51 protein-coding genes, 1 pseudogene and 1 riboswitch (1 of these 53 running past the window's edge) are annotated in these 56060 nt (G+C 74.3%); of the genes and pseudogenes, 18 read left to right on the forward strand and 34 right to left on the reverse strand.

Annotation, left to right across the window (positions count from 1 at the left end; translation table 11 throughout):
* Window positions 1-23: 23 nt before the first annotated feature.
* Together metG and ABD347_RS00610 are read right to left on the reverse strand one after the other, a co-directional pair.
* Window positions 24-1631: a methionine--tRNA ligase gene (metG, locus tag ABD347_RS00605; RefSeq protein ID WP_344355148.1), complete on the reverse strand. Its 1608-nt coding sequence runs from the start codon at window positions 1629-1631 to the stop codon at window positions 24-26.
* 287 nt (window positions 1632-1918) lie between these two features.
* Window positions 1919-3502: a VWA domain-containing protein gene (locus tag ABD347_RS00610; protein WP_344355150.1), complete on the reverse strand. Its 1584-nt coding sequence runs from the start codon at window positions 3500-3502 to the stop codon at window positions 1919-1921.
* 259 nt (window positions 3503-3761) lie between these two features.
* On the opposite strand from ABD347_RS00610, the gene ABD347_RS00615 reads away from it, so the two are divergent.
* Window positions 3762-5810: a PhoX family protein gene (locus ABD347_RS00615; protein WP_344355252.1), complete on the forward strand. Its 2049-nt coding sequence runs from the start codon at window positions 3762-3764 to the stop codon at window positions 5808-5810.
* Window positions 5811-5820: 10 nt separating this feature from the next.
* Here ABD347_RS00615 and ABD347_RS00620 read toward each other — a convergent pair whose 3' ends face one another.
* The 3 genes from ABD347_RS00620 to ABD347_RS00630 form a co-directional block, all read right to left on the reverse strand.
* Window positions 5821-6804 (reverse strand): hypothetical protein, encoded by a 984-nt coding sequence (locus tag ABD347_RS00620; protein ID WP_344355153.1) that lies wholly within the window; start codon window positions 6802-6804, stop codon window positions 5821-5823.
* 47 nt (window positions 6805-6851) lie between these two features.
* On the reverse strand, window positions 6852-8357 hold the full coding sequence (locus ABD347_RS00625) for an APC family permease (protein ID WP_344355155.1): 1506 nt from the start codon (window positions 8355-8357) through the stop codon (window positions 6852-6854).
* A 180-nt stretch (window positions 8358-8537) separates the two neighbouring features.
* Entirely contained in the window at window positions 8538-9503 is a 966-nt protein-coding gene (locus ABD347_RS00630; protein WP_344355158.1) for an endonuclease/exonuclease/phosphatase family protein, read from the reverse strand.
* A 110-nt stretch (window positions 9504-9613) separates the two neighbouring features.
* Between ABD347_RS00630 and ABD347_RS00635 the strand changes: the two genes are divergently transcribed.
* The 3 genes from ABD347_RS00635 (at window position 9614) to ABD347_RS00645 (ending at window position 12038) form a co-directional block, all read left to right on the forward strand.
* On the forward strand, window positions 9614-10021 hold the full coding sequence (locus ABD347_RS00635; RefSeq protein WP_344355161.1) for a hypothetical protein: 408 nt from the start codon (window positions 9614-9616) through the stop codon (window positions 10019-10021).
* Window positions 10022-10212: 191 nt separating this feature from the next.
* The gene (locus tag ABD347_RS00640; protein ID WP_344355162.1) at window positions 10213-11199 is read left to right on the forward strand and encodes an ATP-binding cassette domain-containing protein; all 987 of its coding nucleotides are present in this window, start codon (window positions 10213-10215) and stop codon (window positions 11197-11199) included.
* Complete coding sequence (locus tag ABD347_RS00645) at window positions 11196-12038, forward strand: ABC transporter permease (protein ID WP_344355165.1); 843 nt, start codon at window positions 11196-11198, stop codon at window positions 12036-12038. The genes ABD347_RS00640 and ABD347_RS00645 overlap by 4 nt, the downstream gene beginning before the upstream one ends.
* A gap of 126 nt (window positions 12039-12164) precedes the next feature.
* Here the strand turns inward: ABD347_RS00645 and ABD347_RS00650 are convergent.
* Both ABD347_RS00650 and ABD347_RS00655 read right to left on the reverse strand, forming a co-directional pair.
* A pseudogene (locus tag ABD347_RS00650) lies at window positions 12165-12637 on the reverse strand (universal stress protein).
* 337 nt (window positions 12638-12974) lie between these two features.
* Window positions 12975-14066, reverse strand: coding sequence for an LLM class flavin-dependent oxidoreductase (locus tag ABD347_RS00655; RefSeq protein ID WP_344355167.1), 1092 nt, complete (start codon window positions 14064-14066; stop codon window positions 12975-12977).
* A 379-nt stretch (window positions 14067-14445) separates the two neighbouring features.
* Between ABD347_RS00655 and cbiE the strand changes: the two genes are divergently transcribed.
* Together cbiE and cobM are read left to right on the forward strand one after the other, a co-directional pair.
* Window positions 14446-15699 (forward strand): precorrin-6y C5,15-methyltransferase (decarboxylating) subunit CbiE, encoded by a 1254-nt coding sequence (gene cbiE, locus ABD347_RS00660; protein ID WP_344355170.1) that lies wholly within the window; start codon window positions 14446-14448, stop codon window positions 15697-15699.
* Window positions 15700-15701: 2 nt separating this feature from the next.
* Window positions 15702-16451, forward strand: a complete 750-nt coding sequence (gene cobM / locus ABD347_RS00665) for a precorrin-4 C(11)-methyltransferase (RefSeq protein WP_344355171.1) — start codon at window positions 15702-15704, stop codon at window positions 16449-16451.
* Window positions 16452-16738: 287 nt separating this feature from the next.
* Here the strand turns inward: cobM and ABD347_RS00670 are convergent, their stop codons facing one another.
* Window positions 16739-17899: a cobalt-precorrin-5B (C(1))-methyltransferase gene (locus ABD347_RS00670; RefSeq protein WP_344355174.1), complete on the reverse strand. Its 1161-nt coding sequence runs from the start codon at window positions 17897-17899 to the stop codon at window positions 16739-16741.
* 12 nt (window positions 17900-17911) lie between these two features.
* Here ABD347_RS00670 and ABD347_RS00675 point away from each other — a divergent pair, with 12 nt between their 5' ends.
* A complete protein-coding gene (locus tag ABD347_RS00675; protein ID WP_344355175.1) occupies window positions 17912-18673 on the forward strand; it encodes a cobalt-precorrin-6A reductase in 762 nt (253 codons plus the stop codon).
* Here ABD347_RS00675 and ABD347_RS00680 read toward each other — a convergent pair.
* The 4 genes from ABD347_RS00680 to ABD347_RS00695 all read right to left on the reverse strand — a co-directional run bounded on the left by ABD347_RS00680 (window position 18655) and on the right by ABD347_RS00695 (window position 23746).
* A complete protein-coding gene (locus ABD347_RS00680; RefSeq protein WP_344355177.1) occupies window positions 18655-20037 on the reverse strand; it encodes a D-glucuronyl C5-epimerase family protein in 1383 nt (460 codons plus the stop codon). The two genes, ABD347_RS00675 and ABD347_RS00680, sit on opposite strands and share 19 nt — an antisense overlap.
* Before the next feature lie 390 nt (window positions 20038-20427).
* Entirely contained in the window at window positions 20428-21915 is a 1488-nt protein-coding gene (locus tag ABD347_RS00685) for a precorrin-2 C(20)-methyltransferase (RefSeq protein WP_344355180.1), read from the reverse strand.
* Window positions 21912-22559, reverse strand: coding sequence for a precorrin-8X methylmutase (locus ABD347_RS00690; protein WP_344355183.1), 648 nt, complete (start codon window positions 22557-22559; stop codon window positions 21912-21914). The genes ABD347_RS00685 and ABD347_RS00690 overlap by 4 nt, the downstream gene beginning before the upstream one ends.
* Window positions 22556-23746, reverse strand: coding sequence for a cobalamin biosynthesis protein CobG (locus ABD347_RS00695; protein WP_344355186.1), 1191 nt, complete (start codon window positions 23744-23746; stop codon window positions 22556-22558). The genes ABD347_RS00690 and ABD347_RS00695 overlap by 4 nt, the downstream gene beginning before the upstream one ends.
* Window positions 23747-23757: 11 nt before the next feature.
* Window positions 23758-23887: riboswitch (cobalamin riboswitch) on the forward strand.
* 36 nt (window positions 23888-23923) lie between these two features.
* On the opposite strand from ABD347_RS00695, the gene cobN reads away from it, so the two are divergent.
* From cobN to ABD347_RS00710, 3 genes are read left to right on the forward strand one after another with little or no spacing between them, the layout of a single operon-like run.
* Complete coding sequence (cobN, locus tag ABD347_RS00700; RefSeq protein WP_344355188.1) at window positions 23924-27568, forward strand: cobaltochelatase subunit CobN; 3645 nt, start codon at window positions 23924-23926, stop codon at window positions 27566-27568.
* Window positions 27565-28257, forward strand: a complete 693-nt coding sequence (locus ABD347_RS00705) for a GNAT family N-acetyltransferase (RefSeq protein WP_344355190.1) — start codon at window positions 27565-27567, stop codon at window positions 28255-28257. Before cobN ends, ABD347_RS00705 begins: the two co-directional genes overlap by 4 nt.
* Before the next feature lie 24 nt (window positions 28258-28281).
* Window positions 28282-29151, forward strand: a complete 870-nt coding sequence (locus ABD347_RS00710) for an SDR family oxidoreductase (protein ID WP_344355193.1) — start codon at window positions 28282-28284, stop codon at window positions 29149-29151.
* Between the two features lie 177 nt (window positions 29152-29328).
* Here the strand turns inward: ABD347_RS00710 and ABD347_RS00715 are convergent, their stop codons facing one another.
* The 3 genes from ABD347_RS00715 to ABD347_RS00725 form a co-directional block, all read right to left on the reverse strand.
* Entirely contained in the window at window positions 29329-30534 is a 1206-nt protein-coding gene (locus tag ABD347_RS00715; protein ID WP_344355195.1) for a threonine synthase, read from the reverse strand.
* Between the two features lie 20 nt (window positions 30535-30554).
* Window positions 30555-30740, reverse strand: a complete 186-nt coding sequence (locus ABD347_RS00720; RefSeq protein WP_344355197.1) for a hypothetical protein — start codon at window positions 30738-30740, stop codon at window positions 30555-30557.
* A 221-nt stretch (window positions 30741-30961) separates the two neighbouring features.
* Window positions 30962-31348 (reverse strand): hypothetical protein, encoded by a 387-nt coding sequence (locus tag ABD347_RS00725; RefSeq protein WP_344355199.1) that lies wholly within the window; start codon window positions 31346-31348, stop codon window positions 30962-30964.
* Between ABD347_RS00725 and ABD347_RS00730 the strand changes: the two genes are divergently transcribed.
* Window positions 31347-31520, forward strand: coding sequence for a DUF418 domain-containing protein (locus ABD347_RS00730; RefSeq protein ID WP_344355202.1), 174 nt, complete (start codon window positions 31347-31349; stop codon window positions 31518-31520). The two genes, ABD347_RS00725 and ABD347_RS00730, sit on opposite strands and share 2 nt — an antisense overlap.
* On the opposite strand, the gene ABD347_RS00735 is transcribed toward ABD347_RS00730, so the two are convergent.
* The gene (locus tag ABD347_RS00735) at window positions 31521-32459 is read right to left on the reverse strand and encodes a nucleoside hydrolase (protein ID WP_344355205.1); all 939 of its coding nucleotides are present in this window, start codon (window positions 32457-32459) and stop codon (window positions 31521-31523) included.
* A gap of 84 nt (window positions 32460-32543) precedes the next feature.
* Window positions 32544-33761: a D-alanyl-D-alanine carboxypeptidase family protein gene (locus tag ABD347_RS00740; protein WP_344355207.1), complete on the reverse strand. Its 1218-nt coding sequence runs from the start codon at window positions 33759-33761 to the stop codon at window positions 32544-32546.
* Between the two features lie 146 nt (window positions 33762-33907).
* Here ABD347_RS00740 and ABD347_RS00745 point away from each other — a divergent pair, with 146 nt between their 5' ends.
* A complete protein-coding gene (locus ABD347_RS00745) occupies window positions 33908-34309 on the forward strand; it encodes an SsgA family sporulation/cell division regulator (protein WP_344355210.1) in 402 nt (133 codons plus the stop codon).
* A 46-nt stretch (window positions 34310-34355) separates the two neighbouring features.
* Here the strand turns inward: ABD347_RS00745 and ABD347_RS00750 are convergent, their stop codons facing one another.
* From ABD347_RS00750 to ABD347_RS00770, 5 genes are all read right to left on the reverse strand, one after another.
* The gene (locus tag ABD347_RS00750) at window positions 34356-34937 is read right to left on the reverse strand and encodes a hypothetical protein (protein ID WP_344355212.1); all 582 of its coding nucleotides are present in this window, start codon (window positions 34935-34937) and stop codon (window positions 34356-34358) included.
* A complete protein-coding gene (locus ABD347_RS00755) occupies window positions 34934-36160 on the reverse strand; it encodes an MAB_1171c family putative transporter (protein WP_344355213.1) in 1227 nt (408 codons plus the stop codon). Before ABD347_RS00755 ends, ABD347_RS00750 begins: the two co-directional genes overlap by 4 nt.
* A gap of 15 nt (window positions 36161-36175) precedes the next feature.
* Window positions 36176-36724, reverse strand: coding sequence for a toxin (locus ABD347_RS00760; RefSeq protein ID WP_344355215.1), 549 nt, complete (start codon window positions 36722-36724; stop codon window positions 36176-36178).
* Between the two features lie 33 nt (window positions 36725-36757).
* Entirely contained in the window at window positions 36758-37207 is a 450-nt protein-coding gene (locus ABD347_RS00765) for a hypothetical protein (protein ID WP_344355217.1), read from the reverse strand.
* Between the two features lie 478 nt (window positions 37208-37685).
* Entirely contained in the window at window positions 37686-38969 is a 1284-nt protein-coding gene (locus ABD347_RS00770) for a serine/threonine-protein kinase (protein ID WP_344355220.1), read from the reverse strand.
* 197 nt (window positions 38970-39166) lie between these two features.
* Here ABD347_RS00770 and ABD347_RS00775 point away from each other — a divergent pair, with 197 nt between their 5' ends.
* Window positions 39167-39700, forward strand: a complete 534-nt coding sequence (locus ABD347_RS00775) for a flavoprotein (protein ID WP_344355221.1) — start codon at window positions 39167-39169, stop codon at window positions 39698-39700.
* A gap of 123 nt (window positions 39701-39823) precedes the next feature.
* On the opposite strand, the gene ABD347_RS00780 is transcribed toward ABD347_RS00775, so the two are convergent.
* The 3 genes from ABD347_RS00780 to ABD347_RS00790 form a co-directional block, all read right to left on the reverse strand.
* Complete coding sequence (locus ABD347_RS00780) at window positions 39824-40588, reverse strand: DUF72 domain-containing protein (RefSeq protein ID WP_344355223.1); 765 nt, start codon at window positions 40586-40588, stop codon at window positions 39824-39826.
* 21 nt (window positions 40589-40609) lie between these two features.
* Window positions 40610-42565: a protein-arginine deiminase domain-containing protein gene (locus ABD347_RS00785; RefSeq protein WP_344355224.1), complete on the reverse strand. Its 1956-nt coding sequence runs from the start codon at window positions 42563-42565 to the stop codon at window positions 40610-40612.
* Window positions 42566-42893: 328 nt separating this feature from the next.
* Complete coding sequence (locus tag ABD347_RS00790; RefSeq protein WP_344355225.1) at window positions 42894-43226, reverse strand: hypothetical protein; 333 nt, start codon at window positions 43224-43226, stop codon at window positions 42894-42896.
* 309 nt (window positions 43227-43535) lie between these two features.
* Here ABD347_RS00790 and ABD347_RS00795 point away from each other — a divergent pair, with 309 nt between their 5' ends.
* Together ABD347_RS00795 and ABD347_RS00800 are read left to right on the forward strand one after the other, a co-directional pair.
* Window positions 43536-44732 (forward strand): cytochrome P450, encoded by a 1197-nt coding sequence (locus ABD347_RS00795; protein ID WP_344355226.1) that lies wholly within the window; start codon window positions 43536-43538, stop codon window positions 44730-44732.
* A 47-nt stretch (window positions 44733-44779) separates the two neighbouring features.
* On the forward strand, window positions 44780-45004 hold the full coding sequence (locus ABD347_RS00800) for a ferredoxin (protein ID WP_344355253.1): 225 nt from the start codon (window positions 44780-44782) through the stop codon (window positions 45002-45004).
* Here the strand turns inward: ABD347_RS00800 and ABD347_RS00805 are convergent.
* From ABD347_RS00805 to ABD347_RS00845, 9 genes are all read right to left on the reverse strand, one after another.
* Window positions 44919-46223, reverse strand: coding sequence for an MFS transporter (locus tag ABD347_RS00805; protein ID WP_344355227.1), 1305 nt, complete (start codon window positions 46221-46223; stop codon window positions 44919-44921). The genes ABD347_RS00800 and ABD347_RS00805 overlap by 86 nt on opposite strands.
* The gene (locus tag ABD347_RS00810; protein WP_344355229.1) at window positions 46220-46909 is read right to left on the reverse strand and encodes an ATP-binding cassette domain-containing protein; all 690 of its coding nucleotides are present in this window, start codon (window positions 46907-46909) and stop codon (window positions 46220-46222) included. The genes ABD347_RS00805 and ABD347_RS00810 overlap by 4 nt, the downstream gene beginning before the upstream one ends.
* Entirely contained in the window at window positions 46906-47898 is a 993-nt protein-coding gene (locus tag ABD347_RS00815) for an ABC transporter ATP-binding protein (RefSeq protein ID WP_344355231.1), read from the reverse strand. Before ABD347_RS00815 ends, ABD347_RS00810 begins: the two co-directional genes overlap by 4 nt.
* The gene (locus tag ABD347_RS00820) at window positions 47888-49576 is read right to left on the reverse strand and encodes an ABC transporter permease subunit (protein ID WP_344355254.1); all 1689 of its coding nucleotides are present in this window, start codon (window positions 49574-49576) and stop codon (window positions 47888-47890) included. Before ABD347_RS00820 ends, ABD347_RS00815 begins: the two co-directional genes overlap by 11 nt.
* A 542-nt stretch (window positions 49577-50118) precedes the next feature.
* Window positions 50119-51618 carry an ABC transporter substrate-binding protein gene (locus ABD347_RS00825; RefSeq protein ID WP_344355232.1) on the reverse strand — a complete coding sequence of 500 codons (1500 nt, stop codon included), beginning with the start codon at window positions 51616-51618 and terminating at the stop codon, window positions 50119-50121.
* Window positions 51619-51982: 364 nt separating this feature from the next.
* On the reverse strand, window positions 51983-52150 hold the full coding sequence (locus ABD347_RS00830; RefSeq protein ID WP_344355233.1) for a hypothetical protein: 168 nt from the start codon (window positions 52148-52150) through the stop codon (window positions 51983-51985).
* Between the two features lie 100 nt (window positions 52151-52250).
* A complete protein-coding gene (locus tag ABD347_RS00835) occupies window positions 52251-52607 on the reverse strand; it encodes a PRC-barrel domain-containing protein (RefSeq protein ID WP_344355235.1) in 357 nt (118 codons plus the stop codon).
* A gap of 114 nt (window positions 52608-52721) precedes the next feature.
* Complete coding sequence (locus ABD347_RS00840; protein ID WP_344355236.1) at window positions 52722-52985, reverse strand: hypothetical protein; 264 nt, start codon at window positions 52983-52985, stop codon at window positions 52722-52724.
* A gap of 122 nt (window positions 52986-53107) precedes the next feature.
* Window positions 53108-53674 (reverse strand): DUF5994 family protein, encoded by a 567-nt coding sequence (locus ABD347_RS00845; protein WP_344355255.1) that lies wholly within the window; start codon window positions 53672-53674, stop codon window positions 53108-53110.
* 201 nt (window positions 53675-53875) lie between these two features.
* Here ABD347_RS00845 and ABD347_RS00850 point away from each other — a divergent pair, with 201 nt between their 5' ends.
* The 3 genes from ABD347_RS00850 to eccD form a co-directional block, all read left to right on the forward strand.
* A complete protein-coding gene (locus ABD347_RS00850; protein WP_344355237.1) occupies window positions 53876-54379 on the forward strand; it encodes a DUF5994 family protein in 504 nt (167 codons plus the stop codon).
* Between the two features lie 101 nt (window positions 54380-54480).
* A complete protein-coding gene (locus ABD347_RS00855) occupies window positions 54481-54774 on the forward strand; it encodes a hypothetical protein (protein ID WP_344355238.1) in 294 nt (97 codons plus the stop codon).
* A gap of 99 nt (window positions 54775-54873) precedes the next feature.
* Window positions 54874-56060, forward strand: partial view of a type VII secretion integral membrane protein EccD gene (gene eccD / locus ABD347_RS00860; protein WP_344355239.1) — the 5' portion only. It continues 169 nt past the right edge of the window; the window shows 1187 of its 1356 coding nt (coding positions 1-1187); it begins with the start codon at window positions 54874-54876; its stop codon lies beyond the right edge, outside the window.

The following is a 56060-nucleotide window of genomic DNA, read 5'->3' on the forward strand; positions in this document are numbered from 1 at the left end:
TGCGGTCGTGCGGGGGAAGGAGGTCAGTCCTTCTTCGGCTCCTCCAGGCGCGGGAAGAGGACCGCGCCCTTGGTGACCGTGGCGCCGGTGGGGAGAAGGCCCCAGGTGGCGGCGGAGTCGACGGTCTGGTCGGCGAGGGGGCCGAGGACGGGCTCCGCGCCGAGGGAGTCCCAGAGCTTCTGGGAGGTCTCCGGCATGATCGGGTTGAGCAGGACGGCGACAGCGCGGAGCGACTCGGCGGCGGTGTAGAGGATCGTCGCCAGGCGGGCGCGGCCCTCGTCCGAGGTGTCCTTGGCGACCTTCCAGGGCTCCTGCTCCGTGATGTAGCCGTTGACCTGCTTCACGAAGTCGAAGATCGCCAGGATGCCGCCCTGGAAGTCCAGCTCCTCGCCGATCTTCCGGTCGGCCTCGGCGACCGCCTTGGTCAGGCCGTCCCGGACCGCCTGCTCGGCGTCACCGGCGGCCGTGGCCTCCGGGAGGGCGCCCTCGAAGTACTTGCCGACCATGGCCGCCACGCGCGAGGCGAGGTTGCCGTAGTCGTTGGCCAGCTCGGAGGTGTAGCGGGCGGTGAAGTCCTCCCACGAGAACGAGCCGTCGCTGCCGAAGGCGATCGCCCGCAGGAAGTACCAGCGGTAGGCGTCCACGCCGAAGTGCGAGGTCAGGTCCTGCGGCTTGATGCCCGTCAGGTTCGACTTCGACATCTTCTCGCCGCCGACCATCAGCCAGCCGTTGGCCGCCACCTTGCCCGGCACCGGCAGGCCCTGCGCCATCAGCATGGCCGGCCAGATCACCGCGTGGAAGCGCAGGATGTCCTTGCCGACGAGGTGGACGTCCGCCGGGAACGTCTCGTCGAACTTCGCCTGGTTCGATCCGTAGCCGACCGCCGTCGCGTAGTTCAGGAGCGCGTCGACCCACACGTAGATGACGTGCTTGTCGTCCCACGGGATCGGGATGCCCCAGTCGAAGGTGGAGCGGGAGATGGAGAGGTCCTGAAGGCCCTGCTTGACGAAGTTCAGGACCTCGTTGCGGGCGGACTCCGGCTGGATGAAGCCGGGGTTCTTCTCGTAGAACTCCAGCAGCTTCGGGCCGTACTCGCTGAGCTTGAAGAAGTAGTTCTCCTCCTTGAGGATCTCCACCGGCTTCTTGTGGACCGGGCAGAGCTTGGTGCCCTGCTCGTCCTCGATCAGGTCGCCGGGGAGCTTGTACTCCTCGCAGCCCACGCAGTACGGGCCTTCGTACCCGCCCTTGTAGATCTCACCCTTGTCGTACAGGTCCTGCACGAACTCCTGCACCCGGTCCGTGTGGCGCTTCTCCGTCGTACGGATGAAGTCGTCGTTCGCGATGTCCAGGTGCTCCCAGAGGGGCTTCCAGGCCTCCTCGACGAGCTTGTCGCACCACTCCTGCGGGGTGACCCCGTTCGCGTCGGCCGTGCGCATGATCTTCTGACCGTGCTCGTCCGTGCCGGTGAGGTACCACACCTTCTCGCCACGCTGACGGTGCCAGCGGGTGAGCACGTCGCCTGCGACGGTCGTGTAGGCGTGGCCCAGGTGAGGAGCGTCGTTGACGTAGTAAATGGGGGTCGTGACGTAGTACGCCTTCGCCCCCTGCTTCTCGGATCCAGTGGCCGCCATGGTCGAAATCCTATCCGTCCCCGGAAGCTCCCCTCACCTTCGTTTCGAGGGGGGAGACGGATGGGGGGAGAGGTTCGCGAAACGCGGGGGCGTGGAGAGCGGGGCCATGGAGAGCGGGGCTGTGGAGAGTGGGGGGCGTGCGCGCCGGTGACGCGCACGGTGGCGCGGCGACGGTGAGCGGCCGGGATGGTGACCGGCCGGGACGGCGGGGCCCGGTCGCGACCGTCCGTACGCCTGCCGGTACCGGCGGAGGCGGTGGACGGTCACGACCGGGCCCAGGACGCCGGCTAGACGGACCAGTCCGCCAGGACCTCGCGGTAGAACGTGGCGTGCGGGACGTCGCGGGGCGTGGGGCCCGCGTGGAAGAAACCGGCATTGGGCGCGTCCAGCTTGCGCAGGTAGTCGAACGCCTTGGCGTCCTCCTCGCCGAACGCCACGAACTGCCAGAACACGTTCCCGCCGCTCTTCGCCGCGTCCGCCAGCGCTTCCGTGGCGGCCGTCTTCGACTCGGGCGCGCCGTCGGTCTGGAACAGCACCAGCGCGGGGCGGCCGGACGCGTCCGACTTCCCGTGGTGGTCCAGCACCTCGCGGATGGCACGGTCGTAGTTCGTCCGCCCCATGCGGCCGAGCGAACTGTGCAGGGCCTCGATCCTGCCCTCGACGTCGTCGAGGGTGATCTCGCCGGTGCCGTCGATCTCGGTCGAGAAGAAGACGACCGGGACGGTGGCCCTGTCGTCGAGGTGCGCGGCGAGCGCGAGTGCCTGCTCGGCGAGGTGCTGCGCGCTGCCGTCCTTGTAGTACGGCCGCATCGACCCGGACCTGTCGAGGACCAGGTACACGGTCGCCCGTGCGCCGGTGAGCCCGCGCTTGCGGAGCACGGCGCCGGCCGCCTTGTACGCGTCGGCCAGCTGGGGCGCCCGGCTCTTGACGCGCGCTGCCGAGTACGCGGGCTTGCCTGCGGTCTCGGTCGCGGTCGCCTCCGGCTCCTCGGGGGCGGTGGATTCGGTGGATTCGGTGGGCGCGGTGGCGGTGGCGGTGGCCGTGGCGTCGGGTGCGGGCTCGGTTTCGGTGGCGGCTTCGGCCTCCGGCCCGGTGGTGGGCTCGGCCTCGGGCCTGCTCGCGGGCTCGGCCTCGGGCTCGGCGGGCTCCGGCTCCGGGGTCTTCCGGGTGGCCTCGGGCTCCGGTTCGGCGGCGGGCTCGGTCTCCGGCGCGGTGGCGGGCTCCCCCGACGGCTCGGTGACGGTTCCGGTAGCGGCCTCGGCCTCGGCCTCGGGCTCGCTCTCGGGCGCGGCCTCCGGCTCCGGCTTGGCGGCGGCCTCCGGCTTAGGCGTGGCGGCCTCCGGCTTGGCGGCGGGCTCGGGCTGGGGCGCGGCCTCGGGCTCGGGTGCGGCCTCCGGCTCCGGCTTGGCGGCGGGCTCGGGCTCGGGTGCGGCCTCCGGCTCCGGCTTGGCGGCGGCCTCGGGCTCGCTCTCGGGCGCGGCCTCCGGTTCGGGCGCGGCCTCCGGCTTGGGCGCGGCGGCCTCCGGCTCCGGGGCGGCGTCCGGCTGGGGCGGGACGCCGGGCTTCGTGTCGGGGGCCTCGGTCTCCGCCTCGCGGGCGGCCGGGACCGAGGCGCGGCGCGCCTTGTCGAACGACGCCGCCACCAGTTCCGCCGCCACCTGCTCCGGCGACGGCGACGGCGACGGCGACGTCGACTGCGCCTGCGCCGGCGACGTCTGCGGCGGGACCGTCGCCGTGGGCTCCCCGGTCGCCGTGGACTCCTCCTGGGGCACCGCGCGTTCCGCCTGGGGCGGAACGGAGGCGGCTGCCGTCTCGTCGCGCTCCGCACCGTCGCGTCCAAACACCTTGCGCAGCAAGCTCCGAATGCCCATGGGCTAGGCCTTTCGCATATGGGGTGCCGTGTATGTCCGTACTGAGAGGAATCATCCCTGGCCAGGGCGGACACGTAAGGTTAGCCGCCCCGAGCGGCGCGGAAAGGCAAGGGGCATTCGCGTCAACCCCACCCCTGACGCGCCCCATTCATTCACCGTTCACCCCGCCGCCTCCGACCTGCACATCTACGCGCCTAACGTCGCCGCCGGACCGATTCCCGACACCATGTCGGCGCAGGCTGCGCCGGAGGAGGACGAAGTGCGCAAGCTGCTGCCGCTGCTGAGCACCAACCCGCACGGAGGCGGCCGTTCCGCCCTCACCTGCCGTTACCGGTGCGGCGACGCCTGCTTCCACGAGGTGCCCAACACCAGTGACAACGAGTACGCCGGCGACGTGATAGCCGGTGCCCTGTCGCGCCGTTCGATGATGCGCGCCGCCGCCGTCGTCACCGTCGCCGCCACGGCCGGCGGTACCGTCGTCGCCCAGGCGGCGGCAGGGCCGGAAGCGGCCGCCGCCACGCCCCGTACGGCGGGCAGGAGCGCCGGCGCGAGGGGCCTGCGCTTCACGCCCGTCGCGCCCAACACGGACGACAAGGTCACCGTGCCGGACGGTTACGCCCAGAGCGTCGTGATCCGCTGGGGCGAGCCGATCCTCCGCGGCGCGCCCGCCTTCGACCCGGACAGGCAGACCGCGAAGGCCCAGGCCGGCCAGTTCGGCTACAACAACGACTTCCTGTCGCTGCTGCCGCTCAGGGGCGAGCGCGGCCGCCAGGTCCTCGTGGCGAACCACGAGTACACGGACGAGGTCCTGATGTTCAAGGGGTACGACCCCGAGAACCCGACCCGCGAGCAGGCCGAGATCGCCTGGGCCGCCCACGGCCTGTCCGTGGTCGTCGTCCAGGAACAGCACCGTGACGGCCGGCTGACCCCGGTCACGCGCCACCCGCTCAACCGCCGCCTCACCGCGACCAGCGAGTTCGAGCTCACCGGCCCGGCAGCGGGCGGCGCCCTCCTCAGGACCAGCGCCGACCCCACCGGCCGCACGGTCCTCGGCACGCTCAACAACTGCGCCGGCGGCACCACCCCGTGGGGTACCACGCTCCACGGCGAGGAGAACTTCAACCAGTACTTCGCCAACGGCTCGTCCGCGACCGACAAGCGCTACGGCATCGGCTCCGGCACCACCGAGCGCAAGTGGGAGCGGTTCGACAAGCGTTTCGACGTCAAGCAGGAGCCCAACGAGCCGCACCGCTTCGGCTGGGTCGTCGAGCTGGACCCGTACGACCCCGACTCCACGCCCCGCAAGCGCACCGCCCTCGGCCGCTTCAAGCACGAGGCCGCCCAGCCGCGCCTGACCGCCGACGGCCGCCCGGTCGTCTACATGGGCGACGACGAGCGCTTCGACTACTTCTACAAGTTCGTCTCGTCGAAGCGGATGATGAAGGGCGGCTCGCGCCGGGCCCGCGAGCACAACCTCACCCTCCTCGACGAGGGCACGCTGTACGTCGCCAAGCTCACCGGCGACAGCCCGCAGGACGTCGACGGCACCGGCAGGCTCCCCAACGACGGCGAGTTCGACGGCAGCGGCCACTGGATCCCGCTCGCCACCGGCGACGTCTCCCACGTCCCCGGCATGACCGCCGAGGAGGTGTACGTCTTCACCCGCCTCGCCGGCGACAAGGTGGGCGCCACCAAGATGGACCGCCCCGAGGACGTCGAGCCGTCCCCGCGCACCGGCCGGGTCTACGTGGCCCTCACCAACAACTCCAACCGGGGCAAGCCCGGCCAGCCGGGCGCCGACGAGGCCAACCCGCGCGACCTCAACAAGCACGGCCAGATCCTGGAGCTCGCCGAGCACTGGGACGACCCGGCGTCCGACGGCTTCGCCTGGCGGCTGTTCCTCGTCGCGGGCGACCCGGACGACCCGGCCACGTACTTCGCGGGCTACCCCAAGGAGAAGGTCAGCCCCATCTCCTGCCCCGACAACGTGGCCTTCGACCCGTACGGCAACCTGTGGATCTCCACGGACGGCAACCGGCTCGGCTCGCACGACGGACTGTTCGGCGTCGCCACGCAGGGCGAACGGCGCGGTGAGCTGAAGCAGTTCCTGACCGTGCCGACCGGCGCCGAGACCTGCGGCCCGATCATCCAGCAGCGCCGCGTCCTCGTCGCCGTACAGCACCCGGGCGAGGTCGACGGGGCGTCCGCCGAGAAGCCGGCGTCGCACTGGCCCGACGGCCCGGGCCGGATCGTCCGCCCGTCGGTCGTCGCCGTCTACCGCAGGGACGGCCGCGACATCGGCGTCTGACACACCGGGGTCACGAGGTGGCGCGGCCGTCCCCGCGCCACCTCGCGAACTGTTCCGCCGCCTCGCCCGTGAACAACCACGGCGCCCGCGACGCCCGCCCCTCCAGCAGCCCGAACAGCCCCTCGTACACCTCGGGCAGACCCGCGTAACAGGCGGCGTGAGTCAGGTAGTTCAGCGGCTCGACCTCCTCCGGCCGGGCCCGGCCCGGCACCCGGCCGCCGACCCACCGCTCACACGTCCGCCGCACCTCCGTCGCCGCCAGCTCGTGCTTCCAGTGCTGGTCGAAGCCCCGCACCGGCCCCCGGCCCCGTGCGCCGTCCGCGATGTACCGGTACTCCTCCACCCGCGCGATCTGCACCAGTACCGGCAGCGGCGAGCCGGGCGGCGCCGCGCCCGCCGCGTCCCGCGCGAAGTCGTACATCGAGCCGTGCGTGCCGTGCCACCGGGCCGACCAGTACCGCAGCAGCTGCACATGGCCCTCCAGGTTGTGCGGGTCGCGCCGCCGCAGCTCGTCCCACCAGCGGCGCAGCTCCGCGCGCCCCACGCCGCCCTCGTACAGCCGCGCCACCGTCAGCAGCGACACCCACGGCATGGGATCGGCCGGCCGCGCGTCGGCGGCGCTCAGGCAGGCCATGACCGTGGCGTCGAGCCGCCCGCGGTCCACCGCCGTGCCCCGCCCCACCGCGATGGCCTGGTCGAAGACCCGTACGACCTCGGTCGCCGCCCGCAGCACCGCCGCGTCCGGGTGGTCCGGTTCGGCGGCCCGCCACGACTCCACGGCGCTGCTCCCGGCCGCCGCGTGGGCCAGCAGCCGCAGCCGGTGCGTCCGGCGGGGCCAGTCGTCGCCGGTGTCGCGCAGCAGGTCACGTATGCCCTGCCAGCGGCCGATAACGATGTCGTGCCGGGCGTCGGTGAGCGCCCGGTCGCCGAAGTCCGGATCGAAGTCCGGCACGAAACGTGCGGAGCGTCGGCTGCGGCGGCGGCGTACGGCCATGTCCCTGTCCCCCCGTCGGAAGCGCGGCGTGCGTTCCCGTCGTGCTGTCAGAAGTCGGTCGCGAGCGTCTCGTTCCCCTCCGTGTCACGATGCCGCTGTCGTGGCAGGCCGTAGGGCCCCGTCGCCGCCAGCGCGCGTGCCGCGTCCAGCCGCGCGGGACGGTAGTAGGAACTGCCCTTGTGCCAGTACCAGAGCATCGGTACGACTCCGGCGCCCAGCCCGCCCAGGCCGATCGCGACCGTCGTGCCGGACAGCCCGCCCAGTGACTCGAAGAACATCCAGAACATGAAGGCGGCCCCGGCCAGCGGCCACGCGCCCCCCAGGACGAAGTCGCGTACGGACCGCAGCAGCAGCCCGCGGTAGGCCACCACGGCGGCGACGCCCGCCAGTCCGTAGTAGAAGGCGATCTGGAGCCCCATCGCGTTGACGGCGCTGTCCAGGATGTCACCGACCGAGCCGAGTGCGGTCGCCGCCACGAACAGCAGCAGCGCCACCGCCCCCACCACGGCGATCGCCATGTGCGGGGTGTTCCAGCGGCGGTGCACGGCACCCAGGGCGGCCGGCATCGTCCGGTCCCGGCCCATCGCGAACAGCGAGCGGGTCACCTGGATCAGCGTGGTCTCCAGGGTGGCGATGCTGGACAGCATCACCGCCACGATCAGCAGTTTGCCGCCGATGCCCGGCCAGACGGCGTCGCCCAGCAGCGCCAGCACGTTCGCCCCGCCCGCGGCACCGATCTGCCCGGCCGACAGGACGACGTTGACGGCGATGGTGAACGCCTCGAAGAGGAGGAAGACGACCCCGATGCCGACGAGTGCCGCGACCCCGGCCGTGCGGCGGCTGTCGCGGGTCTCCTCGCTCAGGTTGCTGGTGACGTCCCAGCCCCAGTAGTAGAAGGCGGCGATCAGCGCTCCGGACGCGAAACCGGACGCCCCGTCGAAGTGCCCGAAGCCCAGCCAGGACCAGTCGAACGCGGTGGCGGCGCCCCGGTGCATCAGCACACCGACGATGAACAGCACCAGGATGAGCAACTCGACGCCGGTCATCAGCAGTTGCGCGCGCACGGTGAGGCGGGCGCCACCCAGCACCACCAGCAGCATCATCAGGAACCAGCCGGCGCCGACGGCGGTGGCGAGCGCGGTGTCGGCGGCCAGGTCCGGGGCGACGAGCGCCAGGGTCAGCTGCCCGGCCGGCAGCGACCCGGCCACCATGAAGATCGTCGCGGCGACGATCAGCGCCCAGCCGGAGAGGAAGCCCAGGGCCGGGTGGAGAGTCCGGCCGACCCAGGAGTAACTGGCGCCCGCGTTGACGTCGATCCGGCCGAGCCGGCTGAACGCCAGCACGATCCCGAGCATCGGGATCGCGCAGTACAGCAGCGCGGCGGGGGCGGCGAAGCCGACGGTACCGACGAGCACGGCGGTGGTGGCGGCGAGCGAGTAGGCGGGCGCGCTGCCCGCGACGGCCATCACGACGGTGTCGAACATGCCGAGGACATTGGGCTGGAGCCCCCGCCCGGGAGGCCTGCGGGAAGCTGAGCTCGAGCTGCTGCGCATGGCGAATGTCCTTGTATGGCACGGCATATGGCGGTGGAGTGCACGTGGGCCGCGCATGCCGCGGCTCGGGCGGCACGCGTGGGTCGTGCGCATCGTAGTCGGGCGGACGCGGTGCGGTGACGCCACCCGGAAGGATGACGTCCGGAATGTATCCGCGTCAGCGCCGGGCGCGGTGCCGCCTCACGGCCGGACACGCAGGTCGAGGTCGACCAGGAGCGCGCGGTGGTCGGTTCGGGCGAGGTCGAGGAAGCGGGCGCCGCGTACCGAGAAGTCGGCGCTGACCAGGACGTGGTCGATCTGCGCGTACGGCGGCAGGGCGGCGTTCAGCGGCCAGGTGCCGGTCCGGGCGGCGCCGGTGAGGCGGGCGGCGTCGTGCAGGGCACCGGCGTCGAGGACGGAGCGGAACGCGGCGTGGTCCTGGGTGGCGTTGAAGTCGCCGGCCAGGACGAGGGGGCGGCCCCGGTGGGCGGCGGCGAAGTCGCGCAGCAGGCCCAGCTCCCGCTTCCAGAGGCCGATACCGCCGGGCAGCGGCGGCATGGGGTGGGCGAGCCGGAGCGCCACGTCCTTCCCCCCGACGCGGACCGTGGCGCCGGGCATGCCCATGGTGGTGCCGGGCAGGGCGGGCTCCGCCGTCAGGGGCACGGTACCGAGGACGGCGGACCCGGCGGACCCGGCGGCGGCGACCTGGGCGCCGTAGGGGAAGTGGGCGGCGAGGGCCCGCGCGCAGGCGGGGTCGCACTCGGAGACGAAGAGCAGGTCGGGACGCTCGCGGCGGACGGTGGCGAGCAGTTCGGCGGTCGCGTTGCCGAACTCGGTGTTGGCGGCGAGCACGCGCAGCCGGCCGGTGACGGGGCCGTGCGCGGGGGTGCTGTCCGGGCCGTACGGCTGGGTGTACCAGAGCGTGACGGCGAGTACCCCGGCCGCCCAGGCGGTCAGCGGCGCCCGGCGGGCCGGGAGGGAGAGGAGGAGCGCCAGCCCCGCCGGGACGGCGAGCCAGGGCAGCAGGGACAGGAGCTGCGGTACGGGTGTGACGGCGTCGGTGCCGAAGAGCCGGCAGCCGGTGACGACGGTGGGCACGACGAGCAGCAGCCCGGCGGCCCAGGTGGTGGCCCGGCGGAACGGAGGGGAGGTGTGGTCGGCGGCCAAGCGGACACCCTCTCACGGCTCGCCCGCCGGCGTCCCCCGGCCCACTGATCCACTTGCCGGGAGCCGGTCGGGGGTGTGCTCTGGAGGAAGGTCAGTGGAAGGAGCGCGCCATGGCCTCACACGTCACGCTGCCCGGCCGGCACCGCCGCACCCGGGAACGTACGGCCCGTCCCGTGTCCCGACTCTCGCTGATCGTGCTCGCGGTGTGCGCCGTGCTCTACGGCCTCTACGCCGAGGTCGTCGTCCGCCACGGGGACGGACCCCTCACCGCCGGGCAGGTGGTGCTCGCCGTGGTGAGCGCGGTGGTCTTCGGCGCCCTGTGGTACGCCTACCTCCGCTTCCGCCGCGCACTGCCGCGCGAGGCGCGGGCGGCCGCGTTCGGTCTCCTCTTCGGCCTCAGCGTCGGTTTCCTCTACAGCCTGTCCGGCAACAGCGTCCTCACCGTGGCGGTGGTGTCGCTGGTCCTCGCGGTGTCGGCGGGTCTGGCGGCGTTCTACGTCTTCTACACGCACGAATGACCCGGCGGTACGGGCGCCGGGTCATTCGTGGCCGGGCCGCGCCGGGCCACCGCTGATCGCGGACCACCACGGCGGGGGTGCCGTGCGGGGAAAATCGGTGGCGGGGGACGGGCGGGGGCCGGAGACTGGTGGGGATCGTGCCGAACGCCCCGGACACCCGCCACCCGCCCCTCCCCGCAAGGACAGTGACGATGACGATCAGGGACCTGGCCATCGAGACGAGCGGCCTGGTGAAGGTCTTCGGTGACAACCGGGCCGTGGACGGCATCGACCTCCGGGTCCCCGCCGGGACGGTGTACGGGGTCCTCGGGCCCAACGGGGCGGGCAAGACGACCGCCGTGAAGGTGCTGGCGACGCTGCTGAGACCGGACGGCGGGGAGGCGCGGGTCTTCGGCCAGGACGTCGTACGCGACGCCGACGCGGTACGCGGGCGGGTGAGCCTCACCGGGCAGTACGCGTCGGTCGACGAGGACCTGACCGGTACGGAGAACCTGGTCCTGCTGGGCCGCCTCCTGGGCCACGGGAAGCGGGCGGCGCGGGAGCGCGGCGCGCAGTTGCTGGAGGCGTTCGGGCTGTCGGAGGCGGCCGACCGGCAGGTGAAGAACTACTCGGGCGGCATGCGGCGCCGTATCGACATCGCCGCGTCCATCCTCAACACACCGGACCTGCTCTTCCTCGACGAGCCGACGACCGGACTGGACCCGCGCAGCCGCAACCAGGTGTGGGACATCGTGCGCGCGGTCGTCGCCCAGGGCACGACCGTGCTGCTGACCACGCAGTACCTGGACGAGGCCGATCAGCTGGCCTCGCGGATCGCGGTGATCGACCACGGCAGGGTCATCGCCGAGGGGACGAAGGGCGAGCTGAAGGCGTCGGTGGGTTCGGGGTCGGTGCACGTACGGGTGCGGGAGGCCGGGCAGCGGGCGGAGGCGGAGCGGCTGCTGACGACCGTGCTGAACGCGACCGTCCAGCTCGACCCCGACCCGGTGGCCCTGACCGCGACGGTCGACGGGCACGGGACGGAGCGGGGCGCCGCCGAGCAGGCGGCGCGGGCGCTGGCGGAGCTGGCGCGGGCGGGCGTCGTGGTGGACAACTTCGCGCTGGGGCAGCCGAGTCTGGACGAGGTGTTCCTGGCGCTCACGGACCGTACGGACAAGGCCCAGGAGGCCACGGCATGAGCACCGCCACCGACGACGCCACCTTCACCGGGCCCCGCACCGAGGACCTGGCGGCCCTGCTGGTCGCCGGCGACCGGCCGCCGCGCCCGAGCGCGCTGTCCGCCTCGCTGACCTTCGGCTGGCGCGCCATGCTGAAGATCAAGCACGTGCCGGAGCAGCTCTTCGACGTCACGGCGTTCCCGATCATGATGGTGCTGATGTACACGTACCTCTTCGGGGGCGCGCTGGCCGGGTCGGTCTCGGCGTACATCCAGTTCCTGCTGCCCGGCATCCTCACGCTGAGCGTCGTGATGATCACCATGTACACGGGTGTCTCGGTCAACACGGACATCACCAAGGGCGTCTTCGACCGCTTCCGTACGCTGCCGATCTGGCGGCCCGCCCCGATGGTCGGCTACCTCCTCGGCGACGTGGTGCGCTATCTGATCGCGTCCGCCGTGATGCTCACCGTCGGCCTGATCATCGGCTACCGCCCGCACGGCGGTGTGCTCGGCGTGGCGGCCGGGGTGGCGCTGCTGCTGGTGTTCTCGTTCGCGTTCTCGTGGGTCTGGACGATGTTCGGTCTGCTGCTGCGCAGCGAGAAGTCCGTGATGGGCGTCAGCATGATGGTGATCTTCCCGCTGACCTTCCTGAGCAACATCTTCGTGGATCCGAAGACCATGCCGGGCTGGCTCCAGGCGTTCGTCAACAACAGTCCCGTCACCCACCTGGCGAGCGCGGTGCGGCAGCTGATGGCGGGCGACTGGCCGGGGGCGGACATCGCCTGGTCGCTGGGCTGGTCGGCCCTGTTCGTGGCCGTCTTCGGCGCGGTGACGATGCGGCTGTACAACCGCAAGTAGGTACGCCCCGCGTGCCCCGGACCCAGGCGGGCACCGTGGGCGGGCGTGCCCCGGGGGCGAGGGGTGCGCCCCGGGCCGTCGCGGCGGGCGGTCGGGACAGCGTGGCGTGCGTCGTGGGTGACGTGGTCAGTCGGTGGCCGGGCGGCCGGGCGGGGCGGCCTCGCCGCGGACCACGACGACCGGGCAGGGGGCGTGCTGGGTGACGTGCTGGCTCACCGAGCCGAGGAGCGCCGCCTTGAAGCCGCTGCGGCCGCGGTCGCCGACCACCAGGAGGGTGGCGCCCGGGCGCTCTCCAGCAGGGCCTGGGCCGCGTGGCCGTGGACCGCCCGCCGGCCGACGAACACGGCGGCCGCGTCGCCCAGGGTGGCCGTCACCGCCTCGTCCAGGGTCCGGCGGGCGATGTCCTCCGGGTCGTACTCGGGCGGGAGGGCCGGTGCGGGCGCCGGGGTGATGCCGGACCAGCCGGTGGCCGGGTACTCCCAGCCGATGACCGCCTCAAGGGTGCCACCGGTCAGTTCCGCCTGCCGGGCGGCCCACTCCAGGGCCTTCAGGGACGGTTCCGAACCGTCGACGCCCACGACGATCCTGCCTGTCACCATGACGACCTCCTGTCATCCGCCCGGCGAGCGAGCCGCTGCCGCCCGAAGGGCACGTCCGGTACCTGGTTCTCCTTGCCCGGACCGGCCGCCCCATGCCCGGCCCCCGGCGCCATCGCCCCTGGACGCCATCGTTTCCGGGCGCCGCGTGGACGGCCGTGGGCACCGACCGCGCCCGCAGGCGGCGAAGAGCGGCCGCAGCGCGCGGTCCGTGTCCTGGTCCGTGGCCTGGCCCCGGGCCTGCTCGGGGGCCGGCGGGAGTCGGGCGGAGCCCCCGGTCCACCGACTCGGTGAGCCGGCCGGCGGGCGCGGGGACGAGGGCTGCTCAGCCCGGCGGAGGTCACGACGAGCCCCGGACGGACTCCTTCCGGATCGTGGCGGGGTGCGCCGGGGCGGCCTCGGGCACACCGGCCGGCCGCAGGCGGGCGAACTCCTCGCGCAGCACCGGTACGACCTCCTCGCCGAGCATGTCGAGCTGCTCCAGCACCGTCTTGAGCGGCAGACCGGCGTGATCCATCAGGAAGAGCTGACGCTGGTAGTCCCCGACGGACTCGCGGAAGGTGAGCGTCCGCTCGATGACCTCCTGCGGGGAGCCGACGGTCAGCGGGGTCTGCTCGGTGAACTCCTCCAGGGACGGACCGTGCCCGTACACGGGCGCGTTGTCGAAGTACGGCCGGAACTCCCGTACCGCGTCCTGGGAGTTCTTCCGCATGAAGACCTGGCCGCCGAGTCCGACGATGGCCTGCTCGGGCGTGCCGTGGCCGTGGTGCGCGTACCGCTGCCGGTAGAGGCCCACCATCTTCCTGGTGTGCTCCATGGGCCAGAAGATGTTGTTGTGGAAGAAGCCGTCCCCGTAGTAGGCGGCCTGTTCGGCGATCTCGGGCGAGCGGATCGAGCCGTGCCAGACGAACGGCGGTACGCCGTCCAGCGGGCGCGGGGTGGAGGTGAAGCCCTGGAGAGGGGTGCGGAACCGTCCCTCCCAGTCGACGACGTCGGTCCTCCACAGCTTGTGGAGGAGACCGTAGTTCTCGATGGCGAGCGGGAGCCCCTGGCGGATGTCCTGCCCGAACCAGGGGTAGACCGGGCCGGTGTTGCCCCGCCCCGTCATCAGGTCGACGCGGCCGTCCGCCAGGTGCTGGAGCATCGCGTAGTCCTCGGCGATCTTCACCGGGTCGTTGGTGGTGATCAGGGTCGTCGAGGTGGACAGCACCAGGCGTTCGGTGCGCGCGGCGATGTACCCCAGCATGGTGGTGGGGGACGAGGGGACGAACGGCGGGTTGTGGTGCTCGCCGGTCGCGAAGACGTCCAGACCCACCTCCTCGGCCTTGAGAGCGAGGGTGACCATGGCCTTGATCCGCTCGTGCTCGCTCGGCGTACGACCGTCGGTCGGGTCGGGCGTCACGTCACCGACGGTGAAGATCCCGAACTGCATCGCGCTCACCTCTCGCGGTCACCGGAAAACTATTGATTGAATATTAAACCAGATGCGGGCGGGGTACCGGCTGCGAGTACCGAGTCCCCCGGGAGCCGGGGACCTACCGGCGGCCGGGAGCCGTTCACCGCCTGCCCCCGTGGGGCGGCCCCGACCACCGTGACGGCGCCGCGCTCCCGGCCGCCGCTCCAGTGCCCGCGCCTGCGGTGACCGTCGGCTGCGGGAGGCCCATCAGGCGCGCGGCGGCCGTGAGCGGACCGAGCGGCGCACGGCCGGGAACGTACGCGGCAGCGTCACGTCGAGCGGCGGCCCGCCGGGTGCACCGTCGGTCGTGCCCCCGGCCCTGAGGCCCGGCGACCGGCCGGTAGGGTTCCAGCCCGTGAGCAGCCCCGCCCCCGCATCCGCCGCCCCGCCGCCCGTGACCGTCGTCGGCGTCGGCGCGGACGGCTGGGCCGGGCTCCCGGACGCCTCCCGCACGGCCCTGCGCGACGCCGACGTGATCATCGGCGGTGACCGCCAGCTCGCCCTCGTACCGGAGGAGTGCGGCGGCGAGCGGGTCGCCTGGCCGTCCCCGCTGCGCCCCGCCGTTCCCGGCCTGCTGGCCGAGCACACTCGCGAGGGCCGCCGGATCGCCGTGCTCGCCAGCGGCGACCCCATGTTCTACGGGATCGGGCGGGCCCTCGCCGAGACGGCCGGCCCCGAGCGGCTGCGCGTCCTGCCCCACCCGTCCTCCGTCTCGTACGCGTGCGCCCGCCTCGGCTGGCCGCTGGAGGACACCGAGACCGTCACGCTCGTCGGACGCCCCCTGGCCTCCCTGACCGCCGCGCTGCACGACGGGCGCCGGCTGCTGGTGCTCAGCGCGGGCGCGGCGACCCCCGGCGAGGTCGCCGGGGTGCTGCGCGACCGAGGCTTCGGGCCCAGTCGCCTCACCGTCCTGGAACAGCTCGGCTCCGACCGCGAGCACCACCTGACCGGCACCGCCGACGCGTGGGCCCACCCGCCCGGCGACCCGCTGAACGTCATCGCCGTCGCGTGCGTACGCGCGCCGGGCGCCCTGCGCCTCGGTGCCGTGCCCGGCCTGCCGGACGCGGCGTACGAGAACGACGGTCAGCTCACCAAGCGGCACGTGCGCGCCGCGACGCTCGCCGCGCTGGCACCCGCCCCCGGCGAGGTGCTGTGGGACATCGGCGGCGGGTCCGGCTCGATCGGCATCGAGTGGATGCGTACGCACCGCACCTGCCGTGCGGTGAGCGTGGAGCGCTCCCCGGAGCGGGCCGCCCGTATCGCCCGCAACGCCGCCGCCCTCGGCGTACCCGCCCTCGAAGTGGTCACCGCCGCCGCCCCGGCCGGGCTCGCGGAACTCCCGCCCCCGGACGCGGTGTTCATCGGTGGCGGGCTGACCGCCCCCGGGCTGCTCGACGCCTGCTGGGACGTCCTCGGGCCGGGCGGGCGGCTGGTCGCCAACACCGTGACGCTCGAGTCGGAGGCGCTGCTCGCCGACCGATACCGGCGCCACGGCGGCGAGCTGGTACGGCTCGCGGTCGCGCACGCCGTCCCGGTGGGTGGCTTCACCGGCTGGCGCCAGGCCATGCCGGTCACGCAATGGTCCGTAACGAAACCCCAGGCAGGCTGAGAATGACCGTCTACTTCATCGGCGCGGGCCCCGGCGCCGCCGACCTGATCACCGTGCGCGGCGCCCGCACCCTCGCCTCCTGCCAGGTGTGCCTGTACGCCGGGTCCCTCGTCCCGCGCGAGCTGCTGGCCGAGTGCCCGCCGGACGCCCGGCTCGTCGACACCGCCCGCCTGGACCTGGACGCCATCACCGCCGAGCTGGTCCGCGCCCACGAGGAGGGGCACGACGTGGCCCGCCTCCACTCGGGCGACCCGTCCGTCTTCAGCGCGGTCGCCGAGCAGATGCGGCGGCTGGACGCGGCGGGGATCCCCTACGAGGTCGTGCCGGGCGTCCCGGCGTTCGCGGCGGCAGCGGCGGCGCTGAAGCGGGAGCTGACCGTGCCGACGGTGGGCCAGACGGTCATCCTGACCCGGATCGCGGAGCAGGCCACGGCCATGCCGCAGGGCGAGGACCTGGCGACGCTGGGCCGCAGCGGCGCCCTGCTGGTGCTGCACCTGGCGGCCCGGTACGTCGACCGGGTCGTCGCCGAGCTGACCCCGCACTACGGCGCCGACTGCCCGGCGGCCGTCGTCGCGATGGCCAGCCGCCCCGACGAGGTGATCCTGCGCGGCACCCTCGCCGACATCGCGGCCGCCACGAAGGACGCCGGCATCACCCGCACGGCGGTCATCCTGGTGGGCCGCACCCTGGCGGCGACGCAGTTCCGCGACAGCCACCTGTACTCGCCGGAGCGCGACCGGCACGTGTGCTGAGCGCACGGGAGTCCGGCACGTGCGCCGAGGCGCCTGTGGCTGAGCGCGTGGGCGCGGCACCTGAGCGCGTGGGCGTGGCACCGCACCGGCACCGGCGCCTCCGCCCGGGCCCCGTCCCCCGGCGCGGGGCACCCGGCACGTGCGCCGAGGCGCACGCCGCACGCCGCACCTGCCCCGCATCCGCGCCCGCCCCTTGCCGCCGTCCGCCGTCCGCCGTGCGGGCGGCCTCGGGCGTCCGTCGAACGTCGAACGCCCGGCCCGGGGTCCGCGCCGGCTCACGGGAGCCGTCACGCCACCGTGCTGCGCCCCACCACCGTGCCCGCGCGGTCGACGCACACCACGTCGACCGTGACGGGCGCGCCGCGCAGCACCGCCAGCGCCTGGTCGCGGGCCGCCGCGGCGACCAGGTCGCCCAGCGGCACACCGGCCGCGGCGCACAGCTGGAGCGCGGCCAGCCCCGTGTTGGCGGCCGCCACCCGCTCCGCCAGCTCCTCGTCGGCGCCGCCCCGCCGGGCCAGCTCCGCCAGGAAGCCCTTGTCGACCTGGGAGCGCGCCGAGTGCAGGTCCAGGTGCCCCGCCGCGAGCTTGGACAGCTTCGCGAAGCCGCCGCAGATCGTGAGCCGGTCGACCGGGTGCCGGCGTACGTACTTCAGGACGGCGCCCGCGAAGTCGCCCATGTCCAGCAGGGCGTCCTCCGGCAGTCCGTACAGCGACGTGACCGTCCGCTCCGACGTCGAGCCCGTGCACCCGGCGACATGGGTGCGGCCCGCCGCGCGCGCCACGTCCACCCCGCGCCGGATGGAGTCGATCCAGGCGGAGCACGAGTACGGCACGACCACCCCGGTCGTGCCCAGGATCGACAGCCCGCCCAGGATCCCGAGGCGCGGGTTCCATGTGGAACGGGCGATCTCCTCGCCGTGGTCGACCGAGACGGTGATCTCCACGTCTCCGGTGCCGCCGTGCGCGGCCGCGACCCGCGCGACGTGCTCGCGCATCAGCTGCCGCGGCACGGGGTTGATCGCGGGCTCGCCCACCTCCAGCGGCAGGCCCGGGCGGGTGACGGTGCCCACGCCCGGCCCCGCCCGGAAGACCACGCCCGCGCCGGCCGGGAGGGCCCGGACGGTGGCCCGGACCAGCGCCCCGTGGGTCACGTCCGGGTCGTCACCGGCGTCCTTCACGATCCCCGCCATGGCGTACCCGGCCGTCAGCTCCTCCGCGGCCAGCGCGAACGCGGGGGTCTGCCCCTTCGGCAGGGTGATCGTGACCGGGTCGGGGAAGTCCCCGGTCAGCAGCGCGGTGTAGGCGGCGGTCGTGGCCGCCGTCGCGCACGCCCCGGTCGTCCATCCGGGCCTCAGGCCGGTGTGCTTGAGTTGTGCGCTGCGCCCGCCTGCCGCCCCGGAAGCCGCACCCGAACCGGAACCCGAACCCGAACCCGTACTCGTACTCATGGACGGACCTCGATGCACGTACTGATCCTCGGTGGAACGACCGAGGCCCGCCGCCTCGCGGAGATCCTCCACGAGCACGGGACGGTCAGGACCACGTCCTCGCTGGCGGGGCGGGTCGCCGCCCCGAAGCTGCCGCCGGGCGAGGTCCGCATCGGGGGGTTCGGCGGGGCCGAGGGCCTGGCACGCTGGCTGCGCGGGCACCAGGTGGACGCGGTCATCGACGCCACCCATCCTTTCGCGGACACGATGAGTTTCCATGCGGCCCGGGCGGCCGCCGACGCCCATGTTCCCCTGCTCGCCCTCCGCCGTCCCGGCTGGGCCCCGGTCGAGGGCGACGACTGGCACACGGTGGACACCCTGAAGGAGGCCGCGGACACGGCGCGTGCCCTGGGCCGCCGCCTCTTCCTCACCACGGGCCGTATGGGCCTCGCCTCCTTCGCGCACGTCACGGACGCCTGGTTCCTGCTCCGTTCGGTGGACGCGCCGGAGCCCCCGTACCCGCCGCGGATGGAGGTCCTCCTCGACCGGGGCCCCTTCACCCTGGACGGTGAGCGGGAGGTGCTGCGCCGCCACGCGATCGACGTCCTGGTCACCAAGGACAGCGGCGGCGCGGCGACGGCACCCAAACTCACCGCCGCCCGCGAGGCGGGCGTCCCGGTCGTCGTCGTGCGCCGCCCGCCGGCCCCGGACGGCGTGCCGGTGGCCCCCACGCCCCAGGAGGCGGCGGCGTGGCTGCTGGGGCCGGGCCGGCCGGGTCAGCCGGCGAGCAGCTGAGAGCCCGGCACCCACCACCCCTTGGCGTCCCCGTCGGCCGCGCGCAGCATCATGCGGCCGTCGACGAGGGCGCGGCGGTCGTACCGCACGGGGGTGTCCTTCGGGTACGTCACCGTCCGCTCCTCGCCGTCCCTGTGGCAGACGACGCTCACCCCTGCCCGGAACCGGGCCCGCCGCGCGGGCCGGTAGTCGGACGCGCACCACTCGCCCCGCACGTACGCGGCCGGGTACCGCTCGGCCACGTACCAGCCCTCCGCCCTGTCCGGCCCGTCCGTCAGGAGGTAGTGCACGTCCCGGCCCTTGATCCGGATCCGGTGCGAGGCGGTGGCCTCGGCGGGGAGGGCCAGCGCCAGGGTGCGGGTGGCGGTGACGGCGCCGTCGTCGTCGTACCGGAACAGCGTGTGCGTGCCCTCGGCGAGGTGCACGCGCCCGCCGTCCTTGCCGAGCGACGGCGCCGGGTAGTCGTCCATCAGCAGGTCGGACCGGGCGGCGAGCGGTTCGCTGCCGGATAGCCAGGACAACTGGCGCAGCAGCGTGATGTGCACGGGGTGGTACGACGCGGTCGGCACGGCGTGCGTACGGCAGTAGTGCGACAGCCAGCGAGGGTTGCGCATGTTCCGGAAGTTCGCGGCGAGGGTGGTCAGCGAGCCGTCGAAGAGGTCGGCGGCGAGCGGGCTGCGGGTCAGCGCGTAGTAGTCCCAGAGCCCGAGCGCGGCGAACATGAAGCCGTTGTACGTGTAGTCCGAGGTGCCCGGCGCGCCGATCGGGTACTCGTGGATCCACAGGTGCCCCGCCTCGTCCCGGGCGACCACCCACGGCGCCCCGTCGTCCCCCACCAGCAGCGACCGGAACGCCCCGTCGGCCGCCGCGCGGTACCGCTGCCGGGCCGTCGCCGGGACGGCCGGGAGCTGGGCCAGCTGGGCGAACAGGCTCAGTGCCTCGCCCTGCGCCATGCCGGAGTACCAGGGCGCCTGGTAGGCGACCCCGGAGTGCACGTCGTGCGCGAAGTCGAAGGGGTACGGGAAGAACCACGCCCCGCGCCGCTCGTGCCGCCGCGCCACCACCCGATCGGCCTGCGCCCGCGCCCGTACGAGGAAGAACGCGTCGCCGGTGCGCCGGTAGGCGGCCAGGTTCTCCAGGCCGTACTGGATCTGCCCCACCGGGTGGTCGTGCAGCCCTCCTTTCCACCGGAACATCCGCACCCCGTCCCCGTCGTGCGTCCCCTCGTCCTCCCGGGGGGCCACCCGGTCCCGCCACGGCCGCATCCCGTCGGGCACGTCCAGCACGCACCGGAACCCCCGCGCCTCGAACGTGAACGGCAGCCCACTGGGCACCGCCACCTGTCCGGGAGACCGCCGTCCCACCAGGAACCCACCTCCAGCCAACGCCGCTGCCGCCCCACTGCCCCCCATAAGCTGCAGAAACCGCCTGCGGCTCTCCACCATGAATCCCCCCAAAGGTCCAGCAGTCACCTGCTGTTCCCCGAAGGGGGGATCCTGGTTCACGCGGGGCCGCGCCCGGCCGCCCCGCTCAGCACGCGGCCGTACGCCCGCCGGCCGGACCGCGGCGCGCGCCCCGCCGCTCCGGACGTGTACGACCGGCGCGTGAAGGTGGTCCACGGCCCCGTGCACGCCGCGGATGCACCCGACGCGCAGCCATCCGCCCGCGCCGCGGCGGGGGCGGCCCGCCTCGGCCTCCCCGTACGCACACCTCCCGTACGCACCCGGGCCGGCCCGTGCGCGTACGGGGGCCGGTTACGCCTCCGGGTACGTGCGTGGCGTCCAGGCCACCGTGCCGCCGTCGCCGCGCCGGACGGCCCGGGTCTGGGAGGAGCCGATGAGCAGGAGGGTCCGCATGTCGACCTCCGCCGGGTCCAGGTCCATCAGGGGCAGGACGCGGACGGACTCCTCCGGGCCGCCCACGTCGCGGGCGACGACCACCGGGGTGTCCGGGGCGCGGTGCTCCAGGAGGAGTTCGCGGGCCTTGGCCACCTGCCAGGTGCGGCTGGCGGAGCCCGGGTTGTAGAGGGCGAGGACCAGGTCGGCGGCGGCCGCCGCGCGCAGGCGTTCCGCGATGACGTCCCACGGCTTGAGGCGGTCCGACAGGGAGATGGTCGCGTAGTCGTGGCCGAGCGGCGCGCCCGCCTTCGCGGCGGCGGCGTTCGCGGCGGTCACGCCGGGCAGGACGCGCACCGGGACGTCCGCGTACGGGGCCTGGGAGGCGACCTCCAGGACCGCCGTCGCCATGGCGAACACCCCCGGGTCGCCGCCCGACACCACCGCCACGCGGCGCCCCCGGCGGGCCAGGTCCAGGGCGAACTCGGCCCGCTCCGACTCGACCTTGTTGTCGGAGCCGTGCCGTTCCTGCCCTGGGCGCACCGGGACACGGTCCAGGTAGGTCGTGTAGCCCACCAGGTCGGTCGCCGAGGCGAGCGCGCCCCGGGTCTCGGGCGTCAGCCACAGGGGGCCCGCCGGGCCGGTACCGACGACGACGACCTCGCCCCGGTCGGGCGCGGCCGGTCCGGAGTCGACGCGCGACGGCAGCACCGCCACGGAGAAGTACGGCACCGACTCGGGGTCGACGTCCGCCAGGGCGCCCGTCCGCTCGCCTGCCATCGTGGCCCGCTCCACGTAGTGCGCGTCCTCCAGGCGCCCGGCCCGCTCCAGGGCGCGCCGTACCGCCGGGAAGGTGCGGCCCAGCTTCATGACGACCGCCGAGTCGGTGGCCGCCAGGCGGGCGGTGAGCTCCTCCTCCGGCAGCGTGCCGGGGATGATCGTCAGGATCTCCTCCGCCTCGCACAGGGGCTTGCCCAGGCGCGCCGCCGACGCGCTCACCGAGGTGACGCCCGGGATGACCTCGGTGTCGTAACGGTGCGCCAGCCGCTTGTGCATGTGCTGGTAGGAGCCGTAGAACAGCGGGTCGCCCTCGGCGAGGACGGCGACCGTGCGGCCCGCGTCCAGGTGGGCGGCCAGCCGCGCCGACGCCTCCTCGTAGAAGTCGTTCAGCGCGCCCCGGTAGCCGCCCGGATGGTCGGTGGTCTCGACCGTCAGCGGGTACATCAGGCGCTCTTCGACGTGGTCCTCGCGAATGTGCTCGGCCGCGATGGAGCGGGCGATGGAACGCCCGTGCCGCGCCGAGTGGTACGCGATCACGTCGGCGGCCGCGATGGCCTTGACCGCCGCGACCGTCATCAGGTTCGGGTCGCCGGGGCCGAGCCCCACGCCGTACAGCTTTCCGCTCATGCCTGGATCTCCGCCTCGTGGGCGATCGCGTTGATCGCGGCCGCCGCCATCGCGCTGCCGCCCCGCCGCCCGCGCACCACCAGGTGCTCGAGGCCCGGGAAGGCCGCCAGGGCGTCCTTGGACTCGGCCGCCCCGATGAACCCGACCGGTATGCCGATGACCGCCGCCGGGCGGGGCGCGCCGGCCTCGATCATCTCCAGGAGGCGGAAGAGCGCGGTCGGGGCGTTGCCGACCGCGACGACCGCCCCTTCCAGCCGGTCGCGCCACAGCTCCAGCGCGGCGGCGCTGCGCGTCGTCCCGAGCTCGGCGGCGAGCGCCGGGACGGACGGGTCGGAGAGCGTGCAGACCACGTCGTTGTCCGCGGGCAGCCGCTTGCGGGTGACGCCGCTGGCGACCATCCGCGCGTCGCACAGGATCGGCGCGCCGGCGCGCAGCGCCTCACGGGCGCGGGCCACGACGTCCGGCGTGTACGCCAGGTCGCGGACGAGGTCGACCATGCCGCAGGCGTGGATCATCCGCACGGCGACCTGGCTGACGTCGGCCGGCAGGCCCGCGAGATCCGCCTCGGCGCGGATCGTGGCAAAGGACTGGCGGTAGATCTCCGCGCCGTCCTTCTCGTAGTCGAACACTCTGCTCTCGCTCATTTCGTCGGTCCTTGTACGGTCATCTGGTACGCGCCCTCGCCGGTCGCGACCATGTCGGTCCACGCGCCCTGCGGGTGGCCGCACCGGCGGGCGCACCCCGACCAGTGGACGGGCAGCGCACCCTCGCGGGGCCGCGCGTCCGCCCGTACGTCGGACAGGGACTTGGCGCAGCCGGGGCGTCCGGTGCACGCGGTGACCCCGGTCCAGGGGGAGTCGGTACGGGTGATGAACCCGGCGCCGTCGAGGGCGCGCAGCCGCTCCTCGGCCGCCGCCCGCCCGGCGAGGCCCGGCAGTACGAAGCCGCGCCACGGGGTGACCCGTACCTCCTCGGCGGGCAGCAGCGCGCGGAACTGGGCCGAGCTCACCCGGCCGAGGCGGGCCAGGACGGACACCGTGCCGTCGCCGATCACCCCGGGCGGGGGCGGCCCGCCGGCCGGGAGGGCGGCCTCCGGTACGGGCTCGGCCGCGACCGCCGCCCGCCGCAGGTGCTCCGTCACGTCCACGTCCTGCCCCGCCGGCAGCTCCCGCACCCGCCACGCGCCCGTGCCCGCCCGCCGCGCGGCGGCGAGGAACGCCCCGGCCGCCGCGAGCGCGGCGCGGGGCGCGTCGGCGGGGGCGACCCGCCAGGTCCGGTCCGCGACGTGCAGCAGGGCGCCGCCGTGGGGGGCTGCGAGCAACGTCACATCGGCGGCCAGCCCCGCCACGTCGCCCCGTCCGTCGTCCACGGCGAACAGGAAGCGGCCGGAGAGTTCCGTCGTCCAGTCCTCGGCGCACAGGAGCGCGTCCAGGCGGGCGGCCCACCCCTGCACACCCGGCCCGGCGAGCGGCGAGACGACCATGTTCCGTACCCGCTCGTGCCGTTCGGACGGCAGCAGGCCCGCCTCGCGCAGCAGGTCCGCCAGCCCGGCTCCGCAGCCGTCGCCGAGGCCCCTCAACTCCACGTTGCCGCGCGAGGTGAGGGAGAGGTGCCCGTCGCCCAGACGGTCCGACGCGTCGGCCAGTACGGTCACTTGACGGGGCGTCAGCACGCCGGTGGGAACCCGGAGCCGGGCGAGCGATCCGTCGTCGGCCCGGTGCAGCCGGAGTGCGCCGGGGCACGCGTCACCGCGCTCGCGGACACGGTCCCGTATGTGCGCTTCACCCCGGTCCTGGGGGTTTGGTGAGCTGGGCGGCATGGCGGCGAGCATACGCGCAGCCTCTACTATGCAGACGGCACAGGGTCCCAGGGCCCTAGGGAGGAAGCCCGGTGAGAATCCGGCGCGGTCCCGCCACTGTGAGTCCGGCCGGAACCGGACGAGTCAGGAACTCCCGCCGTCCTACGACCACCCGGGGCGCGGACACCCCGAGGAAGGCCTGCGCACGTCATGACGCACGCGACCACGCCCGAGACGGCGCCCGCCCCGGCGCCCGCCACGACGATCCTGCTGCTGTCGCACTCCGACACCGACCTGCTCAGCGCCCGCGCGGCCGGCGGCCCCGTGGAGTACCGGTTCGCCAACCCCGCCCGGCTCCCCGTCCAGGACCTGGACGGCCTCCTCGACGGCGCCGACCTCGTCGTCGTACGCCTCCTCGGCGGCATCCGCGCCTGGGAGGAAGGCCTCCAGGCCCTCCGTGAGACCGGCAAGCCGCTCGTCGTCCTCACCGGCGAACAGGCCCCCGACGCCCAGCTGATGGAGACCTCCACCGTCCCGATCGGCATCGCGGCCGAGGCGCACGCCTACCTCGCCCACGGCGGCCCGGACAACCTGGAGCAGCTCGCCCGCTTCCTCTCCGACACCGTCCTGCTCACCGGCCACGGCTTCGAGCCGCCGGCCGCCGCCCCCACCTGGGGCCCGCTGGAGCGGACCGCCCGCACCACCATCGGTCCCACGGTCGCCGTCCTGTACTACCGCGCCCACCACATGAGCGGCAACACCGCCTTCGTGGACACCCTCTGCGACGCCATCGAGGACGCGGGCGGCCAGGCCCTCCCGCTCTACGTGGCCTCCCTCCGCGCCCCCGAGCCGGAGCTGCTGGAGAGCCTGCGGACGGCCGACGCGGTCATCACCACCGTCCTCGCCGCCGGTGGCACCAAGCCGGCCGAGGCGCAGGCGGGCGGTGACGACGAGTCGTGGGACGCGGGCGCCCTCGCCGCGCTCGACGTGCCGATCCTCCAGGCCCTGTGCCTGACCGGCTCGCGCGCCGCCTGGGAGGAGAACGACGAGGGCCTCTCGCCGCTCGACGCCGCCAGCCAGGTCGCCGTCCCCGAGTTCGACGGCCGCCTCATCACCGTGCCGTTCTCCTTCAAGGAGATCGACGCCGACGGCCTGCCCGCGTACGTCGCCGACGCCGAGCGCGCCGCCCGCGTCGCCGGGATCGCCGTACGCCACGCCCGGCTGCGCCACATCCCGAACGCCGACAAGCGCCTGGCGCTGGTCCTCTCCGCGTACCCGACCAAGCACTCCCGCATCGGCAACGCCGTCGGCCTCGACACCCCCGCCTCCGCCGTCGCGCTGTTGCGCCGGCTGCGGGAGGAGGGGTACGACTTCGGCGACGAGGACGTCCCGGGCCTCGCCTCCGGTGACGGCGACGAACTCATCTACGCCCTCATCGAGGCCGGCGGCCACGACCAGGACTGGCTCACCGAGGAGCAGCTGGCCAGGAACCCGGTCCGCATCCCGGCCGCCGACTACAAGCGCTGGTACGCCACGCTCCCCGGGGAGCTGCGCGAGCAGGTGGAGCGGCACTGGGGCCCGCCGCCCGGCGAGATGTTCCTCGACCGCTCCGCCAACCCGGAGGGCGACATCGTCCTCGCCGCCCTGCGGCGCGGCAACCTGCTGATCCTCATCCAGCCGCCGCGCGGCTTCGGCGAGAACCCGATCGCGATCTACCACGACCCCGACCTGCCGCCGTCGCACCACTACCTGGCCGCCTACCGCTGGATCGCCGCCCGCGCCGAGGACGGCGGCTTCGGCGCCGACGCCATGGTCCACCTCGGCAAGCACGGCAACCTGGAGTGGCTGCCCGGCAAGAACGCGGGCCTGTCCGCCGCGTGCGGCCCCGACGCCGCCCTCGGCGACATCCCGCTGATCTACCCGTTCCTGGTGAACGACCCGGGTGAGGGCACCCAGGCCAAGCGCCGCGTCCACGCCACGCTCGTCGACCACCTGGTGCCGCCGATGGCCCGCGCCGAGTCGTACGGCGACATCACGCGCCTGGAGCAGCTGCTCGACGAGTACGCGCAGATCTCCTCCATGGACCCGTCCAAGCTGCCGGCCATCCGCGCCCAGATCTGGACGCTGATCCAGGCCGCCAAGCTCGACCACGACCTGGGTCTGGAGGACCGCCCGGACGACGACGGGTTCGACGACTTCCTGCTCCACGTCGACGGCTGGCTCTGCGAGGTCAAGGACGCCCAGATCCGCGACGGCCTGCACGTCCTGGGCGGCGCCCCCACCGGCCCCGAACGGGTCAACCTGGTCCTGTCGATCCTCCGCGCCCGCCAGATCTGGGGCGGTACGCAGTCCCTGCCCGGCCTGCGCGAGGCCCTCGGGCTGGACGAGTCCGCCGCGACCCGCACAGGCGCCGACGAGGCGGAGGCCAAGGCCCGCGCGCTGGTCGAGGCGATGGAGGCCGCCGACTGGGACCCGGCCGCCGTCGCCGCCGTCGCCGAGGGCCACGGCGAGCAGGTGACCGCGATCCTCGACTTCGCCGCCCGCCAGGTCGTGCCCCGCCTCGCCGCCACCACCGACGAGCTGGCCCACGCCGTGCACGCCCTGGGCGGCGGCTTCGTGCCCGCCGGTCCGTCCGGTTCCCCGCTCCGCGGTCTGGTCAACGTGCTGCCGACCGGCCGCAACTTCTACTCCGTCGACCCCAAGGCCGTGCCGTCCCGCCTCGCCTGGGAGACCGGCCAGGCGCTCGCAGACTCGCTGCTGACCCGCTACCGCGACGACAACGGCGACTGGCCCACCTCCGTCGGCCTGTCCCTGTGGGGCACCAGCGCCATGCGCACCGCCGGCGACGACGTCGCGGAGGCGCTCGCCCTGCTCGGCGTCCGCCCGGTCTGGGACGACGCCTCGCGCCGCGTCACCGGCCTGGAGCCGATCCCGCTCGCCGAGCTGGGCCGCCCGCGCGTCGACGTGACGCTGCGCATCTCGGGCTTCTTCCGCGACGCGTTCCCGCACACCATCGGGCTCCTGGACGACGCCGTCCGCCTCGCCGCCTCCCTCGACGAGCCGGCCGCCGACAACTTCGTCCGCGCCCACACGCAGGCCGACCTCGCCGAGCACGGCGACGAACGCCGCGCCACCACCCGCATCTTCGGCTCCCGGCCGGGCACGTACGGCGCGGGCATCCTCCAGCTGATCGACTCGCGCGACTGGCGCACCGACGCCGACCTCGCCGAGGTGTACACGGTGTGGGGCGGCTACGCGTACGGGCGCGGCCTCGAAGGCAAGCCCGCCCGCACCGAGATGGAGACCGCGTACAAGCGCATCGCGGTGGCGGCCAAGAACACCGACACCCGTGAGCACGACATCGCCGACTCGGACGACTACTTCCAGTACCACGGCGGCATGGTCGCCACCGTCCGCGCGCTGAAGGGCACGGCCCCCGAGGCGTACATCGGCGACTCGACCCGGCCGGAGAGCGTGCGCACCCGCACCCTCGTCGAGGAGACGTCCCGCGTCTTCCGGGCCCGCGTGGTCAACCCGCGCTGGATCGAGGCGATGCGCCGCCACGGCTACAAGGGCGCGTTCGAGCTGGCCGCGACCGTCGACTACCTCTTCGGGTACGACGCCACGACCGGTGTCGTCGCCGACTGGATGTACGACAAGCTCACCGAGACCTACGTCCTCGACCCGGAGAACAAGGCCTTCCTCCAGGAGGCCAACCCCTGGGCCCTGCACGGCATCGCCGAGCGGCTGCTGGAGGCCGAGTCGCGCGGCATGTGGGAGAAGCCCGACCCGCGGGTGCTGGAGGCGCTGCGGCAGGTGTACCTGGAGAGCGAAGGCGACCTGGAGGACAGGTGACCATCACGGTGGGCGGCGAGGACAAGGAACTGTCCGCGCGCCTCGACAAGGAGCTGACGGCCTTCAACCGGGCCGCCACGGGCGCCTCCGACGAGACCGAGCTGTCGGTGCGGGCCACCGACGACACGACCGGCGAGATCACCGGCGGCCTCACCGGCTGGACGTGGGGCGGGCTCTGTGGCGTCGGCATGCTGTGGGTCCGCGACGACCAGCGCGGGACCGGGCTCGGTACGCGGCTGATGCGCGCGGCGGAGGAGGAGGCGCGGCGGCGCGGCTGCGACCGCGTGATCGTGTCGTCGTTCTCGTTCCAGGCGCCGTCCTTCTACCGGCGCCTGGGGTACGTCGAGACCGGCCGCTCCGAGGGCGTCCCCGGCGGGAACGTGGACGTCCACTTCTACAAGCCGCTGGACGCCCCGGGCGCACCGGCCTTCCAGCTGGCCGTTGTGCTGGATTACCCGGCCGACGCGCTGGAGGAGGCCCTGGCGTACGAGGAGAGGGCGCTCGCCCTCCTCCCGCGCCACGGCGGGCGGCTGGAGCGGCGGCTGCGGACGGCCGACGGACTGTCCGAGGTCCACCTGGTGAGGTTCCCCTGCGAGGACGCCTACCGCGCCTACCTGGCCGACCCCGACCGTACGCCGGACGGGCGGATCACCGCGCGCGTGCTGGAGGTCACCGAGGTGTACGCCTGAGCCTGCCGAGGCAGACTCGGCGGTATGCCATCCGTGATCGCTGTGACCGGGGCGAGCGGCCGTGTCGGCGGCCGTGTCGCCCGCCGCCTCGCCGGCCAGGGCCTCAAGACCCGGCTCCTCGGCCGTGACCCCGCCCGGCTGCCGGACCTGCCGGGCGCGGTGAAGGCCGCGCCCGCGCCGTACGGGGACGGCGAGGCGATGCGCCGCGCCCTGGACGGCGCCGACACGCTGTTCCTGGTGTCGGCGCACGAGAGCCCCGACCGGATCCAGGACCACCGGACGGCGGTCGACGCGGCGCTCGCGGCGGGCGTGGGACGGATCGTGTACGTGTCGTTCCTGGGCGCCGCGCCCCAGGCGACGTTCACCTTCGCGCGCGACCACTGGCACACAGAGCGGTACATCGAGGCCCGGGACGTGCCCCACACGTTCCTGCGCGACAGCTGGTACCTCGCCGGGTTCGCCGCGATGACCGGCGAGGACGGCGTCATCCGGGGCCCGGCGGGTGACGGGCGCGTCGCGGCGGTGGCCCACGAGGACATCGCGGACGTCGCGTCGGCCGTCCTGAGCGGCGGCTCGGAGCACGACGGCGCCACCTACGACATCACCGGCGAGGAGGCCCTCACCCTCGCCGAGGTGGCGGAGGAGCTGTCGCGGGCGGCCGGCCGTGAGGTCCGCTACGTCCCGGAGACCCCGGCCGAGGCCTACGCCTCACGCGCGGGGTACGGCGCGGAGCACTGGGAGGTCGCCGGCTGGGTCACCTCCTACGAGGCGATCGCCACCGGCGAGATGAGCACGGTCGCCGACACGGTCCGCCGCCTCACCGGCCACGCCCCGATGACGCTGCGCGAGTACCTCGCGGCCCATCCGCGCTCCTACGCCCACCTGACGGCCTAGCGGCCCACCACCCGGGCCCACGACCGCTACGCCCACCTGGTGGGCTGGTGACCCGGCGGCGCGTTGACCCGGTGGCCCAGCGCAAGGGCCCCGGGGCCCACCTGCCCTGGTGCCCTGCGGCCCTGGTGCCCACCTGCCCTGGTGCCCTGCGGCCCGGCTGCCCTGGGGCCCGGCGGCCTAGCGGCCCAGCGCCCGGGCCAGGGCCTCCCACGTCGGCTCGACCGGCTCCAGCGGATCACCGCCCACCCCGAGGTCCTTGAAGCCGCTGGACGTCGACACGCACACCACCGGGCCGTCGGCGTCCCCCTCGCGGGCGGCCCACTGGCGGAACCCGGCCAGACCGGCCGCGGCCGACAGCTCGGCCCACAGGCCCTGCCGGGCCAGTTCGTCCCTGGCCCGGCTCAGCTCCTCGTCCGTCACCAGGAGCGCGTCGCCCCCGCTGTCGAGCACCGCCCGCACGGCGCGGTTGCCTCCGACGGAGCAGTCGATCGCGTACGCGTCGGTGGCGCCGGTGTCCACCACCGCCGCCGGCGCCCCGGTCCGCACGGCGGCCGCGAGCGGGCCCCCGGCCGCGGGCTCGCACCCGAACACCCGGGGCACCCGGTCCGTCACACCCAGGTCGCGGAGTTCACGGAAGCCCTTCCAGACGCCGAACAGCAGCTCGCCGTAGCCGGTGGGCACGAACACCGCGGCCGGGACCCCGAGGTCGGCGTGGATCTCGTACGCGATGGTCTTGTACCCCTCCGGGCCGAAGGGGTGGCCGGTGTGGGTGGGGGTGAGGTTGCTGACGGTGTGGTGGCCGAGCCGCTCACTGATCATCGCGAGCAGCGGCCAGCGCGCCTCCGCCGGTACGGCGACGACGTCCGCCCCGTAGGCCCGGAGGAAGGACACCACCGCGGGCGGCGCGCCGGCCGAGGCGAGTACGACGCAGCGCAGCCCGGCGCGGGCGGCGTAGGCGGCGGCGGAGGCGCCGTGGTTGCCGGAGGACGCCACGGCGATCCCCTCGGCGCCCATGTGGACGGCCGCCCCGACCGCCACGCGGTTGAGGCGGTCCTTGTGGCTCCATGTGGGGTTGCGCGACTCGTCCTTGATCCACACGCCGTCCCCGATCGGGACGAGCGGGGTCCCGCCCTCGCCCAGCCCGGGTGCGTCGAGCGGCGGCAGGAGCGGCGCCCACCGGTCCAGGCCCCCGCGGCGGGGGGCGGACGTGAACAGGTCCGCCGGGACGTCCTCGTAGGCGTAGTCCACCTCCACGGGGAAGACCAGCCCGGGCGTCGCGGTGCGGGGGCAGCCCCGCAGGAGCGGCGGGTGGAGGGGGTAGCGCAGGCTCGGATCACCCAGCGAGCGCTGCGCGTTGGCGAGGGAGACGGCGGAGGCGGTCATGCGCCGAGCCTACGGGTGGCTCAGTCCTCGCCCCGCACGATGTTCTCCTCCACCAGGCCGTTCTCGGCCACTCCGTCGTCGACGGCGGGCCGGTGCGTGCGGATACGGCCGCGGATCTCGCGCTTCATGGCTATCGGCTGCTCGAACACCGCCCATGTGGCGGCGTTCGCGTCTCTGTCACTGCTGGGGGCCGCTTGCGTGTTCATAGCACTCGAGTACCCACCCAACAGGGGCGAAACGGGCGCCCTTCCGGGGCCGGACGGTCTCGCGTGCACGCTCATACAGAGCTTGGGCGTCATGATTGCGGGCGTGCGAACGGATGAGGTTGCACAGGTCCGTCCTCCGCTTATCGATACGCCCCGAGTTGCCAGCGGGTAGTCGTCCGGCGCGAGTCCCGGTCGCGCCGGGCGGGCGGACCGGGTGGGTACTAGAGGTCGTCGCAGTTGGGGGTGGAACCACCGAGAATGCTGTGGTAGCGCCACACGCAGACCTCGGCCCAGGTGCCGTTGCGGTCGAAATCCGTCCGGTCTCCCTTGCCGCTGGCGACGGTCACCTTCGATTCCTTGCCGCCATAGGTGAAGAACGAGACCCGAGCGTCCCTCCCGTCCTTCTTGGTGTCTTCCACGTAACCCTTGGCGTCGCCGCAGCCGTACCTGAACACTGCCTTGACGCCGGTGTCGGTGATGGTCTTGCACTTCGGCTTGCAGGCGGCGTTCGCAGCGGGAGCCTCCGCGATGGCCAGCAGGGAGCCGGCCAGCCCGAGAGCGGCAGCCAGGGCGAAACCGGCGGACGTGCGAGCTTTGATGAGGTGCATGTTCTTCCTTGGGTGGGATGGCGAGAGTCGGGGCAGCGGCCCGAAGACGATGACGGCACAGGAGCCGTTGCCCGTACGCCGGCTGGTGCTGCTGGTGCTCTCCACCTGGTGGCTGCGCCGTTTCCCGGCCGGGCCGCTGGAGTCCGTACAGAAGCGGGCCCTGGGGCGGTAGTCACCCCAGGGTGCGTACGGCGTCGACGATCAGGTCCCAGAACGCCGGGGCGTCGACGGCGGTGCCGACGCGGGCGTTGGCGGGGAGGCCGGTGACACCGTCGAGGTCGACGACCGTGGCGCCGCGCGTGTAAGTGCCGGTCAGCTCGACGCGGACCGGGGCGCGGACCATGGTGATCAGGTCCGGGTCGATGAGGTGGGCCACGGTCAGCGGGTCGTGCAACGGCGGGGCGGCGAAGCCGAAGACCTCGCGGTAGGTGGTGCCGAAGAACGTCAGCAGCTCGACGCACAGCCGGGACAGGGGCGTGCCGAGCGCCTCCAGACGGGCGAGCACGTCGGGGGCGGCCGGGACCTGGTGGCTGACGTTCAGGCCGATCATGGTGACGTCCAGGCCGCTGGAGAAGACGATGTCGGCGGCCTCCGGGTCGGCGGCGATGTTGAACTCGGCGGCCGGGGTCCGGTTGCCGCGCCCGGTGGAGCCGCCCATCAGCACGATCCGGTCGATCCGCTCGGCGGCCAGGCCCGGGTGGGCGAGCAGGAACGCGGCGACGTTGCTGAGCGGGCCGGTCGGGACCAGCGTCACGGGGACGGGGTGGGCGAGCAGCGTCTCGCGGAGCAGTGTGATCGCGTCGCGCGGGTCGAGCGGGACGGCCGGTTCGCCGAAGCCGGGGCCGTCGAGGCCGGACTCGCCGTGGATGTTCCCGGCCACGATCCCGGCGCCGTGCAGGGGCCGCGCCAGGCCGGCGGCGATCGGTACGCCCTCGATCCCGGCGACCGTGCACACGCGGCGGGCGTTGAGCGCGGTCCTCGCGACGGTCGCGTTGCCGGCGACGGTGGTGATCGCGAGGAGCTCGATGGCGGGGTGGGCGGCGGCCAGCATGATGGCGAAGGCGTCGTCGTGCCCGGGGTCGCAGTCGAGGATCACGGGGATGGGTGTCATGGGGGCAGTGTCACCGATCGGGGCCCCGCCAAGCCCCCCGCCCCCGCCACACCCCCCGCCGTCACCGCCGCCCCCTCCGCCGCGTCACTCGTCCGTGCGCCGGCGCACCCACCACAGGGTGGCCGCCGCCAGGCAGGCCGAGCCGACGAAGGTGAGGGGCAGCAGGAGGCGCGGGCCGTCGTCCTGGCCCGGCACCGGCAGGGTGGCGACGGAGACGGCGGCGGTCGGCGGGACGGAGCGCGGGGCCGGGGGCGTCGGCGGGGCGCTGGGGGCCTTCCGTGCCCGGGGAGCCTGCGGGGCGGCGGCCGCGCGCACCGGGAGGGCGGCGCGCGGGGGCAGCAGGGAGCCCACCGGGCGGGCGTGGGGCGCCGCCGCGAAGCCCCAGTCGAGCAGGTCGCGGGCCTCCTCGTACACGGCGTACGCGCCGCCCCGCCGGGGGTTCATGACCGAGACGACCAGCGTGCGGGGGCCCTTGCGGGCGGCGGCGATCAGGGTGTGGCCCGCGTGGCTGGTGTAGCCGTTCTTGATGCCGAGGATCCCCGGGTAGCGCTTCACGCCGTCGGCGCCGGTGAGCAGCCGGTTGGTGTTGCGGATGCCGTACGACCAGCGGCCGGCCGGGAACTTGGCGTAGGGCGTCGCGGCATAGCGCGCGAAGTCCGGGTTGCGCAGCCCCGCGCGGCCGAAGACCGCCAGGTCGTACGCGGACGAGACCTGGCCGGGCGCGTCGTACCCGTCGGGTGACACCACCCGGGTGTCGTGTGCGCCCAGCACCCGGGCCGTGGCCTGCATCTTGCGGACGGTGGCCTCCCAGCCGCCGTTGAGGCCCGCGAGGACGCGGACGGCGTCGTTGCCGGAGCTGAGGAAGACCCCGCGCCACAGGTCGGCGACCCGGTAGGTGATCTCCTCGCGGATGCCGACGAGGCTGCTGCCGTCGCCGATGCCCCGCAGCTCGTGCTCGCTCACCGTGTGCTGCCGCTCGGGCGGCAGGCCCGGCAGCAGGGCCAGCGCGAACAGCGTCTTCATCGTGGAGGCGGGCGGCAGGCGCCGGTGGGCGTCGTGGGCGGCGAGGACGTCGCCGGTGGCGGCGTCGGCGATCAGCCAGGACCGGGCGGACAGCCGGGGCGGCGCCTTGACGCCCGGCGGCAGGCGCACCTGGGTGCCGGGGCGGTGCAGGACCACCGGGTCGACGCGTACGGCGGCGGGCGGCGGCACCGGCTCGACGGGGCGTGGCCCGGTAGCGCGGTCGGCGGGCGCGGAGGGGAGGAGCAGCAGGGCGGCGGCCATGAAAGAGCTGACGATCATTCAGTCACGGTAGGGACGGGCCGGACGGGGCGCAGCGCGGTGTGCCGCCGACCGGAGTACCGGGGGTCGCCCGGTCGGCCCGCATTACTCGTGTTTCCCGGGGCACCCGCAAGGGGGCTCCCGTCACATCTCCCTGGAGGAACGACATGAACGCGGTCCTGCGCGACAAGGTCTTCATGCGGCTTCTGTCGCCGGACGGCCAAGAGCTTCCGGTCCTGTCCCACCTGACCTACGACGCGCGCGACCCGTACGCGGTCACGGTCGGTTTCACCCACGGCGGGTTCGTGTACGCCGAGTGGCGTCTGGACCGCGACATGCTGCGGGACGGCATGGCGCACCCGGTCGGCGAGGGTGACGTACGGATGTGGCCGGTGCTCAACGGCACCCGCGAGGAGCTGCGTATCGAGCTGGCGCACACCACCGTGTTCACCGTGTGGGCACCGTCGCTCCGGCGCTTCCTGGAGCGGACCTACGACGAGGTGCCGGCCGGCCGGGAACGCCTGGAGGACCTGGACGCGTTCCTGGCGGAACTCCTGGCGGCCGGCTGAGCGGCACCGCGGGCGGCACCGCGGGGGGCACGGCCTGAGCGCCGGGTCACAGCAGCCAGGACGCCGCCGCCGTCGCCGCGCCCAGCGACGCCCCGGCCACCGTCTGGGCCACCGTGTGGTAGCGCAGTGCCACGCGGGACCAGCACACGGCGGCGGTCATCGCGTACGCGGTCAGCCACCAGGGCGAGTGGACCACCGAGAGCAGGGCGACGACGGCCGAGGCGACGGCCGAGTCGACCGAGATCTTCCAGACGGTGTTGACCGCCAGCAGCCCGACCGTCATCACCCACAGCGCCAGCATCGCCGCCAGGATTCCCGCCGGGGCGTGCCCGAGGACCATGAGCGCCGAGCCGGTGCCGATGGAGCCGAGAATCACGAGGAAGATCGGCGCGCGTTTCGCGCGGTCGACGACGTGCCGGTCGCCCCACGTCCCGCGCCCCCGCTCCCACTCGATGTACCCGGCCGGGACCAGCCCCGCGCACAGCGCGCCGAGGAGGCCCCACAGCAGCCCGGACCAGTGACCGGCCGCCGCCCAGCCGATGGCGGGCATGCCGGCGAGCAGGACGTTGCGGGGCTGGAAGACGTCGGTGACGGTCCGCGCGGCCGTACCGGTGGTGGGGGCGCTCATACGGTCCGCTCCAGTGACGCGAGGAGGCCGCGGGCGCGTCCGGCGTCGGTCCTCCGGTACGCGGACGCCACCCGCACCAGCCACGCCACCTCGCCGTCCTGGTCGGTGGCGTGTCTCTGCTCGACGGCCGCGGCCCTCCCGGCGGGGGCGCCGCCCGCCTTCGCGGCGAGGGCCGCCCTGATCCAGTACGCGTCGGCGAGCGGCCCGGAACCGCCCGCGGCGTCCGCGGCCGCGCCGACCAGGCCGTCGGGCACGTAGTGCCGCAGCTTCTCGACGGCGTCGGCGATGTCGGCGGCCCACCGGTCGACGCGCAGGTCGGCCGGGGTGCCGAACCGGGTCAGCTCCCGTGGGAGCGAGGCCGGCGGCTCGAAGGGCTGGTCGGGGAAGGCGGTCATCAACTCCCGCCACAGCGGATGCAGTCGCGCCTGCGCCCGCCACAGCCTCACCCGGCGCCAGCCCTTGACGAACGCCGGGACGGACGCGCCCACCGCGAACAGGGCGAACAGGACGATCTGCGCCAGCTCGGTGGCCTTGTCGAAGCCCTGTGCGAAGGCGTGACCGGGCTGGTGGACGACGCTGACCCACAGGAACAGGGTGCGGCTCACGGTGTAGCCGACGCCGATGAACATGGCGGCGGTCATCATGCCGAGCCCGACCCGCAGGTGCCGCGACCGGGCGTCGCCGGTGGCCAGCGCCCACTGGTACGCGCAGACGGCGGACGCGGCGCCCAGGTACAGGTAGAACACGCTCATGTAGAGGGTGGCGCCCCACTGCCCGGCGTGGTCGGAGACGAACCGGTCGGAGGGGACGGACCGGTCGACGACCGTGAAGAACAGCACCGTCAGCACGATCAGCGTCGCGACGGACGCCTTCGCCGCCACGTGCTGGACGGTCCGCGCGAACCGTACGTGCCTCGGCACCGTGCCCTCGTCCGGGTAGTGGCCGTAGATGGCCACGATGTAGCCGAGGATGGCGAGGATCGCGAGAGTCGACGTGTAGTGCTTGATGAGGACCGCGAGGTCGACGACGGGGCTGTTGTTGAGCGCGCTGCGCACGGCCTCGGTCTTGGTCCACAGGGCGGCGGCGAACCCGGCGTAACAGCCCCACAGCGCGCGTCGGCGCCGGTCCTCCTCGGCACCCCACAGGGCGGCCGGCATCCGCCACAGGGCCACGGCGGTCATCAGGCCGGCTATCAGGTAGCCGGCGAGGTCGAGCGCGGTCACGGGTCGTCCTCGGTCTCAGCGGTCACGGCGGAACAGGCCGCGCCGCCGGTGGGCGACCGGCCGTGAGAGGGAATTGGCGAGCCGCCCCACCATGTCATCACTGGTCATGTCCCGCGCCATCCGGGGTATGAGCGACGCCCCGAGCTCGGCGACCCGCTCGTCGTGGGTGTCGTACTGCGCGCGGGCCTGCACGCTGGCGCCCGGGGCGAGCATCCGGGAGATCAGCGAGGTGTCGAAGACGGGCAGCAGTCGGCGCAGACGGTCGGCGTCGAGGGACGTGCCGTGGTCGAACCACTCGTGGCACAGCTCGTGGAGGATGACGTGCTGCGTCTGGTAGGCGGTGGGGCGCCGCCGGTAGAGCACGACGCTGGTCGTGCCGGAGCTGAGCCGCAGGCCGCAGGCCGCGTTCACGCGTGCCAGGCTGTCGGGCAGTTCGCGCAGGACGATGGTGCGGCCCCGGGCGGCCTCCATGTTGGCCACCAGCCCTTCGACGGTGAAGGGAGCGGGGATGGGCAGGTCCGCCAGTCCGGCTTCGCACTCTTTCCGCAGCTCGCGCATGGACATGGACGCCTCTTGCCCTCGTGATGATCCGCGATTTTACCGGCCGTCCGGCAGCCCTTCGCCGGTGTCCTTCCGCTGGGCGCTCTCCTCCAGGAGCGCGAGAGCGAACTCCAGCAGCTCCGCCGTGATTCCGTCCTCGTCGTTGCCGCGTGCGGCGACTCCGCGGATTTCACCGGTGCGCCGTTTCGCGAGGAATTGCAGTCCTGCGACGACATCGTCGACGACTTCCGATTCGTCCTTGAAGAACCGCCAGTCGACGCCGAAACCCAGCCCGAGCGCCTTGAGGATGTCCTCGGAGGGGTCGGTGACCTTGCCCGCCAGTATGTTGGAGAAATAGCTGTGGGAGAGGGAGCCGCCGCGCTGTTTCACCAGGTCGGCGAAGACCCGCCCGGACACCTTCTGGCCGGGGAAGGTCTTCTCCACCATGTACTCGACCTTCTGCTGCAGCGTCCCCAGTTCGGGCGTGCGCCCTTCGCCGTTTTCCATCGGGTCCCCACGTTGCGCGCTTATCGAGTTCGGTCGACGGGCTCGTACTGTAATCGACACAGAACGTCGACGTCTTTGCATCAGCGACAAAGCGGAGCATCCCGATCCCGCAGCGGAAACAGGCTTGCGCAACCACTCTACGTCACTGTTAACTCGAAAAAACACGGGCAGGGGGCCACGAGGGGAGTCCCTTGCCCGTGCATGCCCCGCCGCCGGGCTCCCGACAGGAGCTCCTGACAGGGGTGTAGCCCATCGCGACGGGGGACGCACGATGGGCTACACGCGCATTATGACACCTCGTCAAGCGCACCCGCTCGGCGTCCGGCCGACTTTCCGGTGTTGGCTCGATCCGTCCCGGCGGGCGCACCGGCGCATGGCTCACTCGCGTGACAATCCGGGCCGGTGCGCCGCCGGTTCGTGGAGCGGGACCCGATCGGTGCCGTGGCCCCTCCCGCGCCGGGCGTTCGCGGCCGGGCGCTCAGCGCCCGGCGTCCCCGCCCGGAGCGCCGGGTGTCACGGCGATCTCCACCCGGGGCGTCTCGGTGGACGTGGAGTCGGGCGAGAACAGCGCCATGCCGATCAGTACGGCGCTGAAGAAGGCCACGCTTCCCGCGATGACGCTCGCCACCCGCGGCCGCCGCCTGACGAACTGCCGGGCACCGCCGGCACCGCGCTGGGCGGGCAGGGCGCGCCTGCCCCGGCCGCCCTGACGCGGGACGTTCGGCAGCATGTACGTGGTCCCCGTACCGCCGGCCGGCCCCGCGGGCGCGGGCGCCGCCGTCGGCAGGGGGCCGCCGGGGCGGGCGGGCCCCGGCACGGGCGCGGTCCGCCCCGGCGCCGGAGCGGGTACAGGCGCGGCGGCGGCCGGTACCCGCCCGGCAGCCGGTACACGCGGCGCGGCGGCCGGGGCGGGCGCGGCGGCCGGGGCCGACGCCGGGAGCCACTGCGCCCGCCCCTGCCAGGCACCCGAACCGAACCAGTCGGCCACCTCCTGGGCCGTGGGCCGCTCCTCGGGCTGCTTGGCGAGCATCCCCAGCAGGTAGTTCTCGAACGCGGGCGGCACGTCCACCCCGAGCCGCAGCGGCGGCACGGGCACGGTGTCGATGTGCTGGTACAGGATGGCCGTCGCGGTGTCGGCGTGGAACGGCGGCCGCCCGGTGAGCAGTTGGTACAGCACACACCCGAGCGAGTACACGTCCGACGCCGGGCCGGCCGGCTGCCCCAGCGCCCGCTCCGGGGCCAGGTACAGGCTGGTGCCGACGATCTGCCCGGCCTGGGTCAGCGCGGCGGCCGGGTCGTCGACGAACCGGGCGATGCCGAAGTCCCCCAGCTTGACCGTGCCGTCGGCGTCCGCCATCAGGTTCCCCGGCTTGATGTCCCGGTGCACGATCCCCTGCCGGTGCGCCGACGCCAGCCCCGCCGCGGTCTGCGCGGCGACGGCGGCCACGCGCGGAGCGTCCAGCGAACCGGCGGCCGCCAGCTCCTGCGCGAGACTGCGCCCCTCCACCAGCTCCATGACCAGGTAGAAGCGGCCCTCCCAGGCCCCGAAGTCGAACACCGCCACCACGTGCGGGTGGCTCAGCCGGGCCGCCGTCTGGCCCTCCAGCCGGAACCGGGCCGCCGTCTGCGCGTCGGAGTCGTCCCCCAGCAGCAGCTTCATGGCCACCGGCCGGCCCAGTACCTCGTCCGTGGCGCGCCAGACCTCGCCCATCGCGCCGCGGCCGATGGGCGACTCCAACCGGTACCGATCCGCCACCAGCACCCTGTGCACCTGCCTGATTCCGATCGATCCGCCACCCCAACCGACGCCGGCGGAACAACTGCACCGTACGGAGGGGGTGATGGGAGAGTCCGCGACGGGCTCAGGGTACCTACCGCGCGGCGCTCGCACTGCGGCACCATCGGCGTACACCACGGGACGCACCGGCATCCCGGCCACGACACACCCGGAGCCCTCACGTGCCCGACCAGCCACGGAAGCCCTTCCTGTACGTCGTCGTCTGCGCCTCCGGCGTCGCCCCCGGCGTCGGCACGCTCATCACCGCGGCGCGGGAACGGCAGTGGGACGTCGGCGTCGTGGCCACGCCCCTCGCCCTGGGCTTCATCGACGCGGCCGCCATCGAGGCGCGCACCGGCCACCCCATCCGTTCCGCCTGGCGCCGCCCCGGCGACCCGCGCCCGCTGCCCGATCCGGACGCCATCGCGGTCGCCCCCGCCACCTTCAACACCATCAACAAGTGGGCCGCCGGGATATCCGACACCCTCGCGCTGGGCATCCTCTGCGAGGCGTACGGCGCCGGGGTGCCCACCGCCGTCCTGCCGTGCCTCAGCACCGCCCAGGCCGCCCACCCCGCCTACCGGCGGAGCCTGGACACCCTCCGGGAGATGGGCGTCCGCGTCGGCGGCCAGGACCCGGACCAGCTCACGTCCGGCGGCTTCCGCTGGGAGGAGGCCCTGGATCTGCTGGACATCCGTCCCGTGGCGGGTGGTTGAGGCCCGCCCCGGCGGCCGCCGGGGACGCGGGGAGGTACGGCCGCGGGCGCCCGAGGCCGTGCGCGCCCGAGGCCGGGCGCTCGGGCCGCTCGGGCCGCGGCGGGCGCGAAGGGTGCGGCGGGGTCAGGGGGCGGGCGTTCGCGTCACCGTCCGGCCGAGCGCGGTCGCCGCACGCGCGAACACGGCGGCGTCCAGGACGGCGGCCCCGCCGGGGTCGTTGTTGAAGTACACGTACACGTCGTCCTCGTCCGGCCAGGCGGCGGCCACGCGCCCCGCCCAGGACGCCAGCGCCCGGTGCCCGTAGCGGGGCCACGGCCGGGCGGCGCCGGCGTGGAGCCGTACGTACCCCCAGGGCGCCGTGCGCCACAGCGGGGTCACCGGCCGGGAGCCGCGGTCCGCCCAGCACAGCGCGGCGCCGTACCGCTCCAGCACCGCCCGCACCTGCCGCTCCGCCTCCCACCAGGAGGGGTGGCGCGGCTCGACGGCCACCCGGACCGCGTCCGGGAAGCAGCGCAGGCAGGCGTCGAGCGCGCCGGTGTCCTCGCGGAAGTTCGGCGGCAACTGCACCAGGACGGGCCCCAGCCGGTCGCCGAGGCCCGCCGCCCGGCCCATCAGCCGCTCCACCGGCTCCTCGGGGTCGCGCAGCCGCTTGATGTGGGTCAGGTAGCGGCTGGCCTTCACCGCCATGACGAACCCCTCCGGGGTCCGTTCACGCCAGGCGGTGAAGACCTCCGTGGTGGGCAGCCGGTAGAACGCGTTGTTGTTCTCCACGGTCGCGAAGTGGCGGACGTACTCCTCCAGCCACAGCCGCTGCGGCAGCCCGGACGGGTAGAGCCCGCCGCGCCAGTCCGCGTACTGCCACCCCGAGGTTCCGACAAGCATGGGCACATCACCCATGCTCCCCGCTGTCTACCGCTTCCACCACGCGGCGGAGGCGTCCCGCAGGGTGTTCGTCCCGCAGTGCACCTCGCCCATGCCCAGGTGGTAGGTGTCCCAGTCGTCGATGTACGAGACCTTCAGCCCGGCGCCCGCGTAGGCGGCGGTCACGGCGGTCGTGAAGATGTCCCTGCCGCCGATCACCGGCCCCCACTGGCGCGGGGCCAGGTACCGGTCGCCGCCGAGCAGGATGCCGTTGACGGCGCCCGGGACGTACGCGCTGGTCATGACGGTTCCGGGACCGGCGGCCCGCCCTTCGCGGCGGTCCAGCCGCTTCTGCTGGCCGTACGCGCTGACCGCCTCCGGCACCTCGCCGGCGCCCAGCCGTGACAGCCGGGGCACCCGCTCGCCGCGCTCGCCCACCTGTTCCTTGCCGCGCGTGTACAGCGCCGGTACGCGGACGACCTCGGCGTCCGTGACGCCCGTCTCCCGCTGGAGCACCGCCAGGTTGGCCTTGATCCGGGCGGCGGCCAGTGCGTTGTCGGCGACGAGCTCCTTGGAGGCGAGCGCCTGGTCGATGGTCTCCTTCGGGGCGAGCAGCTCCTCGGAGTCCGGCACGGAGAACATCCGCGTCTTGCCGTGCCCGGCCTTCTGCGCGTCGCGCAGCAGCTTCAGCCCCGCCTCGGGGTCGGCGATGCCGAGCTTCCAGCCGCGCGGGGTGCCCGGCGCGGGGAGGAACTGCACGAACTCGTCCACGTGACCCACGTGCAGCCAGGAGGTGTCCAGCAGCAGCGGGTCCTGGAAGCCCTGGGACGCCAGCATGGTGCGCATCGCCCGCGCGGGCTTCGAGCCGTCGTCCTTGCGCTCGCCCATGATTATGCGCCCGGCGGGGAAGGACCGGCCCTTGTGGGCGTACGGGGGAATGGTCTCCAGGTTCCCCATCGAGTTCAGCGTCCACTCCTCCGAGTCCCGGACCCCCGAGACCTGGACGACGCCCACGCCGTTGCCGCGCAGCTTCTCGAACAGCTCGCGGCCCGCCTCGCGGTCGGGCTGCGCCGAGCGCAGCATCACGCGTATGACCTGGCGGCGCCCGCCGGGACCGGTCATGCTCACATAGCCCGGCTCCACGAAGTCCTGGGCCCAGATGTCCTGGTACTTGTCGAAGGTGATGAGCGGCCGGCTGATCCCGGCGGCCTTCACCTCCTTGGCCAGCCCGTTGACGAACGCCTGCTGGCGGCGCGCGTAGAAGTCCTTGCCCGGCACCTTGGTGACGAGCACCTGCTGCGCCTTCTGGAGATGGTGGTGCGTCAGGAGCGGTGCGACGCGCAGGGTGATGTCGTCGGTGCCGGCCGGTCTGTTCGGCGCGGTCACGGTCAGGCGGATCACGGCGCGGCCGTCCCAGACCTTGCTGTCGCGGACGATGTCGGTGCTCTCGACGCCGAACTCGATCCCGGCCCGCAACTCGGCGGCGGTGAGGCGGGTCCTGCCGGTGACGTGCGCCCAGCCGGTGGCGCGCTTGACGAACACCCGGGTGTGCCTGCCGCCCGCCGGGACGCTCACGGCACCGGTCGCCGTGGCGGGCAGGTTCGTCATCGGTACGGCACGGACACGGGCCAGATCGGCGAGGTCGGCGTTGCCGTTGATGACGGCGTCGGACGCGTCGTCGCAGGCGGCGAGCCCGGCGTCGGAGAGCGGCTTTCCGCCGGGGCCCGCGGTCGGGCAGCGCTTGGTGTCGTCGTCGATGTTGGGCAGGAACACCGCGCCCCGGGTCGCGCTCCAGGTGTCCTCCCCGGCGGTGTCCGTCGCGCCGGTGGTGTCGACCCGCCCGTCCCGGTTCACGTCCGCCCGGAGGTCGACGGGGGGCGGCGCCGGCGCGCCGGGCGCGGCGAACGCGGGCGCCGAGGGTGCCAGTACGGCGCCGATCGCGGTGAGGGCCAGGGCCGTTCGTCTCGCGGTGCTCGTGGTGCTTGTGGTGCTCGTAACCACCATGCGTCCCTTCGTGGGCTCGGGTTGCCGAGCCGGAAGAGGGCGTGGAGGAGCGTCGCGTTGCCTGCGGTACGGGCGTGGGCGGGGATTGGCGGATAACCGGTGGGTTCCGGCGGTGTGCCGGTTGGGTGTCCCGGTGGGTGGTGGGGCCGACGGAGGCGGGGTCCAGGTCCGGGAACGGTCCGGCGCCGTGCCCCCGCCTCGGACCGGCGGTACGGCGCGGCTGCCGGCTGCCGGTGACCGGCGCAGGGGGATACGGGCGGGGCCGCGACCGGGTGTGTCACCGGTCGCGGCCCCGCGCCGAGCAGGGGCCGTCGGCCCCTGTCGTGGCCTATCGCACGGCGGACAGCGTGCTGACCAGGCCCTGGACGAACTGGGTGGCGCCGGACAGACCGCCCGCGGAGGCGAGTTGGGTCGCGCTGCCGAGCGGTGCGGTCACGCCGCCCAGAGGTCCGGACACGCTGTCGAGGAGGCCACCGCCGAGGCCGTTGGTGAGGCCCCCGGGGAGACCGGCGGGGAGACCACCGGCGGGCACCGCGCCGGTGAGGCCGCTCAACGGGTCGGCGGCGGCCGCCTGGGCGGTGGCCGCGCCTCCGAGGGCGAGGGTCGCGGTGGCGGCGGTGGTGGCGACGATACGGGCGGTGACGCGGCGGGTCCTGTTCATGAGCTTCTTTCCGGGTCGGTCTTTCGGCCTCGGTGTTCCGGGTCGGCCTGCGGTACTCCGAGAACGCCGCGGCCCGGGCGGAAGGCACGGCTGTCCCCCGACACGGCACCGGATAGCGGCATCACGGCGCCACAAAGCGCCAGACTGGCACCAATAAGGCTTGTGGTGACGCCATTGTGGCGTCACTATGGCTCAGTGAGGCCGGAAAACCCGCCTCGGTGGCGGCGGCCACCGCCGGGGACGACGTACGCGCCCCCGGCCGAGCGGCTCATCGCCCGCCCACTCCCGCTTCGAAGGAAAGGCACCACGATGCACCACGACCCCGTCCAGTTACCGTACGAACGAGCCGAAGGCCGCCCCTTCGACCCGCCCCCCGGGCTCGCCCGCCTGCGGGAGCAGGAGCCGCTGACGCGGATGCGCTACCCCGACGGGCACATCGGCTGGCTGGCCACCGACCACGCCACGGTCCGCGCGATCATGGCCGACTCCCGTTTCAGCTCGCGGTACGAGCTGATGCACCTTCCGCTCCCGGGCGGTCCGGAGGGCCCGCCGCCCCCGGCACCGGTCGGCGACCTGAGCGGCTTGGACGCACCGGAGCACACCCGCTACCGGCGGTTGCTCGCCGGCAGGTTCACCGTCCGCCGGATGCGCCGGCTGACCGCGCGCGTCGAGCAGATCACCGCCGAGCACCTCGACGCGATGGAGCGCCACGGACCGCCCCTGGACCTGGTGGAGGCGTACGCGCACCCCGTCCCCGCGCTGCTGATCTGCGAGCTGCTGGGCGTACCCGAGGCCGACCGCGAGGTCTTCACCCGCCGCTCGGCAGCGGTCTTCGACCCCGAGGCGCCCTTCGACGAGCAGATGGCCGCGTTCACCCGCCTCACCGAGTACGTCCACGAACTGGCCCTCGCCAAACGGAAGCACCCGACGGACGACGTGCTCGGCGAGCTGGCCGGTACCGACCTCACGGACGCGGAGCTCGCCGGCGTCGGCAGCTTCCTCCTCGCGGCCGGGCTCGACACCACCGCCAACATGATCGGACTCGGCACCTTCGCCCTGCTGAGCAACCCCGGCCAGGTCGCCGCCCTGCGCGCCGAACCGGACCTCGCCGACCAGGCGGTGGAGGAGTTGTTGCGGTACCTGACCATCGCCCACACGGGAGCGCGGACGGCGCTGGAGGACGTCGAGGTGAACGGGCGGCTGATCAAGGCCGGGGAGACGGTCACCGTCTCGCTCCAGGCCGCCGACCGGGACCCGGCCAGGTTCCCCGACCCCGACACCCTCGACGTACGCCGGAAGGCCACCGGGCATCTCGCCTTCGGCCACGGCATGCACCAGTGCCTGGGCCAGCAACTGGCCCGCGTCGAGATGCGGGTGGCCATCCCCGCGTTGTTCACGCGCTTCCCGACGCTGCGGCCTGCCGTACCGCCCGAGGAGGTGCCGCTGCGGGTGAACGCCACCATCCACGGCGTACGACGGCTCCCCGTCACCTGGGACGAGGGGTGACCGGCCCGGGCCTGCGCGTCGACCGTGACCGCTGCGCCGGTTCCGGCATGTGCGCCCTGACCGCCCCGGAGGTGTTCGACCAGGACCCCGGGGACGGCCGGGTACTGCTGCTGGACGCGCGGCCGCCGGCCGGGCCGGTCACCGCCGCCGCCCACGAGGCCGCTGGACTCTGCCCCGCCGGTGCGATCACCGTCCTGGGGCGCCGCCCGGAACGGATCCGCCGGCCGGAGGGGGCGGAGTTGCCGGAGGGGGCGGCAGGGCCGGGGCGCTGACGGCGCCGGACCCGCCCGCCGCCACCCCCGCGCCGCCCGCCGCCGCACCCGCCGGACGGTGCGGGACCAGGGCCAGCCCCACCAGCGGCACGGCCGCCAGTACCGCCCACGGCCAGGCGCCGCCCGCCTCCACCAGCGCGCCGGCCGGCGCGCCCCCGGCCAGCACCACGGCACCCGACAGGGACGACAAAGCGCCCGTGCACAGCCCCAGCCGCCGCTCGTCGACCAGGTCGGGCAGCCACGCCCGCGTGGCGGGCACCACCAGCATCTGGCCGAACGTCAGCAGCACCACGAACGCCAGCGACGGCCACAGGCCGCCCACGGGCCGCAGCGCCCCGGCCACCGCGAAGGAGGTGGCGATCAGCAGCAGACCCGTCCGGATCGAGGCGCCCCACGAGAGCCGTGCCGCGGCCCACCGCTCCAGCGGCAACTGCGCACCCACCACCAGCACCGACGACAGCGCGAAGAGCCAGCCGAGCGCGGCCTGTGACCCCGTGGCCCGCTCCAGCTCGGCGGGCAGCGCCAGGTACAGCTGGTTGTAGGCCAGCAGATAGGAGGAGTACGCGAGGGCGAGGGCCAGGAAGCGCCGGTCGCCGAGCAGTTCCCGCACCGGTGGGGAGGGGGACCGTGCCCCCTCGGCCGGTGCGGGGCCGGCCTCCCGGCGCGGCATCAGCCGCCAGTGCCCCGCCAGGACCAGGGTGAAGACCGCCGCCCCCGCCACGCAGGCCGCGCCGAACCCCCCGCGCAGCAGCAGGACGCCCAGCACCGGGCCGATCAGCGCGCCCGCCTGGCCGCCCGCCGAGAAGCGGGCGAGCAGGCGGGTGCGCGGCACACCGGTCGCCGCCTCGTGGCGTACCGCCTCCCGTGCGGCCTCCGACTCCACGGCGGGTGAGAACAACGCGGCGGCGAACCCGACCAGCAGGACGGCGCCGGTCACCGTCCACACCGAGCCGGCGACCGCCAGCCACAGGAACCCGGCCACCCGGAGGGCGCACCCGGCCAGCACCACGGGACGGGGACCGAACCGGTCGGTGAGCGCCCCGCCGACCACGAACAGGCCCTGCTGACTGAAGGTGCGCAGCCCCAGCACGAGACCGACCAGCCAGCCCCCCAGGCCGAGCGTGCCGCTCAGGTGCTCGGCGAGGTACGGAAGGACGGCGAAGAACCCGGTGTTGAACGCGAACTGGCTGCCGACGAGAAGCCGGCCGAGGGGGCTCACGGGCCGATCCGTTCGATCCGGCCGGCCCGCATCTCGGCGGTCCGGTCGGCGAAGTGCCGCACGAGCGCCATGTCGTGGCAGATGAAGAGGAACCCCAGTCCGAGCCGCTCCTGGAGGTCGGAGAGGAGGTTGAGGATCCCGGCCCGGACGGACGGGTCGAGCGCGGAGACCGGCTCGTCGAGGACGAGGAGCCTCGGCTCGCTCGCCAGCGCCCGCGCGATACCGGCGCGCTGGCACTGCCCGCCGGACAGCTCGTGCGGCAGCCGCCCGCCGTGCGCGGCGTCGTCCAGACCGACCAGGGCGAGCAGTTCGGCGACCCGCGCCGGGCCGGTGGCGGCGCTCCAGCGGCCCTGGACGCGCAGTGGTTCGGCGACGGCGTCCCGGATGCTGCGGCGCGGGCTGAGCGAACCGTACGGGTCCTGGAAGACCGGCTGCATCGCCGGCCGCAGCGGCCGCAGTTCACGCTCGTCGAGCCCGGTGAGCTCACGCCCCTCGAACCGGACCTCCCCGGCCGCCGGGCGGCGCAGCTGGAGCACGGCCATGGCGGTGGAGGACTTGCCGCAGCCCGAGGGGCCGACGAGGGCCAGGGTCTCCCCGGCACGCAGGTCGAAGGAGACGTGGTCGACGGCGACGGCCGAGCCGTACCGTACGACCAGGTCACGGACGTCGAGCAGGGCGTGGCTCATGTGCGCTCCAGGAACAGGCCGGCGGCGTCGGCGGCGGAACCGGGCACGGCGTCCCAGCGGTGGCAGGAGACCACCCGGTCGTCCACCGCCAGCGGCTCCGGGCTCCGCGTCCGGCAGCGGTCCTCGGCGAGCGGGCAGCGCGGCGCGAAGGCGCACCCGGGCGGCAGCGCGCCGGGCGCGGGCGGCGCACCGGCGATGGCGGGCAGGCGGCGGCCCCGTCGCACGGGAGTGAGGGCCGCCAGGAGCCCGGCGGTGTACGGGGCGCGGGGCCGGGTGAACACCCGGTCGACGGGGCCCGACTCGACGTGCCGTCCGGCGTACATCACCAGCACCCGGCCGGCGTGCGCCCGGACCGCCTCCAGGTCATGGGTGATGAGCAGGAGCGCCGCGCCCGCCGCCTCCCGCTGTTCGGTGAGCACGCGGAGGACCTGTTCCCGCAGGCCGGGGTCGAGGGCGGTGGTCGGTTCGTCGGCGACGACGAGTTCGGGTTCGTTGACCAGCGCCATGGCGATCACGGCACGCTGCCGCATCCCGCCGGACAGCTCGTGCGGATACGCGCGGGCCCTGGCCGCCGGGACGCCGACCCGCTCCAGGGCCAGGGCCGCCCTGGCCCTGGCGTCCCGGCGTGACAGGTGCCGTACGGAGCGGACGGCCGCGGCCAGTTGGTCACCGACCGGGTGCACGGGTGACAGCGCGGACAGCGCGTCCTGCGGTACGAGCGCCACCCGGCGCCCCCACAGCCGGCCCGCCCCCTCGCGTACCCCGGTGGTGCCGGTGGCCGTCCGCATCCGCACGGTGCCGCCGACGGTCGCCGTGCGCGGCTCCATGCCGAGCAGCGCCCGCGCCGTCAGGGACTTGCCGGCGCCGGACTCGCCGACGAGGGCGAGGACGTCGTCCCCGTACACGTCGAAGGAGAGACCGCGCACCACCTCGACGGGCCCGAAGGCCACCGAGAGGTCACGCACGGAGAGCAGCGGCTCAGCCGCCATGGGACGACCTCCTCCCGGTACGGGCGGGGTGGGCCGACAGCGTGACCGCCAGCCCCGCGAGCAGCGCGAGCGCGAGGGCGGGCGCCAGCGCCGCCCACGGCGCCCGTTCGACGTAGGCGCGGGACTCGTTCAGCAGCAGTCCCCACTCCGGGGCGGGCGGCTGGGCGCCGAGCCCCAGGAAGCCCAGCGAGGCCAGGGCGAGGGCCGTGCCCGGCAGGCGCAGCACCGCGTGCCGGGCGACCGGGGCGGCGACGGAGGGGAGGACGTGCCGCCACAGGATCCAGCCGGCTGACGCCCCGATCGCCTTCTGGGCGAGCAGGAAGCCCGAGGCCCTCACCTCCTGGACGAGGGCCGCCGCGTGGGCGGCGAGCGGCGGCCAGGAGAGCAGGGCCACGGCGAGCGCGGCGCCGCCCGTGCCGGGGCCGAGGACGGCGGCGACCAGGATGCCGACGATCACCGGGGGCAGGGCGTTGGCGATGTCGGAGAGCCCGGCCGTCATCCGGGGTACGAAGCCGAGGGCCACCGCCAGCAGCCAGCTGAGCGCGCACACGGCCACCGCCGTGCCGACGGTCGCCGCCGCTCCGTGCCCGAGCCGGGCGAGCACGTCACGGCCGAGACCGTCCGCCCCCAACGGGTGCGCGAGCGACGGCGGGGCGAGCCGGGCGGCGGTCCCGACGGTGTACGGGTCGCGCAGCAGCCCCCATCCGATGACGGCCGCGAGGAGTGCCGCGAGCACGAGCGGTACGGCGGGGGCGACCCGCCGGGCCCGGGCGGTGGGCAGCGTCAGCCCCGCGTCCCGCAGGCCCGGACCCAGCAGCCGCCGGCGGGCCAGGGCGGCGGCCGCGCCGACGGCCAGACCCAGCGTGAGCAGCGCCAGCACGGAGCCCTGGAGCAGCGGGAGGTCCTGCGACGTGGCCGCGCCCAGTGACGTACGCCCGATGCCGGGCACCGCGAACACCGTCTCCACGGCGACCGCCCCGCCCGTGAGCCCGACCGCCACCATGCCGAACTGCGGTACCAGCGGCGGCAGTACGCGACGGAGGGCGGCGAGCGCCACCCGTGGGCGGGACACCCCCGCGCCGCGCCACAGCTCCACCCACCGCTCGTCGAGCACGGCGGGCAGCGCGTCGGCGACCAGCCGCCCGAGCAGTCCGCCCGCCGGGACGCCGAGCGCGACGGCGGGCCCCACCAGGTGCGCGGGCCCCTGCCAGCCGGAGGTGGGCAGCCATCCGAGCCACACCCCGGCGACGATCAGCACCACGGTGGCCAGCAGGAACTCGGGGACGGCGGCGAGCATCGCCGCGAACGCCCCGGACGTGCCCCGCCCGCGCACCAGCACCGGCGCGGCCAGGGCGACCGCCACGACCAGTGCCACCGCGAGCGCGGCGCCCATCAGGCCCAGGGAGACCTGGAGTCCGGCGACCACGGACGGCAGGACGTCGGTGCCGGACACCCAGGAGGTCCCGAGGTCCCCCCGGGCCAGCCCGGCCGCCCAGCCGCCCAGCAGCGCCAACGGCTCGGCGTCCAGCCCCAGGTCGGCGCGGATGGCGGCCAGCGCCTCGGGCGTGGCCTCCTGCTCGGCCGACCGGGCACGCAGCACCGTCAGCGCCGGATCCCGGCCCGACAGCCAGGGCAGCAGCCCCACGACCGAGAGGACGGCGACCAGCGCCCCGGCCATCCCCGCGCCCCGCGCCCCACCCGCGCGCCACCCCGTCCGCCCGGCTCTCCGCACCACCCCCGCCCACCACGCCCCACGGGCGTCCTGCGGCGAGTCGGCACCCGGCATCCCAACCGCGCCCCGCGCGGGGCCCGCTTCCTGGGCCGCATCGGCGTCCCGGGCCGCGCCGGGGCCGTGCGCCGCACCCGCGTCGGGTACCTCATCCACCCCCTGCGTCACGCCCGCGTCCCGCGCCGCACAGGCGTCCTGCGTCGCACCCGCGTCCTGCGTCGCACCCGCGTCCCGCGCGGAGCCCGTGTCCCGGGCCGCATTGGCGTCCTGAGCCGCAGCGGCGCCGTGCGCCGCACGGACGTCCCGCGCCGAGCCCGCCCCCTGCGCCGCGCCCGCGCCGCGTACCGCACCCGCGTCCCGCGCCGAGCCCGCGTCCCGGGACGCGGCCGCGTGCCGCTCGGGGCCGATGGTGCGCGTCAATTCGGCGGCGCTCCGTCGGAGGCCGGCGGCACCGCGCCTGAGTACGGCGGAGCTCTCCGCCAGCGCGTCCCTCACTTGACGTACGTGGCGGGCGTGACGAGCAGCCGTTCGCGCGGGTCGTGCTCGGCACCGACAACACCGGGCGCGTCACCCTGGACGACCCGTTCGTGCACCATCGGGATCGCCGCGTCGGTGGCGAGGACGGCGGCCTCGGCGGCCATGACGGCCCGGCGGCGGGCGTCGCCCGCCTTCGTCGCGGCGGCCTTGTCCAGGGCCTTGTCGACGGTGGGGTCGGCCAGCTGCGCGATGTTGAAGGAGCCTCGGGAGGCGAAGTCGCTGTAGAGGTAGGCGGCCGGGTCGCCGGAGTCGAGGACGGTGGCCCGGGACAGGATGAACGCGTCGAACTCGCCCGCCAGCGCGTCGGATTCGATGTTCGCGTACTCCCGCACCTCCAGCTTCACCGTGAACCCCGCCCGCTGGAGATGCTGCTGGAGCGTCTGGGCGACCTCGGGCAGTTCGGCGCGGTCGGTGAACGTTCCGATGGTGATGGCCGCGCCGCCCGGGGCGGTCGCCGCCGCCCGCTTCGGCTCGGTCCGTTCCCGCTCCGCGCGCAGGGCGGCGGCCCAGGGGAGTGCCGGCCCGAGCAGGCCCCGGGCGACGTCGGCGCGCCCTTCGTAGACGCCCTGGGCAATCGCTGCGGCGTCGATGGCGCGGCGGGCGGCGGCGCGGAGCCCGGGATTCTTGAAGGGCCCCTTGGCGGTGTTCAGGTAAAGGGTGTTGGTGCGCGGCATCGGCACCTCGGTGATGAGCTCCTGGTCGAGGAGCGCGGCCTGCGAGACCGGTATGGCCTCCACGATGTCGGCCTCCCCGCTGCGCAGCGCGGCGGCGCGGGCGGTCCCGTCGGGGACGAAGGTGACGTCGATGCCCGGCGCCTTGGCCTTCGTGCCCCAGTAGCCGTCGTACCGGTCGAGGGCGGCGGACGACGTGCCGTCGACATCGGTGAGCCGGAACGCGCCGGTTCCCGTGCCGACGGGGCTGACGGTCTTCCCCCGGTACGCCTTGGCCGACAGGATCGACAGCTGGGGCGAGCTGAGCCGCTGCGGGACGAGCGGGTCGGCGGTGGCGGTGGTGACGGTGACGGTGCGACCGGACGCGGTCACCGCGAGGTCGACGCCGTCGAGGATGCGGGGCTTGGGCGAGGCGGTCGCGGCCTTGGTGAGGGAGTGCGCGACGGCCTTCGCGGTGAGGGGGCTGCCGTCGTGGAAGGTGACGCCGTCGCGGACGGTGAAGCTCCACGTCCGGCCGTTCTGCCGCCAGGAGGTGGCCAGGGCGGGGCGGGGGTCGCCGTTGGCGTCGAGGGTGACGAGCGTCTCGGCGGTGGACCACCGGGACAGCTTGAAGGCGTCGTCGGAGAGCGGGGAGAGCCCGGAACGCGGCGGGTTCATCATCGTCACGCGTATGCGCTCGCCGGGAGCTCCGGAGCCCTGCCCGGTGGCCGCGAAACAGCCGGTGAGCAAGGTGGCGGCGGAGGCCAGGGCGGCGGCTTGGAGGGGGCGGGAGGGCAGGCGCACGGGGACCTTCCGGGCAGCGGTGAGCGACAGGGGAGGGGGAAGGCGGCGACCGTAACACGATGACAATCATTTTCAATAATTCCCCCGGCCGCACCGACGGCACGGGCCATGACCGCCGCACCGGACGGCGGAGAACGCGCCGAGCGTCGTGCGCCGCACCGGTCCGTACCCGGACGGATCGGAGGAGGGGCACGCGGGCCACGCCGGCCGCGCGGAGGAGTCATGGGGCGGAGTGCGCCGGTACCGGGCCCCGCGCGACCGGCCCTCCGGCCGGAGGGCGCGCCGGGACGTGGTGCTCCAGCCGGTGGCCTCGCACCTCACCGGCGAGCGTCAACAGCGGCCGGGCCGCCGGGTGGTGGCGCCCCTAGCGCAGCGGGCGGCGGGAGTTCCGGAACAAGCGGAACCCGAAGAACGCCACGTCGAGGACGAGTACGACGATGCCGATGATCAGCAGGTACATCAGGCCCTCGGCGACGACGCCGATGAGCCCGAGGACGATGGCGACGATGATCAGAAACAGGAACAGCGCCATGGAAACGGGCACCTCCTCGACTGGGCGGTTCGACCGGGCGGTTCGACCGGGACGGATCGACGTGGGCGATCGAGCCGGACGGTTCGACCCGGGCCGAGGGTCAGCGGCGCGCGAGCTTCCGTTCGCCGTTGGCTCCGGGCTCGTACGGCAGCCCGTAGTGCTGGAAGATCTCCGCTTCGCTCTCGGCGGGCAGGACGTCGTCCGTGCCGATGGACGGGGCCTTGCGGACCTCACCCTTGGGGTGCGCCACCCTGAGGTAGTCCGGTCCGACGACCGCCTCGTCGAGGGGGACGAACACGAGCCGTTGCCGCGTGGGCAGCCCTGTCCGGACGGTGGCCACGGCCGGTTCGTCGGTGGCGGTGTCCACGTAGACGGCCTCCAGGACACCGATCTTGTGCCCCTTCGGGTCCACCACGTCGTGGTTGCGCCACTCGCGGATGTCTGCTGACTGGATCATGCGTTCTGCCCTCTGAGCGGGTCCATGCGGCTCGTTCTCGCCTTCTCGCTGTCCAGCCTCCGCCCGCACGCTCACCTGCGCCACCGCACCGCACGGCCCGGCGGGCCGGACCGGTCAGGCCTCGTCGGCGTGCGAGGGGTCGTCGGCCGTGGAGGTGCTGGTGGAGAGCCAGGAGCGGGCGGGTTCGGCCGGGCGGGTGGTGTCCAGGGTGAGGTGCAGCCGGGTGCCTCCCTCCACCCCGGCGGGGTAGCTCCGCTGCTCGGCCGCGTCGAAGCAGCGCCGGAGGATCTCCGCGACACGGCGGGCCGTCTCGGGGGACGCGGCGACGATCCGGACCTCGGCGTGTCCGGTCGCCGGCAGGGGTTCCGCGGTGTTCATGGTCGGATCGTTCCTCACGCGGGGGGCCGTACGTCGGTCAGGTCTCCGAGCCGGCGTCCAGGTCGGAGGGCGGTCGTCACGGTGGAGCACCGGCGCCGCGGTGTCCGCACCCGCCACGGGCGTCACCCGCCCGGCGCGGCGGCGGTCACCGGCTGGTCCGGCAGCGGCGACGGCGGCGGTGCGGTAGCTGCTCCGCCGTCGGTCTCCCATGCGACTTCCCCGCCCGCGGCGTCCCTAACGTCGCAGGCCGCCTCGCCGGCGACCAGTCCGCTCGCCGTGCCGAGGTCACCCACTCCGGCCGCGGCTGCCATCAGCCGGGCGGCGACCGCGGCGCCGGTCTCCGGCGGTACGACCAGCAGGTCCCAGCGGCCGACGGAGTAGGAGCGGAGGATCAGCGCGTGCGGATCCTGCTCGTCGGTGAACCATCCGACGTGCACGGTGTGCCCGGCGACGGGCACCTTGCGCGGGATGACCGGCCATTGCGCCGGATTCACCGTCACCCGGGTGATCCGCCCCCACAGGCCGTCCAGCGTGGCGGTCAGCGCCGGCAGTTCCCGGGCGAGGTCGCGGGAGCGCGGCCACCAGGCGCCGTCCAGCCGGCCCGCGACATGGCCCGCCGGGGTCAGGGAGAGGCGGGCGGGAAGCGGGACGCGCTCATCGGATGCGGTGCGGACGATGGTCTCGGTCACGGTCATGGCACGGACCTGCCCCCGGCTGTGCGGCCGGTGTCGTCGATCGCCGGCAACGACCCCGCGTGAAAGCGGGTGTACGAAGAGTTGCCGGCACCCCCAGCCTACTCCGCCGCGCCCGCGGGGAGGTCCGGCCCGACGGAGTACGGTGAAAGTCACCGACCGGTCGGCCGGCGGACCCGTCAGACGGGCGGCACCACCATGACGCACTCCGACTCCGACTCCCCCTCCCCGCCCCCACCCCCGCCTTCGCGGCAGCTTCTCCCCGAGGCGATCCACCACGCGGTGAAGCCCGGCTCGGCGCTGGTGAGGCTCCGGACCACCCGGTCCCGCGAGGGGATCCTGGACGGCGCCTGGTGGCCGCGCTCGCGTGACATCGGCGCCGAGCTGCCCGACCTGGTCGGCGCGCTCACCGAGCACCTCGGCCCGGTGACCCGCGTGGGCCTGGACGCCGACGCGTGGGAGGGCCTGCCCGTGCGTCTGGTCGTCGACGACCGTGTCGTCCACATCGACTCGTTCCCCGTGGGGGACGACACCGTCCTCATCACCCGGGGCGAACGCGACTACTTCACCCTCCTCGTCGTCCCTCCCCACGCCACTCCGGACGCGGCCCGCGAGGCGATGGCGCGGGCGGTGCGGGCCGACAACATCACCGACGCGACCGACATCCTCATCGACACCGGCACGGGCCGCGCCATCTCCTGATCGCCGGGCCGTTCCCGGCCCCACGGGCGGCCCCCTGGGGTGTACTGGCCGCTCGCCCATGCCTTATGTTGCGGAGGCAAAGCAAGGGGGACGGACGACGCATGGCACGGGATTACGACAGCCAGCTCCTGGAGTCGGTGGCCGTACGCCGGCGCAGGACGCGGGACGCGCTGCTGTTCGGCGCCCAGCGGGCGCGGCGCACGGCGGACGAGCGGCTCGGCAAGGTGTTCGCGGGCATCGCCATCGCTGCCGTCCTGTGCGCGGGGTGCGTCGGGTGGTCCTTCCTCCAGCACACCTTGGCCAAGCAGAAGGCCGAGCAGCGCAAGCAGGAACAGCGTTACGAACAACCGGCAAAGCCGGAGAAGTCTGCGGATTCCGGGAAGAGTGCGCAGTAACACCCGTAAAGGGAATGGGGGAAACGTCGGCGGTGCAGACATCGAGACCAGTTGAAATGTCCCGAAAGTTCCCGACGTCGCGATGATAGGTTCCCGTAAGTGGTGAGCACAGCAACGACTTCCCGGGCGCAACTGAGCAGGGTGACCCTGGTCGGCGAGCGGCGCCGGGCCGACATCGTCCTGCCCTCCGACACGCCGATCGGGCAACTGCTCCCGGACGTCCTCCAGTTGCTGGACGACCGCGCCGCCTCCCGGCCGATGACCCGGCAGCTGATCACGTCCGACGGTTCCGCGCTGCCGCACGACAGCACCCTCGCGTCGGCCGGGATCGCCGACGGCGCCGTCCTCCGGCTCGTCCGGGCGCACTCCGCGCCGCCCGCGCCCGTGGTGCACGACGTCACCGACCAGGTGGCCGACGACCTCGACCTCCAGGCCTGGCGCTGGCGCCCCGCCGCCCGCCGGGCCGGCGCGGGCGTGGCGACGGTCGCCTTCGCGGTGGCCGCCGCGCTGCTGGCCCGCAGGGAGTTCGCGCTCGACGCCCTGGCCGGCGCCCTCGCCGCGGTGACGTTCGTCCTCCTGGCTGCCGGGGCGCTCGTCGCCCGGATCGGCCGGGGCAACCGAGGCCTGGCGACGGCGCTCCTGATCGCTTCCGGGGCGCTGGGAGTCCTCGCCGCGTGGACCGCCGCCGACGCGCACGACTGGTCGGGTGCCGTCCGGCTCGCGGCCGTCGCGGGCGCGCTCACCGTGACGCTGGCGATGCTGGGGTACTTCTCTCCGCTCGGCCGCGGCGGGCTCATCGGTGCCGGGGCCACCGCGGGGCTCACCCTGGTGTGGCAGGCCGTCGCCGCAGTCCAGGGCGAACCGGCGAGGCTCGGTGCCGTCATGGCCGTCTTCTCCGTGGTGCTGCTCGGCCTGCTGCCCCGGCTCGCCCTGATGGCGTCGGGGCTCACCGCGCTCGACGACCGGCGCTCGGGCGGCGCCTCCGTCAGCCGTCACCAGGTGGGCAACGCCCTGGCGGCCACGCACCGGGGCCTCGCGCTCGCGACGATCGTCACCGCGCTGTCGGCGGCCGCCGGCGGGTGGCTGCTCACCCTGGCGGACCGGCCGAGCGTCTGGACGGTCGTGCTGCCGTCGGTCGTCGCCGTGGTGCTGCTGTCCAGGGCGCGGGCCTTCCCCCTGGTCGCGGAGGTCGTGGCGCTCTTCACCGCGGCCGCTGTGCTGGTCGTACGCCTCGTGATGCTGTGGATGGACCACGCCGGGGGCGCCGGGCCGCTCGCGGTGCTGTG

The sequence above is a fragment of the Streptomyces gobitricini genome (assembly GCF_039532985.1).
GTDB lineage: Bacteria > Actinomycetota > Actinomycetes > Streptomycetales > Streptomycetaceae > Streptomyces > Streptomyces gobitricini.

Excerpts from the sequence above, each read along its gene's own strand:
- metG (WP_344355148.1), bottom strand. The coding sequence starts at position 1,631 with ATGGCGGCCACTGGATCCGAGAAGCAGGGGGCGAAGGCGTACTACGTC.
- ABD347_RS00610 (WP_344355150.1), bottom strand. The coding sequence starts at position 3,502 with ATGGGCATTCGGAGCTTGCTGCGCAAGGTGTTTGGACGCGACGGTGCG.
- ABD347_RS00620 (WP_344355153.1), bottom strand. The coding sequence starts at position 6,804 with ATGGCCGTACGCCGCCGCCGCAGCCGACGCTCCGCACGTTTCGTGCCG.
- ABD347_RS00625 (WP_344355155.1), bottom strand. The coding sequence starts at position 8,357 with ATGCGCAGCAGCTCGAGCTCAGCTTCCCGCAGGCCTCCCGGGCGGGGG.
- ABD347_RS00635 (WP_344355161.1), top strand. The coding sequence starts at position 9,614 with ATGGCCTCACACGTCACGCTGCCCGGCCGGCACCGCCGCACCCGGGAA.
- ABD347_RS00640 (WP_344355162.1), top strand. The coding sequence starts at position 10,213 with ATGACGATCAGGGACCTGGCCATCGAGACGAGCGGCCTGGTGAAGGTC.
- ABD347_RS00645 (WP_344355165.1), top strand. The coding sequence starts at position 11,196 with ATGAGCACCGCCACCGACGACGCCACCTTCACCGGGCCCCGCACCGAG.
- ABD347_RS00655 (WP_344355167.1), bottom strand. The coding sequence starts at position 14,066 with ATGCAGTTCGGGATCTTCACCGTCGGTGACGTGACGCCCGACCCGACC.
- cobM (WP_344355171.1), top strand. The coding sequence starts at position 15,702 with ATGACCGTCTACTTCATCGGCGCGGGCCCCGGCGCCGCCGACCTGATC.
- ABD347_RS00670 (WP_344355174.1), bottom strand. The coding sequence starts at position 17,899 with ATGAGTACGAGTACGGGTTCGGGTTCGGGTTCCGGTTCGGGTGCGGCT.
- ABD347_RS00675 (WP_344355175.1), top strand. The coding sequence starts at position 17,912 with ATGCACGTACTGATCCTCGGTGGAACGACCGAGGCCCGCCGCCTCGCG.
- ABD347_RS00685 (WP_344355180.1), bottom strand. The coding sequence starts at position 21,915 with ATGAGCGGAAAGCTGTACGGCGTGGGGCTCGGCCCCGGCGACCCGAAC.
- ABD347_RS00690 (WP_344355183.1), bottom strand. The coding sequence starts at position 22,559 with ATGAGCGAGAGCAGAGTGTTCGACTACGAGAAGGACGGCGCGGAGATC.
- ABD347_RS00695 (WP_344355186.1), bottom strand. The coding sequence starts at position 23,746 with ATGCTCGCCGCCATGCCGCCCAGCTCACCAAACCCCCAGGACCGGGGT.
- cobN (WP_344355188.1), top strand. The coding sequence starts at position 23,924 with ATGACGCACGCGACCACGCCCGAGACGGCGCCCGCCCCGGCGCCCGCC.
- ABD347_RS00710 (WP_344355193.1), top strand. The coding sequence starts at position 28,282 with ATGCCATCCGTGATCGCTGTGACCGGGGCGAGCGGCCGTGTCGGCGGC.
- ABD347_RS00715 (WP_344355195.1), bottom strand. The coding sequence starts at position 30,534 with ATGACCGCCTCCGCCGTCTCCCTCGCCAACGCGCAGCGCTCGCTGGGT.
- ABD347_RS00720 (WP_344355197.1), bottom strand. The coding sequence starts at position 30,740 with ATGAACACGCAAGCGGCCCCCAGCAGTGACAGAGACGCGAACGCCGCC.
- ABD347_RS00730 (WP_344355202.1), top strand. The coding sequence starts at position 31,347 with ATGTTCTTCCTTGGGTGGGATGGCGAGAGTCGGGGCAGCGGCCCGAAG.
- ABD347_RS00725 (WP_344355199.1), bottom strand. The coding sequence starts at position 31,348 with ATGCACCTCATCAAAGCTCGCACGTCCGCCGGTTTCGCCCTGGCTGCC.
- ABD347_RS00735 (WP_344355205.1), bottom strand. The coding sequence starts at position 32,459 with ATGACACCCATCCCCGTGATCCTCGACTGCGACCCCGGGCACGACGAC.
- ABD347_RS00740 (WP_344355207.1), bottom strand. The coding sequence starts at position 33,761 with ATGATCGTCAGCTCTTTCATGGCCGCCGCCCTGCTGCTCCTCCCCTCC.
- ABD347_RS00745 (WP_344355210.1), top strand. The coding sequence starts at position 33,908 with ATGAACGCGGTCCTGCGCGACAAGGTCTTCATGCGGCTTCTGTCGCCG.
- ABD347_RS00750 (WP_344355212.1), bottom strand. The coding sequence starts at position 34,937 with ATGAGCGCCCCCACCACCGGTACGGCCGCGCGGACCGTCACCGACGTC.
- ABD347_RS00760 (WP_344355215.1), bottom strand. The coding sequence starts at position 36,724 with ATGTCCATGCGCGAGCTGCGGAAAGAGTGCGAAGCCGGACTGGCGGAC.
- ABD347_RS00765 (WP_344355217.1), bottom strand. The coding sequence starts at position 37,207 with ATGGAAAACGGCGAAGGGCGCACGCCCGAACTGGGGACGCTGCAGCAG.
- ABD347_RS00785 (WP_344355224.1), bottom strand. The coding sequence starts at position 42,565 with ATGGTGGTTACGAGCACCACAAGCACCACGAGCACCGCGAGACGAACG.
- ABD347_RS00790 (WP_344355225.1), bottom strand. The coding sequence starts at position 43,226 with ATGAACAGGACCCGCCGCGTCACCGCCCGTATCGTCGCCACCACCGCC.
- ABD347_RS00795 (WP_344355226.1), top strand. The coding sequence starts at position 43,536 with ATGCACCACGACCCCGTCCAGTTACCGTACGAACGAGCCGAAGGCCGC.
- ABD347_RS00800 (WP_344355253.1), top strand. The coding sequence starts at position 44,780 with ATGTGCGCCCTGACCGCCCCGGAGGTGTTCGACCAGGACCCCGGGGAC.
- ABD347_RS00810 (WP_344355229.1), bottom strand. The coding sequence starts at position 46,909 with ATGAGCCACGCCCTGCTCGACGTCCGTGACCTGGTCGTACGGTACGGC.
- ABD347_RS00815 (WP_344355231.1), bottom strand. The coding sequence starts at position 47,898 with ATGGCGGCTGAGCCGCTGCTCTCCGTGCGTGACCTCTCGGTGGCCTTC.
- ABD347_RS00820 (WP_344355254.1), bottom strand. The coding sequence starts at position 49,576 with ATGGCCGGGGCGCTGGTCGCCGTCCTCTCGGTCGTGGGGCTGCTGCCC.
- ABD347_RS00830 (WP_344355233.1), bottom strand. The coding sequence starts at position 52,150 with ATGGCGCTGTTCCTGTTTCTGATCATCGTCGCCATCGTCCTCGGGCTC.
- ABD347_RS00835 (WP_344355235.1), bottom strand. The coding sequence starts at position 52,607 with ATGATCCAGTCAGCAGACATCCGCGAGTGGCGCAACCACGACGTGGTG.
- ABD347_RS00840 (WP_344355236.1), bottom strand. The coding sequence starts at position 52,985 with ATGAACACCGCGGAACCCCTGCCGGCGACCGGACACGCCGAGGTCCGG.
- ABD347_RS00850 (WP_344355237.1), top strand. The coding sequence starts at position 53,876 with ATGACGCACTCCGACTCCGACTCCCCCTCCCCGCCCCCACCCCCGCCT.
- ABD347_RS00855 (WP_344355238.1), top strand. The coding sequence starts at position 54,481 with ATGGCACGGGATTACGACAGCCAGCTCCTGGAGTCGGTGGCCGTACGC.